Raw genomic sequence first — 57671 nt, 5'->3', positions numbered from 1 at the left:
CTGAATAAAATTTAGATCTAACACAAGTTGCAAGTAAATCTGATCCATGTGCAACACTATGCATCCATCCTGTCCCTTGTACATATCCTCTGACATCAGTTTCATTATCCATGTAATCAATCGCTAAGTTTATAATCTTCTCGTAAACATCCTGAGGTAACTGTTCATGTTCTTCTAAATATTCAACAACGATTCCAATAATAAGTGCACTGAAACTTCTATCCAGCACAAGATGGTCAGTATCACTTTGGTTAACACTACCTAAAATAAATTCACAATACTCAAGTAACTGTAGCATTTGATAATCTTCCAATTTCCCACTTATAATTAAACGCGCAATTAAGTCAAAATTATCTTCACGAATATTGGCATTAGGATTTCCAATATTGAACATCATTAATTTAAATTCTTCTTCTGTTACTTGTTTGTTAAGCAATTCATTTTTATATCTTTCAATTAATCCTTCGATAGTCATTAAGAACACATCCTTTAAGAATTAAATCTTTATTTCAATTCTAATTATCAAATGTTAAATTTGGCCATTGCTTATGCCATTGTTTTCGATTAATTCTATCCAAATAAACATCATATCTACCAGAGTCATGATTAAAGTATTGAGTTGGTGAAACAATACCATTAAACAAATCTTGAACACTGTAGTTATAATGTACTTCTAACTCACCATTTTTCATCCTAGCACAAATAGCTGTTGGCGCTTCTGTATAATGATCTACAGCATCTTTCGAATCAAGATATTGATTAAAATCATTTTTCAAATGCATTCTCGCTTGGTTTTTTACTGACCAAGGTATGCCAGAATCAATATCTCTTAATTGCTGTTCATATCGCTTCTCAATAGATTCATCTAGACAGTCAGCATTATAAAATATAACATCAACATCATTATATGGTGTCTTATCTGTATAACCATGAATCGTATCCCAAATTTTATTTCTTATAAATCCCGCGCTAACCCAGGAATCATTTAAATTCAGGCTTTCTACAACTTCTAAAATATAAATCATATCCGCATCACTTTTAATAAGGTCATAAATAGCCTTCATAAACACACATCCCATAAATTCTCTTACTCATTATTATATTGTATTTTTACAATGAATGAAATGCATGGGCATATAAAGGTATTGATAATTATAAAACTGCATAATATAATAATTATCAAATTGCGGTACATATCTGCGGAGTGTACTTGAGGTTGACTGTTGCTGACGGTCGCCTCTTTTTTTTAACTTACTATATAAAAACATACTAATAGAAGTATATAAGTTAAATTTATAACCATGTAGGAATTTATTATTAGAGAGAATAAGTTTCCCTATAAGAATAAGAAACGTACTTGTTACAAGTGCAGCTATATGATGAATGATTTAGAGGTAACATTAATCTTTAATCTTGTATGGAGACTCGTTTTAGTTTATTATTTGGCCATAATATGAATATGCGGGAGTACCCGTAGTGAAGCCCCCAATTCAAGAATTGGGGGCTTTTGCTTTATTAATTGGGGATCGAAAAGATGAACAAATTAGAAGGGATAGGGAGTTAGACATGACTGAGAGAAAACCTTTATTAGATTATGATAAACAGATTAAAAAATTAAAAAATATGGGTGTTTCATTTAATATAATAAACGAAGTAAAAGCAAAGGAAATCCTTTGCATGAACACTTACTTTTTTAAACTTGCTTACTATAGAAAAAACTTTTACAAATACGAAGACGGGTATAGAATCGAATTTGCCTATTTATCTGATTTAGCTAATACAGATATGCGTTTCAGATATACATTACTTCATATGACTTTAGATATTGAACACGCTATTAAGTGTTTGGTAATGAGACTAATAACTGAAAATGAAGAAGAAGATGGTTATTCAGTTATTAATGACTTTTTATCCATTGACCGCTCTAAATATAAAGAAATTGATAACACTAACCAACCTCTTACTTTAGAAGAAATTAAAACCGAAAATAAAAACCATCTTTTTAAACACCTTAAGAAAAACAATGATTATCCTTCAAACATTCAAAAGTATATAGATGATCCACCCATTTGGTTTTGTATTGAAATTATGCAATTAGGGCAATTAACTTCTTTCGTCGAATTCTATTTTAATAGAGTTAATGATGAAGAACTTAAATTACCTTCCAAATTAATGAGACTAATGAAAAACATCAGAAATCGTTGTGCTCATAATCAAGCTATCCTTATCAATCTAGATAAGGATGATAACACGAGAACCCCTAAAGAATTGATGTCGATGACTAGTAAATATAAATTACCTAACAGGGTATATAAAATTAGAACTTTTATTGATATACTTGCCACTTTTGAATTACATTCTTTACTTTGCAGCGACGGAATAAGAAAAGGTAGAAAACCTTTGATATTGGATATGCAACAGAGATACAAACAAAATTTTGATTACTATTGTAAGACCCCACATATCCAAAGATTTTTCAAAGCTTTAGATAAAATTATTGACAACTATGATATTAAACTATAATATTAATTTCGAGGAAAGGGATTAGGTCCCGCAAGATTCTATAATCTTGTAAGTTTTAAGAAGAAGGGCTATACATTTTTAATGTATAGTTCTTTTTTTATGCTCAATTTCCTAGAATCATTCCCATGCTGTGGATTTTTTATAAAAATGAACACAAAAATAACCCTCTAGCCTGATTGCTAGAGGGTTATGTTATACGCTAACTCTTATTGTTCTTCTTTAACGTATGGTAATAAAGCCATGTGACGTGCACGTTTGATAGCTACAGTAAGCATACGTTGGTATTTTGCTGAAGTACCTGTTACACGACGTGGTAAGATTTTACCTCTTTCTGAGATAAACTTTTTAAGTAAATCTGTATCTTTGTAGTCGATATGTGTAATACCGTTTGCTGTGAAGTAACAAACTTTTTTACGACGACGACCACCTCTTCTTGGTCCACCTGCCATGATTGTGTTCCTCCCTTCTCGTTAAATCTTTATCAATTTATATTCGTTTCAATCAACTATTAGAACGGCAAATCATCATCACTGATATCAATTGGGCCATTAGCGTTTGCAAATGGATTACTTGATTGTTGATTATTTGACTGTTGATTTGAAGGTGCTTTTTGTCCTTGTTGTTGGTTACCACCAAAGTCTTGTCCATAATTTTGGAATTCGTTATTATTTTGGTTATATGATTGATTATCATTACCAGATTGACGTTGATTTGCGCCTTTTGGTTCAAGGAATTGAACACTATCACAAACAACTTCAGTTACATAAACACGACGACCTTCTTGGTTCTCGTAGCTACGAGATTGTAGACGACCTTCAACTCCTGCCAGACTACCTTTAGATAAGTAATTGTTTACATTCTCTGCGGGACGTCTAAATACAACACAGTTGATAAAGTCAGCTTCTCTTTCACCTTGCTGATTCGTATAAGTACGATTAATAGCTAAAGTAAAAGTAGCAACTTGAACGCCTGAGGGTGTTACTCTGTATTCCGGATCTTTAGTTAATCGACCGACTAATACAACACGATTAATCATTTAATCTCCCCCATTTTATAAGTTAAATTATTTTTCTTCTTCGCGTACTACGATGTGACGAATGATATCATCAGAGATTTTTGCTAAACGATCAAATTCACTGATAGCTTCGTCATTTTCAGACTTAACTCTAACGATGTTGTAGAAACCTTCTGTGAAGTCTTGGATTTCATAAGCTAAACGACGTTTACCCCAATCCTTTTCTTCGATGATTTCTGAACCGTTTGAAGATAAGATTCCTTTAAAACGCTCAACGACAGCTTTTCTAGCTTCGTCTTCGATATTTGGACGTACTACGTACATTACTTCATATGTTCTCATCAATTTACACCTCCTTGTGGTCTATGCGGCCTAATAACTCAGTATTAAGCAAGGAATAATTTTCATTACTCACAATCAAGAATTATAGCATAGAGTATTACTTTTTACAATCTTTTTTAATAGAGATATTGTTTAATAACGTTTCTTTTACACTCAAACAAACCTTATTTCTATTCTTTTTTAAGAACTATACTTTTCTTACATACATTATTGTTATGTAATTTATTTTTATGTAATTCTTCTTGTACACTTAAACCAATATCTAAAGCTGGGCTAGTGTGGTATGTTATTTTATCACAATTTGATATTTGCTTATATGCTTTCAATGTATTTTCAGTAATATCCAATGCAGGACTTTGATGTAATGTAGAAGCTAAAGTTATAGTTATTAACGTTGACTTAATCATGTTGTTCCCCTTTTTAATTGTTTTTGTAGAAGATATAATCTTCATAACCATCTGAGAAATCAATAGACTTTTTAATTTTGACTGGTAATCCATTTTTGTCCCATGCAACAAATCCAAAGGTAATATCTTTAATGTCTTTCCCAGTATTATTTCTTATGTATGCTTGTAGTGCAACGGGATATAATGATTTATTATCTTCGCTTCGAATTAAGTACCTACCATTTTCAATCACTATATCTTGGTTTTCTAACTTATTTTCTAATGATTGAGCATTTCATGTATTTGACTCTTTTTTTACTTCTGATTTGCCTTCTACTTTACTTTCATTTTTTGTAACTTCTTTATCGCTATTTACTTCGTTTTCTTTATTTTTCATCTTACTCCCAAAGGCTTTCAATGGTGTAATCTATATTTAATTTATTATAATCTAACTGCAGCTATTAATATAATAATCTTTAATCATTTCATTATATAAGTGTCATATACACTCTTCTCTTAATCATAATGATATGAAGTTTTCTTACCCAACTCAATATTGTTTATTTTTTTATAATTCAATGAAAAATCTACTTGTAACAGTATATAGTTAAGTATTAAAATAACAGTGTTCAAGATAGATTATACAGTAGTTATTATAATAAGGCTCAACCCATATATTATGGATAAAATAGAAGGGATAGGAATTTAGATGGATAATATATTTATTATATTAAGTATTAAAGAGGGGTGGTCAACACTTCTATCAGCTATATTGGGCGCTATATTAGGTTCATCTATTACATCAACAATAAATTATTACAATAGTAAGAGGCAATTATTAAATGATTTAGATAGTAAATCAGAGTTTCGCAAAAGACTATATGATGTAGCTTCGAATCCAACTCCTTGTATGAAAGATGTATTAACAATAAGAACATCGCTCCGCTTTATAAAAAAGAATACAAAAAATAATACTCAAGAAGATTTTGATATGATAACTAATGATATTATTGATTTTTGTGATACCATTGAAAATGAATATTATAACTCTCTTTATAAAAAAAATTTTAAATTGACTAATAAAGACACTAAAATTTTACAGTTATATACTCGATATTTATTAAAACATCATTGGGAAAAAAACCAAGTCAAGTTGTTCGGTTCTGCTCTTTGGGAAGGTCAAAATTTAGGTTATATAAACGAATTAAAATATGAAATTCAAAAAATCGAAAGTCAATATTTAAAAAATTAAAAACAATTCGGATTTTCTATAAAATCAAACAAAATAACCCTCTAATACGATTTTAGAGGGTTATTCTCTATGTTAAGTTAATACATAACTATGTATTCTGATAATTTCAAATCTTTACTAATGAGTTTAGTTCATACTTTACATTTAGTATTATAATCTACTTCTTTTCTTTTAATTTCACATAAGATGTACTTTTCTTAACACCTGTAGATCTTAATATATCAGCAACACTTAATCCATTTTCTTCTCTATTCTTATAGCTCGTTCTCTACCTTCTTTATTCTGTTCAACAATAAGATATCTTTCAAATTGTGCAAATGAACCTAGAATATTAAAAACTAATGTATTTAAACTATTATTACCCGCTTCAAAAGTTAATTGTTCTTTCAGGAATTTTATAGATACACCTTTATCATTAAGATAAGTAACTATTTTACTTAGATTACTTATAGATCGGGCAAGTCTATCAACTTTTGTAACTATGATTAAATCACCATGCCTTACATACTCAATCATTCTTTCTAGTTCATTTCTCGTTTTAGTAGAGGTGCCGGTAACCTTTTCTTCAAATATCTTTTAGACACCATACTCATTAAGCTGCTCAATCTTACTAACCAAACTTTGTCCTATTGTACTGACTCTAGCATAACCAATTTTCAACTATAATACTCCTATGTCTAAAATATATAAATATCTGAACTTTTGATTATGGAGCATATTTTAAAATTAAATCAACTATTAATTATTGTAACTATAGCATTCTTTTAACTTGTCCAAAAGTTTAAATTCTAGACTAAAAAAACATCACTCAATAAAGAATATTGTTTTAATATTAACTTATTATTTTTTCTTTTAATTTATTAAATTCAACTTCACTTATAAGCCCTTTACTTTTCATATCTGCTATTTTTTCTAATTGTTCAACTATGTTTGTATTGTTATTAATTTCTGTTGATATTTCTGTATTACTTTCTTTGTTAAATTGATCACTTTCTGAATCGTTTATATTATCTTCTTTAACATGTTCATTTTCTATTTTATCTTCATTTTCTATGATTTTTGTTAAAATGCTATGCCAACTATATATACAGTTTATTGCTTTAGTATATTCATTACTTGTTTTCTTAATTGGGTATTTACTTTCTAAAAATGGTAAGTCAAAAACACTATTGCGTTCATCATTTAAAACAATTCGTAAAGTAATATTTTTAATTTCAGTTGTCCCTGTCTTCTTTCCAGATAAACCACCAATAATAGCACCTGTACCTCCCGCAATTACACCACCAATTCCAGCACCAACTAATTGACTTGCTCTATTTGTCTTACTCACTGTTACACTATCCTCTATAATTTCAACACTGATAATATCTTTATAATCAAATGTTCTAGTTATTATATTGTAATGTCTGTAACTATCTGCTGTTCTAAAATGTTTTGAAGTGTTTAAACCTAGCTTAATAAATTTTTTTTGTTCATTTATTCCAATGTAAAAATTTTCATTTTGTCCATATATCTCTCTATCAGCGTCAAACAATCCTTTCATTGAGGGTAAATCTCTATCTTTCACTTTTCGAACATTGTCTGACGGAATCATTTCTAAAACTACAAAACATGCAATCATTAAAATAAAACATATAAACAAAAACATCATGTTTTACTCACCTCATTATTTTCTATAATTAATTAAATTATACTAAGCTTTTTTATGTCTAACAATAAAATTTTACATAATTTTACATAAAAATATGATGCTAACAACTTTCAATTGTTAACATCATTGCATGTATATTAGTAAACTCTCAAATCACTAATATACTGAGTATATCCTCTACCTCTACTATCTTTTTTAAGGTTTGCTATATTCTTTCTAATATTCATAAACATATTATTCTCACTATTTTATATCCATTGTAAATTTCCAAATCTATTATCAAGTGTATCAAGATTAATTGGTCTACTACGTTATTTATATAAACTATCAGAACTTACAAAAAGTATTATGTTCTTTACCGAAAAAGAAAAAGCCAATAGTGCATAAACACTACTGGCCTTTATCTTACACATTAAATCTAAAGTGTACAACGTCTCCGTCTTTCATTAGGTATTCTTTACCTTCTAATCTTACTTTACCCGCTTCTTTAGCACCGTTCATGCCATTATTTGCTAATAAATCGTCATAACTTACGGTTTCTGCTCTTATAAAGCCTCTTTCGAAGTCTGTATGGATGATTCCGGCACATTGTGGTGCTGTCATGCCTTCTTTGAATGTCCATGCTCTTACTTCTTGTTCACCTGCTGTAAAGTATGTTGCTAATCCTAATAAGTTATATGATGCGCGGATTAATTTGTCTAATCCTGCTTCTTCTACGCCTAAATCTTCTAAGAACATTTCGCGATCTTCGTCATCTAATGTTGCTAATTCTTCTTCGATTTTTGCTGAAATCACGATAACTTGTGAACCTTCGTTACTTGCGTATTCTTCGATTTTTTGTACGAATTCGTTATTTTCTGGGCTTGCTACTTCATCTTCTGCTACGTTTGCTACATATAACATTGGTTTAGAAGTGAGTAAGCTTAAATGTTTCACGATTGCTTTTTCTTCTGGTGTGAATTCTAAACTTCTTACTGGGTTATTGTTTTCTAAAGTTTCTTTAATTTTTGCTAATACTTTTTCTTCAGCTACGGCATCTTTATCTTTTTGTTTTGCCATTTTTGCTACTCTTTCATAGCGTTTTTCTACTGATTCTAAGTCAGCTAATACTAATTCCATATTAATAACTTCAATATCATCGATTGGATCTACTTTTCCTGATACGTGTGTAACATTTTCATCAACAAATGCACGTACGACTTGGCAAATCGCATCTACTTCACGGATATGTGATAAGAATTTATTTCCTAATCCTTCACCTTTAGATGCACCTTTAACGATACCTGCAATATCTGTAAATTCGAATGCTGTTGGTACAGTTTTCTTAGGTTTGACTAATTTCGTTAATTCTTGTAAACGATGGTCTGGTACTTCTACAATCCCTACGTTAGGATCGATTGTTGCGAAAGGATAGTTCGCTGCAAGTGCTCCTGCTTTCGTAATTGCGTTAAATAATGTTGATTTACCTACGTTTGGTAATCCTACTATGCCAGCTGTTAATGCCATATTTTATTCACCTTGTCCTTTTACTAATATTTTTTTAATTTTTTTATTAAACTCTTGTCTTGGTAGCATGATACTACGAGAACATTCTTCACATTTTATTCTAACATCTGCACCGAGTCTTATAATTTTAAATCTATTATACCCACATGCGTGTTGTTTTTTCATTTCAACGATATCATTTAACTCATATGATTTGATCATATTTTTGCCTCCCGATTAGATGATTATTGAATGTTATTTGGATTATAAGAAACCATTGTTGGAATTGGCGCTTGAATACCTTCTTTATCGAAGAAAGATTTCACTTCTCTTCTCAAGATTCTAGCACCTGATGCATGTTCATTTGGTTCTGTTTCACCTGCTATTTTAATCGTTGCTTCCCCTGCTGTCACAGTCTCTACACCTAAAATTTCAGGATCTTTAATGAATATTTCATATCTTTCTTTAACTGTCGGTAAAAATTCATTTAACTTGCTTTCAACTTCATCTAAATCTTCTTTAATAGATACAGGGATTTCTACGATAGCCATACCGTTATGAATTGAGAAGTTTACAATCTCATTCATTGTACCATTAGGAAGTATCGTTAAATCACCTGCAAACGATAATATTCTTGTAGATCTCATTCCTATTGATTGTACAGTACCTTCCGCAACAGTGGTACCTGTTGTATTAATTTTTACGTAATCGCCAACATCAAATTGATTTTCGAAAATAATAAAGAAGCCTGTGATGACATCTTTTACTAAGGTTTGTGCGCCGAAACCAATTGCTAACCCTACAACACCGGCACCAGCAATAATACTTTCAACTCTTATGCCTAAATTGCTTAAAATGGTTGTCGCAACTATAAACCATACGACATAGGAAATAACATTTTGTAGTAAGTTAACCATTGTTTTAGCGCGCTTGTTAGACTTCCCTACCCTCTTAGTTCCGTATTTCGTAGTAAAGAATTTCTCTACCACTTTATGAAGCACTTTAATAATGACGTAAGCTAATACAATGTAGAATATGCCGATTAATATTTGTTCTATCCACTTTTGCCAATTTTCTGGATCCATAAATGGGTCAATCAATTTATGGATGATGTTCATAATCTTATTCACTTTTTACACCTCTTATTCATCTAACAATAATTCTAATATTCTCTTATATTCTTCTTCAGAATTAAATTCAAGAGAAATTTTACCTGCTTTTTTAGTCTTAGAAATATCAATATTCGTTCCAAATTTTTCTTTTAATTGATATTCATGTTTAACTAAGAAATTAGGTTTCAGTTGTTTCGTTTTCTTTTTCTTGTCTTGGCCTTGAGCATTTAACTGTTTAATATATTCTTCTAATGCTCTTACACTCATATGTTCTTTTACAACTTTTTTAGCCACTTGATCTAATTGATGTTTCTTATCTAAACCAAGTAATGTTCTACCATGTGCGCTTGATATTTTTTCTTCGTTGATTAGTTTTTTTACACTTGGTGGCAACTTCAGCAACCTTAAGACATTTGCAATGTATGATCTTGATTTTCCTAATCTATCTGCTACGTCTTGTTGTTTTAAGTTCAGTTCTTCCATCATCGTCGCATAACTTTTTGCTTCTTCTAGAGGTTTTAAATTTTCACGTTGAAGATTCTCTATAATAGCGAGTTCTAACATTTCTTCATCGCTTAAATTTTTAATGATTGCCGGTACTGAATCTTTGTTAGCTAATTGACTCGCTCTAAATCTTCTTTCACCTACAACAATGTCGTAACCTTTTATCGTTTCTCTTACGACGATAGGTTGCAACACACCATGTTGTGAAATCGACTGCGTTAAATCTCTCAAAGCTTCTTCATCAAAATAATCTCTCGGTTGATATGGATTCCTTCTTAATTTTTCTAAAGGAAGTTCAACAGTTTTATCATGACTATGGTTATAAGAAATCTTATCTGTTAATGCTTGATTTCTTTCTTTCATTTCATCACCACGTTATTTATTCTCGTATGTTTCACGTAAAACATCCAAATTAGATTATAACAATTTTGAAAGGGATATGCACAAAAGAAAAGTTGAGCGATAAATTAAAATATTCAGAAAAGTTGTTGACAAAAAAATATACGCATAGTATTGTGTAATATATCAACAACGAAAACAAATAAAATCACGATAAAAAGGAAAGTAAATCTTACACTGCAATCATCAGAGAGTTCCCATTTGCTGAAAGGGAACATTGAAAGAAAGATTGAAAATGGCCTTGGAGTGGTGGCATCGATATTGAGGTGTCAACGGGATCGCCCGTTATAGCGATACAGTATTAAAGTCTCTTTAGTGATGATGGCGTACTGGAATTTGTTCACCAATTTTACTGCCATTATATCTTCTTGTAGGAGACTCGTACTTATAGAGGTAATGTCAGTAATGTCATTGCGAACAAAGGTGGTACCGCGAGCTAAGCTTTCGTCCTTTACATCCGATTTATTTCGGGTTTAAAGGACGGAAGCTTTTTTTATTTTTATTTTTAAATTCATTAGGGAGGAAGGCTATTATGAAATCTACTCAACTCGCTCAAATTTCATTAACTAAAGACCATACCGGGGCAACGACAAACCCAATTTATCTTTCAACAGCCTATCAACATGAAAAATTAGGTTGTTCAACTGGTTTTGATTATACAAGAACGAAAAATCCAACTCGCTCAAACTTTGAAGAGGCATTTGCCAAACTTGAAGGTGGTAAATACTCATTTGCAACTTCAAGCGGTATGGCTAGTATCCAATTAGTTTGTAACTTATTTAAACCAAATGATGAAATCTTAGTGTCATTCGACTTATATGGCGGCACATTTAGACTATTTGAATTTTACGAAAAGCAATACAACATCAAATTTAAGTACATTGATTTTTCAAATATTGATGAAGTAAACGCATCGATTAATGAACATACACGCGCATTCTTTATTGAACCTATTTCAAATCCGTTAATGTTCTCAGTAGATTTAAATCCTTTATATGAAATTGCACAAGCAAGAAATATATTAACGATTATAGATAACACGTTCTTAACACCATACTTATCAACACCATTAAAAGACGGTGCTGACATCGTCTTACATTCTGCTACAAAGTACATAAGTGGTCATAATGATGTGTTAGCTGGCATTGTCACTGTATCAGATGATTACTTAGGTGAAGTGCTTGGCCAGTTTCATAATATGATCGGTGCAACACTCTCACCATTCGATAGTTATTTATTATTGAGAGGCTTAAAGACATTACATTTACGACTTGACCGTTCTACTGAAAATGCTCAAAAGTTAGCACAATCACTACAATCTGTTGAAAGCATTGATGAAGTTCTTTACTCAGGTCAAACCGGAATGTTAAGTATTCGTTTAAACAATGCATATAGCGTTGATAGCTTCTTACAAAATATTAAATTATGTATTTTTGCTGAAAGTCTTGGCGGTACTGAAACATTTATCACATTCCCATATACACAAACACATGTAGATATGGCAGATGAAGAAAAAGATAAACGCGGTATAGATGAATATTTACTCCGTTTATCTATTGGAATAGAAGATTATGAAGATATTTACGAAGACATACTACAAGCCTTAAAAAATTCAAGAAAAGAAGGAGTGTCAATATGAGCTATTCAAAAGAAACGTCTTTAATATTGGATTCCACTAGAGGTAACGAGCACTTATCAAGCAATCAACCATTATATTATTCATCCACTTATCATCAAGAAACTTTAGGTGGAAATCAAGAATTTGACTATGCACGCAGTGGTAACCCTAATAGAAAGTTACTTGAAGAAAAGTTAGCAGATTTAGAAGGCGGTAATTACGGATTTGCATTTAGTTCAGGAATTGCTGCAATAACAGCTGTCTTCTTAACATTGAAACCAGGAGACCACGTGATTCTACCAGATGATGTTTACGGTGGAACGTTCAGACTAACAGAGCAAATTCTTAAGAAATTCGAAATAGAATTTACAACTGTCGATCAAACAGACTTACAAAATATCAAAGAAGCTGTTCAAGAAAATACGAAACTAATCTATGTTGAAACACCTTCTAACCCACTCTTTAAAGTGACAGATATTGATGGTGTTAGCCAAATTGCACGTAAACACGACGCACTATTAGCTGTCGATAATACATTTATGACACCGTTAGGACAATCACCATTGAAACTAGGTGCTGACATCGTCGTTCATTCAGCTACGAAATTCTTAGGCGGTCACAGTGACCTCATAGCTGGCGCAGTAGTCGTGAATGACCCAGAACTTAAAAATGAAATTTACCTTATTCAAAATGGTACAGGTTCAGGATTAAGCGTTTATGATTCTTGGACACTTGCTAAACATTTAAAGACATTACCAATTAGATTTAAACAATCTGTTTATAATACAGAACAAATTTATAGATATTTAATCGAAAATGAAGCAATTGAAACAGTCTATTATCCAATCACAAATGACACACATTTAAGACAAGCTAAAAATGGCGGTGCCGTGCTCGGATTCAGACTTAAAGATGAATCAAAAGCACAAGCATTTGTTGACCATCTTAATATCCCTCTTGTATCTGTAAGCTTAGGTGGTGTAGAAACGATTCTTTCTCACCCAGCTACAATGAGTCACGCAGCTATTCCTGAAGAAGTGAGAGCTGAACGTGGTATCACTAACGGATTATTTAGATTGTCAGTCGGCTTAGAAGATGTCAAAGAATTGATCACAGATATCGATTGGGCATTAAAGGAGGCTACATATGAGTCTAAAAGAAGCGTTAAAGAACCAAATTTTAGTAGCTGACGGAGCAATTGGAACCATCCTCTACTCTGAAGGATTGGATACTTGTCCAGAAAGTTATAATTTGACACACCCTAACAAGATAGAACAAATTCACCGTTCTTATATTGAAGCTGGTGCAGATATTATTCAAACAAACACGTATGGTGCAAATTTTGAGAAGCTTCAAGATTTTAATTTAGAACATCGCGTGAAAGAAATTCATCGTGAAGCTGTACAAATCGCTAAAAGAGCGAGCAACGACCATACATTTATTCTAGGTACGGTAGGCGGTTTTCGTAATATCAAAAAGAGTAACTTATCAATTGAAGCCATTCAATATCATACAGAGATTCAAATTGAAACACTTGTTAATGAAGGTGTAGATGGTATTTTATTTGAAACATACTACGATTTAGAAGAATTACTTGCTGTCTTAAAAGATACAAAAGCAAGATACGACATTCCGATTATTGCTCAACTAACAGCTAGTAATACAAATTATTTGAGAAATGGTACACCTATACCAGATGCATTAGAAACATTAGTGAAAGCCGGTGCAGATGTCGTTGGTTTAAATTGTCATCATGGTCCATACCATATGATTAAGACATTTAAACATATTGACTTACCTGATCATGCTTACCTTTCATGTTATCCAAATGCAAGTTTGCTGGATTTAGAAGACAACGACTTGAAATACAATAACAACTCAGATTACTTTTCAGATGCAGCGAAAGAGCTCGTTAATCAAGGCGTCAGATTAATAGGTGGATGTTGTGGTACAACACCAGAACATATTAAAAAAATAAAGAATGTCGTCAAAGATTTAAAGCCTATCAAGCACAAAAATGTTATACCAATCGAAACAAAACAGTACAAAAAGCAAAATAAAGAAGAACCTAGTATTAAAGAGCTCGTTCAACAAAGACCAACCGTTATTGTTGAATTAGATACACCTAAACATTTAGATACGAATAAATTTTTCGATGGCATACAAGCCCTAGAAGATGCAGGTGTAGATGCAGTCACACTTGCTGACAATTCCCTAGCAAGCGTGAGAATTTCTAACATTGCCGCAGCAAGTATCATTAAACAAAAGTATAAAATTAGACCACTCGTACACTTAGCTTGCCGTGATAGAAACTTAATCGGCTTGCAATCTCACCTAATGGGACTTTCGTTACTTGGCATTAATGACATATTAACGATTACGGGCGACCCTTCTAAAGTGGGTAATTTCCCAGGCGCAACAAGTGTATTCGATGTTAACTCTAGTGGATTAGCTGAAATCATTACACAGTTCAATCAAGGTATAAACGCCGATGGAGATACATTGAGAAGCAATACCAACTTCTCAGTTGCAGGTGCATTCAATCCAAATGTAAGACGACTAGAGCCAGCAGTCAAAAGATTAGAAAAAAAGATTGAATCTGGCATGGAATACTTTATTACACAACCGATTTATGAACCTGAAAGAGTTAAAGAAATATATGAAGCAACTAAACATATAGACGCCCCGATTTTCATTGGTATTATGCCAATTACGAATTACAATAACGCACTCTTCTTACACAACGAAGTACCTGGTATTAAACTATCAGATACAGTGCTTAACACCTTTGAAAAAGTCAAAGACGACAGAGATGCAACAAGAGAACTCAGTATTAATTTGAGTAAACAATTGATTGATGCAGTACACCAATATTTTAATGGCCTGTACTTAGTTACACCATTTTTAAAATATGATTTAACAGTTGAATTAGCAAATTATTCAAAACTAAAAACTGGAACACAAACCAAGGAGGCAATATTATGACAATTAAAACATCAAATTTAGGATTCCCAAGACTAGGTAAGAAAAGAGAATGGAAAAAAGCCATCGAAAGTTACTGGGCTAAAAAAATAGATAAAGCCGAATTAGATCAAACGTTGCAGGATTTACACAAAGAAATTTTAACAATTCAGAAAGACCATCATGTTGATCATATCCCTACTGGTGACTTCTCACTATATGACCACGTGTTAGATACATCATTACTATTTAACATCATTCCAGAACGTTTCCAAGGACGTCCTGTAGATGATGATTTATTATTCGATATTGCACGTGGTAACAAAGATCATGTTGCAAGTGCGTTAATCAAATGGTTCAACACAAACTACCACTACATCGTACCTGAATGGGACAACGTGTCACCTCAATTAAATAACAATGTGTTACTTGAGAAATTCAATTTCTCTAAAGAAGTTGGTGTAACATCTCATCCAGTTATTCTTGGTCCTGTTACATACGTAGCATTATCTAAAGGTGGCGACCAAAGTTTCGATGAAAAAGTAAGAACACTTTTACCATTATACAAAGAAGTATTCGAGCAATTAACTGAAGCAGGCGCTGAATACATCCAAGTAGATGAGCCAATTCTCGTAACAGACGGTGCAGCTGATCTTCAAGATATTACGAAAGAAGCATATGAATTCTTTAACGAAGCGGCACCAGCAGCGAAACTTGTCTTACAAACATATTTCGAACGCGTAGATTTAAACTTTGTTGGTCAATTACCAGTCTATGGATTCGGTTTAGACTTTGTACATGACAATGGCTTTAACTTACAACAAATCAAAGATGGCTTATTCCCTAAAGAAAAAGCATTATTCGCTGGTATCGTTGATGGTAGAAATGTTTGGTCTACTAATATTGAAGAGAAGAAAGCTTTAATCGAAACATTACAATCTTATACAGATGAATTAGTGATTCAACCATCTTCTTCATTATTACATGTACCAGTTACTTTAGAAGAAGAAACATTAGACGACTCAGTTCGTGAAGGCTTAAGCTTTGCGACTGAAAAATTAGACGAACTATATGCTTTAAAACAATTATTTAACGAAAATGATGACACTTTATATAACGAATTAAAAGCACAGTATGAACGCTTCGAAAGTCAATCATTCAAACAACTAGAATATGACTACGATTCAGTTAAATCAGAACGTACTACACCATTTAAAGAAAGAAAAGTCTTACAAGATCAAGTATTAAATTTACCAGACTTACCAACAACAACGATTGGTTCATTCCCTCAATCAAGAGAAGTACGTAAATACCGCGCTGATTGGAAAAACAATCGTATTTCAGATGAAAAATACGAAGAGTTCGTACAAAATGAAATTAAACGTTGGATTGAAATTCAAGAAGAAATTGGATTAGACGTATTAGTACACGGTGAATTTGAACGTAATGACATGGTTGAATTCTTCGGTGAAAAGCTAAACGGATTCTTAGTAACTAAGTTTGGTTGGGTTCAATCATATGGTTCTCGTGCCGTTAAGCCACCAATCATTTACGGAGATGTTAAATGGACAGCACCATTAACAGTTAAAGAGACATTATATGCGCAAAGTTTAACTGACAAACCTGTTAAAGGTATGCTTACAGGTCCAGTTACAATTTTAAACTGGTCATTCGAACGTGTGGATATCCCACGTAGCGAAGTTCAAGATCAAATCGCATTAGCGATTAATGAAGAAGTTCTAGCACTTGAAGAAGCGGGTATTAAAGTCATCCAAGTAGACGAACCTGCATTGCGCGAAGGCTTACCTTTACGTTCTGAATACCATGAAGATTATTTAAATAAAGCAGTACATTCATTCAGATTATCAACTTCTTCAGTACAAGATTCAACACAAATTCATACACATATGTGTTACTCACAATTTGGTCAAATCATCCATGCGATCAAATCATTAGATGCTGATGTTATCTCAATCGAAACTTCAAGAAGTCATGGTGACTTAATCAAAGACTTCGAAGATATCACATATGACTTAGGTATCGGTTTAGGTGTATATGATATTCATAGCCCTCGTATACCTACAGAAGAAGAAATTACAGTCGCAATCGATAGAGCACTTCAAGAAATTGACCGTTCTCTATTCTGGGTAAACCCTGACTGCGGATTGAAGACAAGACAAGAAGAAGAAGTAAAACAAGCTTTAACTGTATTAGTTAATTCAGTAGAAAAATTACGTCAAGACAATACAGTTAAACAACCTAACTAATAAATGAGGTGATGTTATGTCATATCCATTATGGAACACGCTAAATCAACTGAAAGAATATAAATGGGTAGATTTAACGCATACATTTGATTCAGAATCTCCACATTTTTCAGCTTTTGAAAATGCAGAAACAAAAACATTGTATAAAGTTAAAGACGACGGTTTCTTTGCCCAATCATGGCAATTTCCTACACAATATGGAACGCATATAGATGCACCTATACATTTTGTAGAGCATAAGCGATATTTACATGAACTCGGTTTACAAGAAACAGTCTTACCTTTAATCGTGTTAGATTTTTCAAAAGAAGTAGCCCAAGATTCAGATTTCAGACTAACTAAAGAACACATCCTTCAATGGGAATCTGAAAATGGACCAATTGAAAGTGGAACGTTTGTCGCATTTAGAAGTGACTGGTCAAAGAAATGGCCAGATAAAGAGCAATTTGAGAACAAAGACAAAGATGGTCATGAACATCTCCCAGGATGGTCATTAGACGCACTTAAATACTTGTTTGAAGAGAGAAAGATCAAGTCAATCGGACATGAAACATTTGATACTGATGCTTCAGTAGACATCCGTAAAAACAATGACATTGTCGGTGAACGATACGTACTTGGTTTAGATACTTTTCAAATAGAACTGTTAACCGGATTAGATGAACTACCAACACGTGGTTCAGTTATATTAGCCATTAGCCCTAAACCTAAAAATGCACCCGGATTCCCTGTCCGAGCATTTGCTATTACCCCTAAATAATAGCACTGCCATATGATATTTTTGAGCGAGTATCATATGGCAGACTACCTTCCCTATATTAAATATATAAAAAGCACCTTTCGATGGAGATCGAAAGGTGCTTTACTGTTTAATATTTAGATACGGGTGATCCTCCGATTTGATAATCTATTTCTATCGCATTTTCACTATTTTTACGATATAAATAATAGAAATACATAGACCATAAAATCGTCAAACCAGCTGATAACCAATAACTAAGCGATAAATCCATCCCAAATCCTATTGGTTGGCTTAATATATATGTGAATATATTCCACGTCATAAATAAAGCAGGTATTAAAGCAACATAGAAATTCTTTTTAGATAGTAATAGATACATAGCGCCTATCCATAGTGCAATAACAGCTGTTGTTTGGTTTGCCCATGAGAAGTATCTCCATAGTATTGTGAAGTCTACTCTCGTTAAAATAAAACTAATAACAAACATCGGTATCGCAATTGCGAATCGATTCATTACTTTCTTCTGACCGAAATTAAAGTAGTCAGCTAAAATCATTCTCGCACTTCTAAATGAAGTATCACCACTTGTTATTGGTAATACAATAACACCTAATATCGCTAATGTTCCAAATACAGAACCTAATAACATAGTAGAAGCCTCACTCACTACAAGCGCCGCTTCACCTTTCGCTAACACTTCTTGTAGACCACCATAGCCACCAAATAAACTCATAGCAGCCGCAGCCCAAATCATCGCAATAATACCTTCAGCAATCATCATACCGTAGAATATTTTACGACCATTTTTCTCATTATTCGTCGTTCTAGAAATAATCGGCGATTGTGTCGCATGGAAACCAGATAAAGCACCACAAGTAATCGTAAAGAATAATAAAGGAAAAATTGGCGCCGAATCAGGATGCATATTTTTCAATGTTAATTCTGGTATTTCCGCACCAGTCATAATTAATCGTACAAAGATTCCTATTGCAGAAATCATCAAGATAAATCCAAATATCGGATAAACTTTACCAATAATTTTATCGATAGGTAGCACTGTAGATAAGAAATAATATAAGAAAATAACAAAAATAATAATACCTAAAGCCACTCTACCATCCATTAAAGAATGTAATAATAATGCCGGACTCGTAACAAATACAGTACCTGTCAATAACAATAGTAATAGTGTAAAGACGTTTACAAGATGTCTCATCACATTACCTAAGAACTTACCAGCTAATTCAGGTAAATGAGCTCCCTTATTACGTATAGAAATCATACCTGTTAAATAATCATGAACAGCACCAGCAAATATAGATCCTAATACAATCCAAATAAACGCAACAGGTCCATATAAAGCACCCATAATCGGTCCAAATATCGGCCCAACCCCTGCAATATTTAACAATTGAATCAATGAGTTCTTATTCGTCGACATCGGAACAAAATCAATATTATCCCTTTGATCATGAGCAGGCGTCGGACGTTCATCCTTAACACCAAACATTTTTTCAATATACTTGCCATATGTAAAATAACCTATAACTAATAAAACGATAGAAACTAAAAATGTAATCATTAAAATCCCCCTTTTTAAATGAAAACGTTTACAGAAAAGTATAAATGACTTTTTTACAAATAACAATAATATCTCGGAAATTTACAGAAATTCTATATAGAAACATAAAAAAGAGTTCAGGATATTGTTTAATATCCCAAACTCTATATTTTATTTCTTCTTATAAACTTTAATCGTAATTTCATAGAAGTCTTTATGTTCTTCATCAATTCGCTTGATTTTAATGCCCTCTTTTTCAACATTTTTAATGCTTTGTCCGAGTGTATCAAGTGCTTCGGTGATGTCTTGTTCAAATTGAAATTGTTTTGCTTTTACTTTTTCAGAGCCGCGTATTTTCTTAACGCGATCTTCTGTTTGTTTAACGTTTAAGTTCTGAGATTGTATGGATGTTAAGACTTCTTGCTGCCCTTCATCATCTAAACCTAACAATGCTCTTGCATGTCTTTCTGTTATTTCACCTTTTTGTAATGAAATAATAATAGGTTCTGATAATTTGAGCAGTCTTAATTTATTGGCTATAAATGATTGGCTCTTACCCATACTAACTGCTAAGTCATGTTGTGTAATGTCTTCTAAATCCAACAATTTCTTATAGGCTTCCGCTTCTTCTATAGCTGATAAATTTTCTCTTTGTATATTTTCAATCAGTGCAACGGCTGCTGTTTCTTTGTCATTTAATGGTTTAATAATAACTTCAGTTTCTGGTAAATCGTTATATTTCATTGCACGAAATCTTCGCTCACCTGCTATGATTTCATACATACCTTCTTCAATTGGACGAACAACAATAGGTTGTAATAATCCATGTTCTTTTATAGATTGTGCGAGTTCTTTAATTTTAGATTCATCGAATACTTTTCTCGGTTGATAACGGTTTGGCACTATTCTTTCTGTTGATACGACTGCCACATTACCTTCAGCTCGTGCTTCTTCTATGTGTTCTAATTCTTTGTCTTTAAGTCCAAATAATTTAGAAAAAGGCTTTTTCATCTCAATATACCTACTTTCGTTCATACATATTTCCCAGGAATTATTTTGTTAAAGGTTCTTTGTTTGGTGTTCCTGGCTTTCTTGGATACTTCTTAGGTGTTTGTCTTAATTTATCTATCGTAATAATCTGTCTCATACTTTCTTCAAGAGGTAGCGTAAATTCATGTACTGTTTTTACTTCTCCACCTAATACAGAAATTGCAAATTGTGCATCTTCTAACTCTTCATTACCTTGTGAGCCTTTTAATGCGACAAATTGACCGCCCTTTTTCACTAAAGGTAGACATAACTCACTTAATACAGATAATCGTGCTACTGCTCTTGCAGTTACAAGATCAAAGCTTTCACGATACTGTTGTGATTTACCGAATGTTTCTGCTCTATCATGTACAAAGTTTACTTGATCTAAGTCTAATGATGCAGCTAATTCATTTAAAAATTTAATTCTTTTATTTAATGAATCCACTATTGTAATTTGCAAGTGTGGATATACGATTTTTAAAGGGATGCTCGGAAATCCAGCACCTGCCCCTACATCACAGATCGTTTCAATTTCATTAAAATCTATATAAAAGCTTGGTGTCACTGAATCGAAGAAGTGCTTCAAGTACACTTCTTCTTTTTCAGTAACGGCTGTTAAGTTAATTTTCTCGTTCCACTCTACTAACATCTCAAAGTATGTTTCGAATTGCTTAATTTGTTTATCTGTTAATGTTATACCAGATTCTTTTAACGTATCAATAAAAGTTTGTTCATTCATGTTAGTTCACCTTCTGAATTTTACCTTGTTCAATGTACACAAGTAAAATTGAAATATCTGCAGGGTTTACACCTGAAATACGAGAAGCTTGTGCAATATCAAGTGGTTTAACTTCTTTAAGTTTTTGACGAGCTTCAGTCGCTAAACTATTGATTGCATCATAATCGATATTTTCAGGAATTTTTTTATCTTCCATACGTTTCATTTTTTCAACTTGTGCTAATGATTTTTGGATATAACCTTCGTATTTCGTTTGAATTTCTACTTGTTCTTGTACGTCTTCATCTACTGGTGAAGTTTCTTGTAAGATTTCCATAATAGCTGCGTAATCCATTTCTGGTCTACGTAATAAATCTAAAGCTAATATGCCATCTTTAAGCGCTGTTCCACCGCGACTTTCGATAACACTTTGTGTATGTGCATTCGGTTTAATACGAATACCTCTTAATCGTTCTTGTTCAGCCGAAATTGCTTCACGTTTTTGATTAAATTTAGCGTAACGTTCTTCAGAAATCATACCAATTTCATAACCGATATCTGTCAGTCTTAAGTCTGCATTATCATGTCTTAATAATAGACGATGTTCTGCTCTAGAAGTTAACAAACGGTATGGTTCGTTTGTACCTTTTGTTACTAAATCATCAATTAACACACCGATATAAGCATCTGAACGACGTAATATAACGTCTTCTTTACCTAATACTTTACCAGCAGCGTTGATACCTGCCATTAAACCTTGTCCAGCCGCTTCTTCATATCCTGAAGTACCATTGATTTGACCCGCAGTAAATAAGTTAGTAACGACCTTCGTTTCAAGTGTTGGCCATAATTGTGTTGGTACAATTGCATCATATTCAATTGCGTAACCTGCACGCATCATGTCTGCTTTTTCAAGACCTGGAATTGTTTCTAACATTTTACGTTGAACATGTTCAGGTAAACTTGTTGATAGACCTTGTACGTATACTTCTTGTGTCTTACGTCCTTCTGGCTCTAAGAACAATTGGTGTCTTGGTTTATCATTGAATCTTACAAATTTGTCTTCAATTGAAGGACAATATCTTGGACCTGTACCTTTAATCATACCTGAGTACATAGCAGATAAATGTAAGTTGTCATCGATTACTTTATGTGTTTGTTCATTTGTATATGTTAACCAACAAGGTAATTGATCTAAAATGTATTCTGTCGTTTCATAACTGAACGCACGCCCTACTTCATCACCTGGTTGAATTTCTGTTTTGCTGTAATCTATTGTATTACCATTCACACGTGGAGGTGTACCAGTCTTGAATCTCACGATATCAAAACCTAATTCTTTCAAGTGTTCAGCTAATTTAATAGATGGCATTTGGTGGTTTGGACCACTTGAATATTTCAAGTTACCTAAAATAATTTCACCACGTAAAAATGTACCTGTCGTTAATACAACAGCATCCGCTTCATAAGTTGAGCCGATAACCATTTCTACACCTTTAACTTTATTATCTTCTATAATTAAACGTTCAACCATACCTTGCATAATATCAAGATTTGGTTCGTCTTCAATCACACGTTTCATTTCTTCTTGATACAATACTTTATCCGCTTGTGCACGTAATGCTCTTACAGCTGGACCTTTACCAGTGTTTAACATACGCATTTGAATGTGTGTCTTATCGATTGTCTTAGCCATTTGACCACCAAGTGCATCGATTTCTCTTACAACAATTCCTTTAGCTGGACCACCAACTGATGGATTACATGGCATAAATGCTACACTATCAAGGTTAATTGTAAGCATTAATGTTTTTGCACCACGTCTTGCAGAAGCTAAACCAGCTTCTACACCTGCATGTCCAGCGCCGACAACAATAACGTCATATTTTTGTGTCAAAATTTTTCCTCCTTTTTATTTTCCGAGACAGAATTGACTAAACAGTTGGTCAATTAGTGAATCACTTGCTTCTTCACCAATTACTTCACCGAGCAATTCCCAAGTTTTGATTAAATCTATTTGTACGATATCTATAGGTACACCGTCTTCAGCAGATTGAATTGCATCATTTATAGATGTCTTAGCGTCTTTTAATAATGCAATATGTCTTGAATTTGAGACATATGTCATATCTTGTGCTTGTACTTGTCCACCAAAGAATAACTCTGAAATCTTCTGTTCAAGTTCTTCGATACCTTGTTGTTCAACCATAGAAGTTTGAACTAAAGGATGGTCACCTATCATTGCTTTTAATTCATCAATATCTAACTTCTGTTCTAAGTCCATTTTGTTAATAATCACAATCACATCTTCATCTTTAATGACATCAAATAGTTGATAGTCATTTTCCGTTAATGCTTCATTATAATTAAGAACAAATAAAATCAAATCCGCTTCTGATAAAGCTTTTCTCGATCTTTCTACACCTATTTTTTCTACGATGTCTTCTGTTTCACGAATACCTGCAGTATCCACTAATCTTAATGGTACGCCACGAACATTGACGTATTCTTCTAATACATCTCTTGTTGTACCAGCTACTTCAGTAACAATCGCTTTATTATCTTGAATCAAGTTGTTAAGCATAGAACTTTTACCTACGTTCGGTTTCCCAACAATGACTGTTGATAGACCTTCTCGCATAATTTTACCTTGCTGGCCAGTTCTTAATAACTGATCGATTTCATTTTCAATATGCCTTGATTCTTTTAATAAGAATTTAGTCGTCGCTTCTTCTACATCATCGTATTCAGGATAATCAATATTCACTTCTACTTGAGCGAGTATTTCTAATATAGACTGTCTTAAGCCTTTAATAAGACTGCTTAGACGTCCTTCCATCTGACCTAAGGCTACCTTCGATGCGCGTTCCGTCTTAGAACGGATGAAATCCATAACCGCTTCTGCTTGAGACAAGTCAATACGTCCGTGTAAGAATGCTCGTTTCGTAAACTCACCTGGTTCTGCCATTCTAGCACCGTTAGATAACGTTAACTCAAGTACGCGATTAACCGTTACTAAACCACCATGACAATTTATTTCAACGATGTCTTCTCTCGTAAAAGTCTTAGGCGCTTTCATGACAGCTACCATAACTTCTTCTACGACTTCATCAGTCTCAGGATCAATAATATGACCATAATTAATTGTATGTGATGCCACTTCAGTAATTTGTTTCTTACCTTTATATATACGATTAGCAATATTTAAGGCATCCGGACCACTTAATCGTACGATTGCTATTGCACCTTCACCCATAGGCGTTGAGATACTTGTAATTGTATCTAAATCCATGATATTCTCCTCCACCATTAATAACTATTCTATTGATTGTAAATGGTTTTGTAATATTTTTCGAATATATTGTTCGAAAAAATGCGGAGCGAGATGACTCACTCCGACTATTTTTATTTATTCTTAATGACTAAATATCGATGTGGTTCTCTTCCTTCAGAGTATGTTTCGATATTTTCAATTTTACTGACTGCTTGATGCATAATTTTACGTTCAAAGTTTGGCATAGGTTCCAATTTAACTGGTCTCTTTGTTTGAGTTGCTTTCTTAGCCATATTAAGTGCCAACTTCTCTAACGTTTCTTTACGCTTTTCTCGATACGATTCGATATCTAATATAAGCGTATAATAACCTTTAACAAATTGATGCATATAATTTTGACCTACTATTTGTAAGGCGTTCAAAATTTGACCACGCTTACCTATTATATAAGCAGCATTGTTGGAAGTCATATTAATATAAATTGTATTAGACTTAATCTCATATGAACCATCTACATCAATATTCATTTCTCTTATGATATTAAGTACATAATCTAAAGTGTTTTGTGCCACTTCATTTAATGAATCTTTTTTCTGATTGCGATCTTCACGTATACCTGTTTCTGACTGAATATCTTTTTCTTCTATTATTGTGTCTTCTTGATGTGTCACTTCATCTGTTATTGGGCTATTATCCTCTTCGACCGACGCGTGACGATTTTTTAATGCTTCAATTGATTCAAACTGTTTAAGTTCTGGATCGATTACAGTTAGTTCAATTTGTGCATCTTGTTTCATAAATCCAAAAATACCTTTTTTACCTTCATTAATAACATCAATTCTTACTTGTTGTTCTTGAACATTTAAATCTTCTAAACCTTGTTGTAGTGCTTGTTCTACTGATTGTCCTTCATAGCGCGATTTAAGCATGCTGCAACCTCCTAGTAATATATCAATACTTAGGGAATACGTTTATTAAAAACTTTAGCAATCTTCAATACATGCTCTAGACTCTTCTGTGTTTCAATGACTTTTAAATCAACAGCTTGGTTTCGAGCGATAACAATGATGTCTTTAGGAATAATATTTTCTTTATGATTCTTAAAACATTCTCTAATGGACCTTTTAATTCTATTTCTTGTAACAGCATTACCCATTTTCTTTGAAACACTTATACCTAATCTAAAGTGATCAAGATCATTTTCAGCTGTGTAAATAACAAATTGTCTATTAGCGACTGACTTACCTTTTTTATAAATTCTTTGAAAATCATTATTTTTCTTTATTCGATAAGCCTTTTCCACAAACATCCACTCCACAATACATCACTTAATTATTGTTTATTATACAAAACAATTCCTTCAATTAAAACAAAAAAAAGACCACTGCTCTTCAGTGATCTTAAGCTGATAATACTTTTCTACCTTTACGACGACGGCGAGCTAATACTTTACGGCCGTTTTTAGAACTCATACGTGCACGGAAACCGTGTACTTTACTATGTTTACGTTTATTTGGTTGATACGTACGTTTTACCATTTAAGAACACCTCCATTAATTATTCTTAACATCTAATTCTACATTAGATTATCATTTGTATGATATTCATTTATATATATCAGAAGATTAGTTTCAAAATTATTTATACCATACGTGTGATTTGTCACAATTTCAATAACTACTAAACTATAACAAATCAGATTTTAAAAATCAAGAAGAAATTTACAACTTCTATTTATTAAGTTATCCACTTATTCACAATGCATAACCAACTTTTTGTGGATAAATTGATTAAGATTTATTCTTATTCACAAAATAATCTCACCAAACTGCACATATTCACAGGTATTTGACAACTCGATTTGTTTAAAAGTATAATTGTGTGGATAAGTTATACAAAGCATTGATATTACTGTGATTATTTCATAAATATTTACGTGTAAAGATTGTGGACAAGAGAATTATAAAGTGTAGTTATCCACCGTTTGTGTGTAAGTTGTGGATAATAATTCACAGCCTGTGATTTTCTTTATCAACAATCTTATTTTATGTGTATAACTCAATAAATTTAAATGAGAAAGAGGACTTTTATGAATTCAAAAGAAGAAATTTGGGAGCAAGTGTTATCTATTGCTGAAGATCAAATCGCTTCTGCTGGTTATAATACATGGTTCAAAGGGACATACTTACATCAAATTGATAGTAAGCGCGCAATAGTTGTTGCACAAAGTCCTTTTGTTGCTGAGTGGTTAACCAATAAATATCATGAACACGTCACAAACTTTATCTATGAAGTGATTGGAGACAAAGTTCAAGTTAAATTTATATCAGAAGAAGATTTACAAAGTGAAGATTTCACTGAACAGCCAGAAAAACCTAAAGAAACTGAAGCATATGAAGAAGTTACAAATAGTCAGCTGAACAGTAATAACACTTTTGATACATTCGTTATTGGGCCTGGTAACCAGTTCCCGCATGCTGCTTCACTTGCAGTAGCTGAAGAACCAGCCAATGCTTATAATCCGCTTTTCATATATGGAGGCGTAGGTTTAGGAAAGACACATTTAATGCATGCAATTGGTCATTATGTGCTTGAACAAAATCCAAATGCGAACGTTCTATATACATCAAGCGAAAAATTCACAAATGAATTTATTAAGTCTATACGTATGAACGATACGGAAAGCTTTAGAGACAAGTATCGAAACATCGATGTGCTCTTAATAGATGACATTCAATTCATTCAAAAGAAAGAACAAACGCAAGAAGAATTCTTCCATACTTTTAATGATTTACATCAAAATAAAAAGCAAATTGTCATCTCAAGTGACCGTCCGCCTAAAGAAATTCCAACTTTAGAAGATCGTTTAAGAACACGTTTCGAATGGGGATTAATAGTAGATATTACGCCTCCTGACTTTGAGACGAGAATGGCTATTTTACAAAAGAAAATCGAAGAAGAAAATTTAGATATACCTGTTGAAGCTTTAACTTATATCGCTAATTCTATTCAATCCAATATACGTGAATTAGAAGGTGCTTTAACAAGAGTATTAGCATACTCCAAACTTAGAAATAAACCGATCAACACAGATTTAGTAGCAGAAGCGCTTAAAGATATTATTTCATCACCAAGATCAACTAAAATCACGATTCAAGACATTCAACAAGCCGTTAGTAAAATGTATAACGTTAGAATCGAAGACTTTGCTGCTAAGAAACGTACAAAATCAATTGCATATCCGAGACAAATCGCTATGTATCTATCAAGAGAACTTACTGATTTTTCATTACCTAAAATTGGTGAAGAATTTGGTGGACGAGATCATACAACTGTCATCCATGCACATGATAAAATTAAAAAAGATTTAGAAAATAATCCAGAACTCAAAAATGATTTAGAACAACTAGAAAAACAAATCCGTGGATAATGTGGATAAGTTGTGCACAGTCATACACAGTTTATCAACATGTGAATAACTTTTATATCGCTATTTAAAGCGAGTTATCCACCAATCCACAGCCCCTATGACTATTACTATGATTTTAAAAGATATATAATTAAATATATAACGACTGGAAGGAGTTTTATAAGTTATGAAATTTACAATTCAACGAGATTACTTTCTTAATCAATTGAATGATACATTAAAAGCTATTTCACCAAGAACTACATTACCGATACTTACAGGAATCAAGATAGATGCGACAGATAAAGGCATCATCTTAACAGGATCAGACTCTGAAATATCGATAGAAATAACAATAAATCAAAATATTGATGGTGAAAAAATTGTAGATATTGAAGAAAAAGGTTCTGTAGTACTTCCAGGACGTTTCTTTGTAGATATCGTTAAAAAATTACCAGGTAAAACCGTTAATTTATCAACGAATGATCAATTTAAAACACTTATCACATCAGGACATTCTGAATTTAACGTAAGTGGTTTAGATCCAGATCAATATCCATTATTACCACAAGTATCTGAAGACGATGCCATTAAATTACCAATCAAAGTATTAAAGAACATTATCGCACAAACGAACTTTGCAGTGTCCACGTCAGAAACACGTCCTGTATTAACAGGTGTTAACTGGCTTATTCAAAACAATGAACTGATCTGTACTGCAACAGATTCACACAGACTTGCATTAAGAAAATTAAAATTAGAAGACGAAGAAATCGATGATAAAAATGTGATTATTCCAGGTAAAGCTTTATCTGAATTAAACAAAATCGTTTCTGATTCTGAAGAAGACATCAATATCTTCTTTGCAAGTAACCAAGTATTATTTAAAGTTGGTCACATTAACTTTATTTCAAGATTACTTGAAGGGAACTATCCAGATACAACAAGATTATTCCCAGAGAACTATGAAACTAAAATCATCTTAGATAACAGTGAGTTCTATCATGCAATAGACCGTGCATCATTATTAGCACGTGAAGGTGGTAACAACGTCATTAAATTATCTACGGATGTTGATAAAGTTGAATTATCATCTACTTCACCAGAAATCGGTACAGTTAAAGAAGATGTATCTACAGACAATGTTGAAGGTGAGTCATTAAAAATCTCATTCAACTCTAAATACATGATGGATGCATTAAAAGCTATCGACAACGATGAAGTACAAGTAGAATTCTTTGGTACAATGAGACCATTTATTCTTAAACCTAAAGACGACGAAACAGTCGTACAACTTATCTTACCGATCAGAACATATTAATCAGCATGTAATGGCTGGGACCCGATTTGGGTCTCAGCTTTTTTTGTGTCAAGTTTACTTGACATAGTGTAAAAATTCATATAATGTAAAGTTAACTTGACAGGAAGTGATGAATTGAAAAACAAAGTTTATGAATATCGTACACAGAAAAACATGACGCAAAGTGAACTCTCTCGATTGGTTAAAGTGTCTAGACAAACTATCAATTCTATTGAGCGTTACAAATTCAATCCCACGTTAGTATTAGCACATAAGCTTTCTCAAGTGTTCGAAGTATCTATTGATGAATTATTTATTTTTGAAGAAGACGAGAATATAGATATTTCAGAATTAGAATCCAAAGAAAAGGAGTAAACATTATGACATTACTAATTAAAGATGTTTCCAAGAAATTCAATGACTTTACGGCAGTACATGATGTTAATTTGGAAGTTCCTAAAGGTACGATGTATGGATTTTTAGGTGGAAATGGTGCAGGTAAAACAACAACATTTCGTATGATTTTAGGTTTATTACCAAAGACAACAGGTGTTGTGACGTTTAACGATAAGCCAATTGACTATAATATGACGAATACGATTGGTTATTTACCTGAAGAAAGAGGCTTACATCCAAAATTAAAAGTTTGGGAGCAAGTGCAATATTTAGCTGAGCTAAAAGGCATGAAAAGAAAAGATATTTCAGAAGCATTAGATTATTGGTTAAAACGATTTGATGCATTCGAAAATAAAGAAAAAAAGATCGAAGCATTATCGAAAGGTAATCAACAAAAAGTTCAACTGATTGCAGCAATCATTCATAAACCCGAATTATTAATTCTTGATGAACCATTCAGTGGACTTGATCCAGTCAATGTTGAATTGCTTAAAGCTGCTGTTAAAGATTTAAAAGAACAAGGCACAACGATTATATTCAGCTCGCATAGAATGGAACACGTAGAAGAACTTTGTGACTATATTTGCATTATGAATAAAGGTAAAGCAGTCGTTGCTGGTTCTCTTGATCAAGTTAAAGACGACTTTGGTAAGAAAGATGTATTTATCGAAGGCGACTACGATTTAGGATTCTTAAAAGACTTTGAAGGTGTAGAAGCATTTAAAACGACTAAAAAAGGCGTTAAAATCACAATTTCTGATGAAAAATATGCAGAAAATATTTATCAAAATGTGACGAAGTTAGGTTACCTCAAACGATTCCAAGTTGCAGAACCATCTCTAAACGATATCTTTATAGCTAAGGTAGGTGATAAGCATGAATAAATTCTGGCCGACATTTAATTTAACGTATATGCAAAAAGTGAAAAGTAAATCATTTATCATCATGACTGCAATTTTTATGATTTTAATCTTTGCATTAAGTAATATCGACAAAATTATTGATTTCTTTGATAACGATAGTAAAGTTGTCGCGATACAAACAGATAACGATATGATCTATAAAGTATTAGAAAAGCAATATAAACAAAACGACGATATTGAAAAAGTAGAAAAAGTTTCACTCGAAAAAGGTAAAAAAGGTGTTAAAGACGAAAAGTATAAACGTTTAATTCAAGTAAACGTGAACGGTGAAAAAGTAAATGGCACAATTTATGAAAAAGGCAATGTCAGTGAAAGTGAGAAAATGACCTTACAATCAACGCTTAGCCAAATGCAATCATCATTAACAGCTCAAAAATTAAATTTATCAGAAAAAGATTTAAAAACATTAAATACACCAAGTGATGTGAAGACAGAAGAAATTAAATCGAATGATGAAAAACAATCTAGTGATGTTAATCCGAAAGTTCAAGCATTAAACTCAGCAGTTGTTTACATCATCATTTTCTTATCGTTCTTTATCACAATCAATTACGCTAACCAAATTGGTTCAGAAATTGCGACTGAAAAAACAACACGTGTGATTGAAATGATTGTTACAAGTGTTAAACCGTCGATTCATGTGTCAGCGAAAATTCTCGCAATTATCGCAGTTGCATTTACACAAATATTCTTTATCATACTGGCAATTGTAATTAGTATATTCGCATTTGATTTGAAAGGATTATTTGAGTCAGCTGGCGTTGAGTATGGCCCTGAGACGACGAGAATCATTATTTATGGCGCAGTTTACTTAATTTTGGGTGTTGTATCCTATATTTCATTAGCGGCTATTCTAGGGGCATTAACGAGCCGTATAGAAGATCTTGCACAATCTATGATGCCAGTTACATTTATTTCATTAGCAGCATTCTATATTGCGATATTTAGTATTTCAAACCCAGATACGATGCTTGTAAAAGTGACAAGCTTCATTCCGATGTTATCGCCAATGGTCATGTTATTAAGAACTACATCAGAATCAACACCTGAATGGCATTTACTTTTAGGAATTGTCATTTCAGTCGTTACATGTATCATTCTACTGGTGTTTGCAGCGAAAACGTATCGTGGTAGCGTGCTCACTTATGAAAAAGGCGTTATCAAAAATTTAAAAAATGCATTAAATATTACTAAATAATTTTTACGAAAATATTAATCATCATTTTGTCACAAAACCTTAATGAATTTTTAGTGAATGATATAGAATTTCTTTAAGTGATAGTATAAAATTTATATTATCAACAAAAGAGATTGAGGGATTAATATGGCGAATAAAAATAGTAACAGTAATATTATGTTTTTAATGATAGCAATACTTGTTGTTGTCGTAGGTATCGTATTGCTTGTTGTGTTTGGTGGAAGCGGAAGTGACAACAAAGAAGATAGTCTATTTGATAGAACTGTTAAAGCCACAGACTTATCAAAAGATACAAAAGATAATCCAACACATAAAAAAGACAAAGCTAAAGTTCAAATAGTTGAATTTGGAGATTTTAAATGTCCAGCATGTAAAGCATTTGAAACGAATTACATGGATCAAATTGAAAAAGATTATATCGATAAAGACAAAGTGGAATATAGATTTGTGAACGCACCATTCCACGGTGAAGGATCTGAAATTGGTGGTGCATCAGCACATGCTGTTTATAAAATCGCACCTGATGCATATTGGGATTTCCACAGAGCATTATTTGAAGCTCAACCAGATGACCATAATGCAGAAACAGACGACGAATGGTTAGATCTTAAAGTAGTCCAAAAAGCAGTAGATGGATTAGATATTGATAAATCTAAAAAAGATCAAATCATGAAATTAGTGAAAGATAGAAATTCAGAGTCTTATAAACAAATGAAAAATGATTCAGATTTAACAAATAAATATGATGTAGATGTTACACCTACAATTGTGGTAGATGGTAAAGTATTATCAGATCCAATGGATTACGACAAAGTTTCTAAAGCAATCAATCAAGCGATAGAAAAGAAAAATAAATAAAAATAGGTGATATATTTGAAGCAACAATATGCACTATTTATTTCCTGGGTAATAGCTTTAGTAGCTATGTTAGGTAGTTTATACTTTAGTGAGATACGACAATTTGTCCCATGTACAATGTGCTGGTATCAAAGAATCTGTATGTATCCACTCGTGTTAATACTCGGAATAGGCTCATTCCAAAATGATTTTAATGTTAAAAAAATAGCACTACCGTTATCAATCATCGGACTATTGATATCGACATGGCATTACTTAGAGCAAAAAGTACCAGGGTTTGCTGAAATCAAACCATGTACACAAGGTGTTCCATGTTCATCAGAATATATCAATGTATTTGGATTCATCACAATTCCATTTTTAGCAGGAACAGCATTCCTGTTAATCAGTTTGATTTTAATTTTTACAAAGAAAGATAAAGCAATATAATATTCGAAAAGCTGAGACAAAGATCATTGTCTCAGCTTTTTTGTGTGAAAGTGTAAGGATAGTACGCCATAGTAACAAAAGTTGTGGAAAGTGTAACTAACGAGCACAATAGTATCTCATTATACTTGTTAGCTATACTTTTTTGATTTTATTATGAAAATAATGTTTAAGTTCCGGACTTAATTTTTCACTTAGAATATAAATATTTTGAAGATTAATTTATCTTAAAATGAATTGTGCGTAAAAGCATGATTTTTTGGTGAAAAAAAGGTATAATATAGAGATGACTAATTAAGATTGGAGTGAAGATAGTGGTACAAGATATCTCAGTAAAAGACGATATTACTTTAGGTCAATTCCTAAAAAATGAAGGCGTCATTGGAACGGGTGGTCAGGCTAAATGGTTCCTCCAAGATGAAGAAGTATTAATAAATGGTGAACGTGAAACTCGTCGTGGCAAAAAATTACATGATGGTGATTTAGTCGAAATTCCTTCTGAAGGTCAATTTCGTATTAACCATCTCAGTGAATAGATTATGATATTACAGAAACTTACTTTAACTCATTATAGAAATTATGATAAATGTACACTTGATTTTAATTCCAATGTTAATATATTAATTGGTGAGAACGCGCAAGGTAAGACGAATTTATTAGAATCTATCTATACTTTAGCACTGGCTAAAAGTCATAGGACTTCGAATGATAAAGAACTCATACAGTTTGGTGAAGAGTATGGTAAAATAGAAGGTGAACTAAGTTATCGCCATGGCTCAATGCCTATTTCTTTAATCATTACGAAAAAAGGCAAAAAGGCGAGAGTTAATCATCTAGAACAGAGCCGATTAACGCAGTATATTGGTCACTTAAATGTGGTGTTGTTCGCACCAGAAGATTTAAATATTGTAAAAGGTAGCCCGCAAATCAGACGACGTTTTATTGATATGGAACTCGGTCAGATGTCTGCGGTCTATTTAAATCATTTATCTAATTATCAAAGATTACTTAAACAAAAAAATCATTACCTCAAACAATTACAAATTGGGAAAATGAAAGATCGAACGATGTTAGAAGTATTCAATGAGCAATTTTCAGAAGCGGCAGCCAATGTGACTTTGAAACGTGCTCACTTTATTCGTGAATTAGAAAAGATTGCCGAAGTGATTCATCAAGGCATTACGAGCGAAAAAGAAAGTTTAAAGGTTCAATATGAGCCGAATATTAAACTATCAGAAACATATCAAGATGTAACTGAACTGAAAGAGGCTTTTTGTTCGTTGCTTAATGATTCAATGGATAAAGAGATTGAACGTGGAAGTGCACGCTTTGGACCGCATAGAGACGACATTAGTTTTCATGTTAATGATATGAATGTACAAACTTATGGTTCTCAAGGACAGCAACGTACGACAGCATTATCTATAAAGCTTGCTGAGATTGAGTTGATTAATCAAGTTGTTGGTGAATATCCAATTCTACTGTTAGACGATGTGCTAAGTGAACTTGATGATAATCGCCAAACCCATTTATTAAGTACAATTCAAGAGAAGGTACAAACGTTTGTAACAACAACATCTGTTGATGGAATAGAGCATGAGATTATGAAAGATGCCAAGGTATTTAACGTATCTAAAGGCAATATTATTGAGTAGATGAAAGTGAAGGTGGAAATACGTGTCAGAACAAAATAACGCTTCAAGTTATGGTGCAGATCAGATACAAGTATTAGAAGGTTTAGAGGCAGTCCGTAAACGCCCTGGTATGTATATAGGTTCTACATCTGTAAGAGGATTACATCATCTCGTTTGGGAAATTGTAGATAACAGTATCGATGAAGCATTAGCTGGATATGCAGATCATGTTGAACTTGTAATAGAAAAGGACAATTGGATTAAAGTAACAGATAACGGTAGAGGTATACCTGTTGATATTCAAGAGAAAATGGGACGTCCTGCTGTAGAAGTTATCTTAACAGTACTTCATGCCGGTGGTAAATTTGGCGGTGGCGGATACAAAGTATCTGGTGGTTTACATGGTGTAGGTTCATCTGTCGTAAATGCGCTATCTTCTAATTTAGAAGTTTACGTTCACCTTAACAATAAAATTTATCATCAAGCGTATGAAAGAGGTGTACCAGCATTTGATTTGAAAGTCATTGGTGACACAGATCATACAGGTACAACAATACGCTTTAAAGCTGACGGTAAAATCTTTACTGAAACAACTGAATATGACTATGAAACATTACAAAAACGTATTCGTGAATTAGCATTCTTAAATAAAGGTATCCAAATTTCATTGAGAGATGAAAGAGATGACGAAAACATTCAAGAAGATTCATACCACTATGAAGGCGGTATTAAATCTTATGTTGAAATGTTAAATAAATCTAAAGAAGTACTATATGATGAGCCAATTTATATTCACGATACTAAAGATGACGTAGAAGTTGAGATTGCCATTCAATATAACAATGGTTTTGCGACGAATTTATTAACTTATGCGAACAACATTCATACTTATGAAGGTGGTACGCATGAGGATGGATTTAAACGTGCATTAACGCGTGTTATTAACAGCTATGGTATTAAGAACAAGCTTCTTAAAGAAGGCGAAGAAAAGCTATCTGGTGAAGACGTACGTGAAGGTATGACAGCTGTTGTATCTGTTAAACACGGTGATCCTCAATTCGAAGGTCAAACAAAGACTAAATTAGGTAACTCAGAAGTACGTCAAATCGTTGATAAATTATTCTCTGAACTCTTTGAACGATTCTTATTAGAGAATCCAAACGTTGCAAGAATTATTGTAGATAAAGGTGTGATGGCTTCTAGAGCACGTCTTGCCGCTAAAAAAGCGAGAGAAGTTACAAGACGTAAATCAGCATTAGAAGTATCAAGCTTACCTGGTAAACTTGCAGATTGTTCAAGTAAGAAACCTGAAGAATGTGAATTATACATCGTTGAGGGTGACTCTGCCGGGGGGTCTGCTAAATTAGGTCGTGACTCTAAGACACAAGCGATTCTACCATTACGTGGTAAGATTTTAAACGTAGAAAAAGCACGTTTAGATAGAATTTTAGGTAATAACGAAATTCGTGCCATGATTACAGGTCTAGGAACAGGTATTGGTGGAGAGTTTGATATTAGTAAAGCGAGATATCATAAATTAGTGATCATGACAGATGCCGATGTCGATGGTGCACATATTAGAACGTTATTATTAACATTCTTCTATAGATTTATGAGACCACTTATTGAAGCGGGTTATGTATACATTGCACAACCACCTTTATACAAAGTAGAACAAGGTAAGAAAAAATATTATGTATTTAACGATAGAGAATTAGATAAATTAAAAGAAGAACTTAGCTCAACACCGAAATTGTCTATAGCACGTTATAAAGGTCTTGGAGAGATGAATGCTGATCAATTGTGGGAAACAACAATGAATCCTGAACATCGTTCAATGCTTCAAGTAACACTAACAGATGCGATAGAAGCTGACGAAACTTTTGAAATGCTTATGGGAGATGTTGTTGAGTTTCGTCGTCAATTTATTGAAGAAAATGCCGAATACGCAACGTTAGATATATAAAGCATCATTTACGATTTAAGGAGGATATGATTAATGGCTGAAATACCACAATCAAGAGTTAGTGAACGTAACATCAGTAAAGAAATGAAAGAATCATTCTTAGACTATGCAATGAGTGTAATTGTATCTCGTGCATTACCCGATGTTAGAGACGGTTTAAAACCAGTTCATAGACGTATTTTATATGGTATGAATGATCAAGGTATGACTTCAGACAAACCTTACAAGAAGTCTGCACGTATTGTTGGTGACGTAATGGGTAAATATCACCCTCACGGTGACTCATCTATTTATGAAGCAATGGTACGTATGGCACAAGACTTTAGTTATAGATATCCATTAGTAGATGGCCAAGGGAACTTTGGTTCTATGGATGGTGATGGTGCTGCTGCAATGCGTTATACAGAAGCACGTATGGCTAAAATTACAAGTGAATTATTAAGAGATATCAATAAAGATACGATTGATTTCCAAGACAACTACGATGGTAACGAAAGAGAGCCGGTAGTCTTACCTGCAAGATTCCCTAATTTATTGGTGAATGGTACATCAGGTATCGCAGTTGGTATGGCAACAAATATTCCACCTCATAACTTGAATGAAGTTATAGACGGCGTATTAGCGCTTAGTCATAACCCAGAAATTACGACAAATGAGTTAATGGATATCGTTCATGGTCCTGACTTCCCAACAGCTGGTTTAATTATGGGTAGAAGTGGCATTAGACGTGCATACGAAACTGGTCGTGGATCAATCTTAATGAGAGCACGTTCTGAAATCGAAGTTATGAAAAATGGTAAAGAACGTATCGTCATTTCTGAAATACCTTACCAAGTTAATAAAGCAAGATTAATCGAGAAAATTGCTGAATTAGCACGTGATAAGAAAATTGAAGGTATTACAGACTTAAGAGATGAAACAAGCTTAAAAGTCGGTGTACGTATTGTTATAGAAGTCAGAAAAGATGCGAATGCTAATGTTATTCTTAACAACCTATACAAACAAACACCATTACAAACATCATTTGGTGTGAATATGATTGCATTAGTTGATGGTAAACCTAAATTATTAGGCTTACGTGCAGTTCTATATCATTATTTAGAACACCAAAAAGATGTCGTAACAAGACGTACGAAATATAACTTGAAAAAAGCTCAAGATAGAGCGCATATTCTAGAAGGTTTAAGAATCGCATTAGATCATATCGATGAAATCATTACATTAATTCGTGAATCACAAAGTGACTCAGAAGCGATGGAAGGTTTACAAAATCGTTTCAACCTTTCTGAAAGACAAGCACAAGCGATTTTAGATATGCGTTTACGTCGTTTAACTGGTTTAGAACGCGACAAAATCGAAAAAGAATATCAAGATTTACTTAAACTTATTGAAGAATTAAAAGAGATTTTACGTGATGAAGAAAAATTACTAGAAATCATTCGAGAAGAAATTACTGAAATAAGAGATAAATATGGTGATGAGCGTCGTACAGAAATTACGGCAGCAGGTCTTGATCAAATTGAAGATGAAGACTTAATCCCAGAAGAACAAATCGTTATTTCATTAAGTCATAACAACTATATTAAACGATTACCAGTATCTACATATCGTTCACAAAATAGAGGTGGACGTGGTGTACAAGGTATGAATACGATAGAAGATGACTTTGTTAGCCAACTCGTAACATTAAGTACACATGATAATGTCTTATTCTTTACGAATAAAGGTCGTGTCTACAAACTTAAAGGTTACGAAATTCCTGAAATGTCTAGACAATCTAAAGGCTTGCCAATCGTTAATGCTTTAGAAATTGAAAAAGATGAAATGATTAGTACGATGATAGCTGTTAAGGACTTATCAAGTGAAGAAGATTACTTAGTCTTTGCTACTAAACATGGTACAGTTAAACGTTCTAAATTATCTAATTTCTCACGTATTAACAAAAATGGTAAAATCGCGATCAACTTTAAAGAAGGCGACGAGCTTATTGCGGTTAGACTTACGGATGGTACGAAAGAAATCATTATTGGTACGAAACATGCATCATTAATACGCTTTGATGAATCTAAATTACGCCCATTAGGAAGAACAGCAGCGGGTGTGAAAGGTATTACATTAAGAGAAGATGATGAAGTTATCGGATTAGATGTTACAGATGAAGATCAACAAGATGAAATACTTATCGTAACTGAAAAAGGTTATGGTAAACGTACGTCAGCTGATCAATATCGTATCTCTAATAGAGGTGGTAAAGGTATTAAGACTGCCACTCTAACTGAGAAGAATGGTAACCTTGTTTGTATCACAACGGTCAACGGTGACGAAGACTTGATGATTGTTACAAATTCAGGTGTCATCATTAGATTACACGTAGCAGATATCTCTCAAAATGGTAGAAGTGCTCAAGGTGTAAGATTAATCCGTTTAGGTGAAAATCAACATGTTGCAACAGTAGCTAAAGTTGAACCAGACGAAGATGAAATTGCAGAATCACCTGTTGAAGGAGTGTTAGAAGAAACAACAGAAACTGAAGCTGTTGAAACTGACGCTCAAGAAGGTAAAGAAGATTTAAGAGAAGACTTCATGGAACGTGTAAATGAAGACATCGAAGAACAAGATAATGACGAAGAATAATATATAAAAAGAAGCATATCACGAACTTATTGATGAACATCAGTAGCGTGATATGCTTTTTTATTTTGAATATTTAAGCTTCGAATGATTTCATAGCATATGGAATTTCATCTATAAGTTTGGATGGTGGTACGATATACATATCTTTAGAAAGCTTTTCACCAATATAACTGTGAATATACGTTGCGTTAATAACCGCTTCTTCTAAATCAAATTGTCCAACGAAACTTGTGATCATGCCTGCTAACGTATCTCCCATTCCACCTGTTGCCATAGCGGGTGTACCGATAGATAATTTATATTCATGATCTTTAAAGAATAATTCAGTACCATGTTTTTTCAATACGACAGTTGCATTTAACGCATCAACCGCTTCTTTATTGTTTTCATAAGTTTGTTCTTCAATCGGGATATTACTCAGTCTTTCCCATTCTTTTTGGTGAGGTGTAAAGATAATCTCACATTCAGGTAAAGTATGCTTTAACTTACTTAAAATCGTAATAGCATCTCCATCAATAATTAATGTTTGGTGTGGCTGAATATTTTGGAATAGAAATGTTAATGTGTTATTCCCTTTAAAATCTAAACCGAGACCTGGACCTATTAAAATACAATCCGATTGCTCAATTAATTTAGAAAGCTTTTTTAAATCCGTGATATCTGAAACCATTGCTTCAGGACATCTTGAATGTAATGCAGCAAAATTGGATGAATGTGTAGAAACAGTTATAAGTCCACTACCACTAAATACACATGCCCTTGCTGCTAAAATAATTGCGCCACCTAAATTAGCGTTACCTCCGATTAATAATATCCTACCATAATCCCCTTTATGAGATTCTTGTTCTCTTTTTGGAATTGTGACAGATGAAATAGTCTTCATATTAACCCACCTTCAAATAATTGTACGATTTATTATGCCACTTAAAGTTGAAATTGAACAGAGAATTTTCCAAAACGTAACAAATAAATTACTTTAACAGGCTAATATATTAATCAATCACTGAGCTATGGATGTGCTAAAAAGTATTGTCAGAAAATTTCTGAAAGCGTATACTTAATATAAATATAGACATTAGTTATTAGATGAGATAGGAGCTTTCACATGACTGAACAAATATCAATTGGGAAGTACGCTACGTTATTAACGATCACAGATGAGCAAACGGCAAAGCAATTAATGCCTCAATGTCATGATATGCAATTTATTGTAGGTAAAATTGGCACAATGTCATTAAATAAAATCATCGCATCTGTTGAAACAGCGGCTAGAAGACAAGGGATTATTTCGGAAAGTCAGTATAGAGAAACACACGCGTTATACCATGCGATTTTAGAAGCGGTGAATGGTATTACAAGAGGTGAATTATCTATTGGTGAAATTATGCGAACGGTTGGCTTAAAGTTTTCAATAGTTAGAGGTTATCCTTACCAAGATAAAGCAGAAGGTGAGTGGATAGCTGTGAGTTTGTACGGTACAATCGGAGCGCCTATAAAAGGTAAAGAACATGAAACAATTGGGTTAGGTATCAATCATATATAAGACATAGAAACACCTACTAGATATTAGATATAAGAAAGGTGCAACAAATTTTGATTTGTTGTATTTTTTTGTGTCCTAAAAAGGAGTGTTTTCAGTGAACTTAGTATTGAATGGTAAAGATTTAACAATTCAAGACATTAAACAATTCTTGAAAGAAGATGGTCAAATATCTATTTCGGAAGAAGCGTTAGTTAATGTCAGAAAAAGTCGAGAAACAGTAGAAAAAATCATTAAAAATAAAGAAACGATTTATGGTATTACGACAGGTTTCGGATTATTTAGTGATGTATTAATAGAAAAAGAAAAATATAATGATTTACAAGTCAATTTAATCCGTTCTCATTCATGTGGTACGGGTAAACCTTTTCCAGATAATGTGTCATTAATCATGATGGTCTTAAGGTTAAATACAATGTTAAAAGGCCATTCAGGTGTAACAGAAAAACTTGTTTCGTTATTAGTAGAATTTATTAATAGAAGAATCATTCCTGTCATACCTGAGCAAGGATCGTTAGGTGCTTCAGGAGATTTAGCACCATTATCTCACTTAGCTTTAGCGTTAATTGGTGAAGGAGACGTCCATTATAAAGGTGAAACAAGAAATGCGAAAGAAGTCTTACACGAAGTAGGATTGGAACCACATTCGTTACAAGCGAAAGAAGGATTAGCCCTTATAAACGGTACACAAGCGATGACATCTCAAGGTGTAATTGCATATATTGAAGCTGAAAATATTGCATATCACGCAGAATGGATTGCTGCATTAACACATCAAGCACTGAACGGTATCGTAGACGCATATGATGAGCATGTGCATATCGTTAGAAACTTTAATGAACAAGTTGAAGTAGCAGAGCGTATGAGAAATTGGTTAGAAGGTTCTAAATTAACGACTAGACAAGGTGAAGTACGCGTACAAGATGCATATACATTGAGATGTATACCGCAAATACACGGCGCAAGCTTCCAAGTATTAAATTATGTAAAAGAAAAATTAGAATTAGAAATGAACGCAGCAAATGATAATCCATTAATATTTGATAACGATGACGAAACACTCGTAATCTCAGGTGGTAACTTCCACGGACAACCAATAGCATTTGCCGTAGATTTCTTAAAAATTGGTGTCGCTGAATTAGCGAATGTATCAGAAAGAAGACTTGAAAGATTAGTTAATCCACAACTCAATGGCGGATTACCAGCATTCTTAAGTCCAGAACCAGGCTTACAAAGCGGTGCAATGATCATGCAATATGCAGCAGCATCACTCGTATCAGAGAATAAGACATTAGCACATCCAGCAAGCGTGGATTCAATCCCATCTTCTGCAAACCAAGAAGACCATGTATCAATGGGAACAATTGGCGCAAGACATGCATATCAAATTATACAGAACGTACGAAGAGTTATTTCTATAGAATGTATTATCGCGTTGCAAGCAGTAGAAATAAAAGGTGTAGACAAACTATCACCGAAGACAAAAGCAAAATACGAAGAATTAAGATCAATCGTACCTTCAATCACACAAGATAGAGTATTCCATCATGATATAGAGAAAGTTTGTGAATATTTGAGATAGTTAACTAAATACGTATAAAGTTCAATTCTATTTTAAGCATTTAATATTTTAGAAAAGGGGAAATGAGATATGTCTAGAGCGATTAAAGCGAAAAAAGGTTTGGAAATTGAGTGTAAAGGTTGGGAGCAAGAAGCGGTTCTAAGAATGTTATACAACAACCTTGATCCTGAGGTTGCGGAACATCCTGAGAAGTTAGTTGTATATGGTGGTATTGGTAAAGCAGCGCGTAACTGGGAAAGTTTCGACTCGATTGTTGATACGTTAAGAAGATTAGAAAATGATGAAACGATGCTTGTTCAATCTGGTAAGCCTGTTGCTGTTTTCAAAACGCATGAAGAAGCACCGCGTGTATTATTATCAAACTCTGTATTAGTACCTAAATGGGCTAACTGGGAACATTTCCATGAATTAGATAAAAAAGGGCTTATGATGTACGGTCAAATGACTGCTGGTAGCTGGATCTATATTGGTTCTCAAGGTATTGTTCAAGGTACTTACGAGACGTTTGCTGAATGTGCGAACCAACATTTTGGAGGATCATTAGAAGGTACGATTACGTTAACAGCTGGATTAGGCGGTATGGGTGGTGCTCAACCATTAGCTGTAACGATGAATGGTGGGGTTGCTATCTGTGTAGACGTCGATCCGTCTAGAATTGAAAAACGTATCGAAACAAGATATTGTGATGTTATGACAGATTCATTAGATGAGGCTTTAGAAAAAGCAGAAGAAGCTAAAAAAGCGGGTAAACCTTTATCAATAGGTTTAGTAGGTAATGCTGCTGAAATTCATCATGAAATCTTAAATAGAGGATTTAAAATTGATATTGTAACAGACCAAACTTCTGCACATGATCCATTGAACGGTTATGTTCCTGAAGGCTATTCACTTGAAGAAGCAGATAAACTTCGTGAAAGTGACCCTAAAAAATATGTAGAATTATCTTCAGCATCTATGAAAAAACATGTAGAAGCAATGTTATTATTCCAAAAAAATGGTGCTGTTGCATTTGACTATGGTAATAATATTAGACAAGTAGCATTCGATGAAGGTTTAGAAAATGCATTTGATTTCCCAGGATTCGTACCTGCATATATCCGTCCATTATTCTGTGAAGGTAAAGGACCATTTAGATTTGCTGCTTTAAGTGGTGACCCTAAAGATATTGAAAGAGCAGACGAATTAATGCGTGAACTCTTCCCTGAAGATGAAAAATTAATGCGTTGGTTAGATATGGCAAGTGAAAAAATTGCTTTCCAAGGATTACCTTCAAGAATTGCATGGCTTGGATATGGCGAACGTGCAAAAATGGGATTAGCATTAAATGAACTTGTTAGAAAAGGTGAAATATCAGCACCAATCGTTATTGGACGTGACCACTTAGATTCAGGTTCAGTAGCATCACCAAACAGAGAAACAGAATCTATGAAAGACGGATCAGATGCTGTAGGTGACTGGGCAATCTTAAATGCACTTGTAAATACAGCTGCAGGTGGTTCTTGGATTTCAGTTCACCATGGTGGCGGTGTAGGTATGGGTTACTCATTACACGCTGGTATGGTTGTTGTAGCAGACGGTAGTGAACGTGCTGATAGAAGACTAGGCAGAGTATTAACAACTGACCCAGGTATGGGTGTAGCAAGACATGCCGATGCAGGGTATGACATTGCAATTGATACTGCAAAAGAAAGAAACGTAGATATTCCAATGTTAAAGGAGAAAGATAACCATGAATGATATCATCATCCAACATATAGGCGAATTAATTTTGCCAAAGAAGACTGACGGACCTCTTAAAGGGAAAGCTTTAAATGAATTAAATATTATCAAGAATGGTACAGTTGTTATAAATGAAGGTAAAGTCGTTTATGCAGGTGAACATACTGAAGAATTTGAAGCTAAAGAAGTCATTGATGCCACTCATAAAGTTATATCACCAGGTTTAGTAGACGCACATACACACTTAGTGTTTGGCGGGTCTAGAGAACATGAAATGGCACTTAAACAACAAGGGGTAAGTTATCTTGATATCTTAAAACAAGGTGGCGGAATTTTAAGTACGGTTGAAGCGACTCGTGAATCAAGCGAAGAAACACTATACGAAAAATCTAAAAAAGAAATTATTAGAATGATTCAATTCGGTACGACAACTGTAGAAGCTAAAAGTGGTTATGGGTTAGATAAAGCAACTGAATTAAAACAATTAAATGTGGCACATCAATTAGCACAAGACTTACCGATTCGAATGAAACATACATTTTTAGGACCACACGCAGTGCCTAAAGATGCGAAAGACAATGCAACATTCTTACAAGAAATGATTGATTTATTAGACGATGTGAAAGATAAAGCTGACTTCGCGGATATCTTCTGTGAAACAGGTGTATTCACAATTGAAGAATCAAGACGTTATATGCAAGCAGCAAAAGATAAAGGTTTAAAAGTTAAAATTCATGCTGATGAAATCGATCCACTTGGTGGACTAGGGTTAGCGATAGATGAAGGTGCAATATCTGCAGACCATCTCGTAGCTTCTAGTGAGGAAGATAAGAAAGCGTTAAAAGACAGCGACACTGTAGCTGTATTATTGCCAGGCACAACGTTCTATTTAGGTAAAGATCAATATGCAGATGCTAGAGGTATGATTGATCATAACGGTGCAGTAGCAATTGCGACTGACTTCAATCCAGGTAGCTGTGTGACAGACAACCTTCAACTTGTAATGAGCATTGCGGCATTAAAGCTTAAACTGACGCCTAATGAAATTTGGAATGCTGTTACAGTTAATGCAGCTAAAGCAATAGATGCAGAAGCAGGTACACTTGAAGTTGGCGATCAAGCTGATGTAGTCGTATGGGATATTCCAAACCATGAATATTTACCATATCATTACGGTGTAAACCATGCCGAAACAGTGATTATTAACGGTAAAACAGTTTATAAAAATACAGGTCTCTTGACTGAATCTTAAGTATAGCTTGAAAATGTGATATCAATTTGATATATTTATGTTAATTTAATAACTATATTGTTTAGGAATAAGTAATTTAAGCGTACATGTATAGAGAGCTTGTGGTTGGTGCAAACAAGTCATGAAACTTAAACGAATCTATCCTTTTAAGAAGAACAATCGGTAGAAACCGTTATATGACTTAGAGTGCAGTTTTTAATAACTGTTAAATAGGGTGGCAACGCGTAAGCACCACGTCCCTTGTGTAACAACGAGGAACGTGGTGCTTTTTTCTTAAACAATTATAGTATAAGAGGGAGGAAATATTATGTTAGACATTAGATTAATTAGGTCTGAACCGGAATTTGTTAAAGATAAAGTAGCTAAAAGAGGTGACGATCCAAAGGTCATCGATGAAATTTTAGAATTAGACAAAAAGCGCCGTGAACTCATCGCTCAAACAGAAGAACTTAAATCACGTCGTAATAAAGTAAGCGGGGAAATTGCACAGAAGAAACGCAATAAAGAAAATGCAGACGATGTTATTTTAGAAATGCGTCAAGTTGGCGATCAAATTAAAGAAATCGACCAAAATTTAAATCAATTAAATGAAGATGTTAACTACAAATTAGTAAGAATTCCTAATTTAATTAGTGATGAAACACCAGTTGGTAAAGATGAAGATGATAATGTAGAAGTACGTAAATGGGGTACACCACGTCAATTTGATTTTGAATCTAAAGCGCACTGGGACTTGGTTGAAAGTCTTAAAATGGCAGACTTTGAAAGAGCTGCTAAAGTATCAGGTGCACGCTTCGTATTCTTAACAGGTCAAGGTGCACAACTTGAAAGAGCACTTATGAACTTCATGGTAACAATGCATACAACGCAACATGGTTATACTGAAATGATGGTACCTCAACTTGTAAACGCAGATTCTATGTTTGGTACAAGCCAATTACCTAAATTTGAAGAAGATTTATTCAAAGTAGAAAAAGAAGGCTTATATACAATTCCAACAGCTGAAGTACCTTTAACAAACTTCTATCGTGATGAAGTGTTACAAGATGAACAATTCCCAATTAAATTTACAGGGCAATCTGCATGTTTCAGAAGTGAAGCTGGATCAGCAGGTAGAGATACAAGAGGTTTGATTAGATTGCACCAATTTAACAAAGTTGAAATGGTGAGATATGAAAGACCTGAAGATTCATTTAAAGCGCTAGAAGAGTTAACTCAACACGCTGAAAATATTTTACAAGCTTTAGAATTACCATACAGAACTGTGAACTTATGTACAGGAGATATTGGATTTGGAAGCTCTAAAACATATGATATAGAAGTATGGCTACCAAGTTACAATGATTATAAAGAAATCAGCTCATGTTCAAATATGACAGATTTCCAAGCACGAAGAGCAAATATAAGATTTAAACGAAACAAAGATGCGAAACCAGAATACGTACACACACTAAACGGAAGTGGTTTAGCAGTAGGTCGTACATTTGCTGCAATCGTTGAAAACTACCAAAATGAAGACGGTACAATCACTGTACCTGAAGTGTTAGTACCATTTATGGGCGGCTTAAAAACAATTAAATTATAAATGAGTTAAATCTCTCAAAAAGGGTAATCATATATTGGTTACTCTTTTTTTTGATTTAATGCTTGAATATACTTTTTATATTTGATATACTAAGTATACAAAATAAATAAAGGGAGTTTTGACACATGACAAATTTCAATTTCGACAAAGCACACAGTAGTTTAGAATTTACAGTAAAACATTTAATGGTATCTCGCGTTAAAGGTACTTTCGAAGATTATAACGTAGAAGTATCAGGAGATATCAATGACCTTTCTACATTAAAAGCAACAGTTACAATAAAAGCAGATTCAATTAACACTAAAAACGCTGACCGTGACGCTCACTTAAAATCAGCTGACTTCTTTAGTGCAGATGAAAACCCAAATATTACATTTGAAACAAAATCAATCAGTGAAGATTCAATTACAGGTGATTTAACAATCGCTGGTGTAACACACGAAGAAACATTCGACGTTGATTTCAACGGCGTAAGTAAAAACCCATTAAACGGTGAAACAGTAACAGGTTTCGCAGTAACTGGTAAAATCGACCGTGAAAAATACGGCGTATCATTTAACCAAGCATTAGAAACTGGTGGCGTAATGATCGGTAGAGATGTTAAATTCGAAGCAAGTGCAGAATTCGGTTTAAGTGAATAATTTATATAGATAATCAAACAGTAGAAATTCATTCAATTGAATTTCTGCTGTTTTTTATTTAATTATTTTCCGAATATTTAATCAAGTGTTATTGATAAAGTAATATAGGTATGATAAAACTAATACATATTAAAATTCTTTAGAGGTAAGTAAGACTGAGGTTAGACAAACGTTAGACTTACCTTTATCTATAGATTGGAGGCATCGTTGTGACAAGTACGAGTATTACGAATAAAGGTTTGTTTCTTCAAGGTGTGAAAGACTGTATACCTACTATGCTTGGGTACTTTAGTGTTGCGCTAGCGTTTGGTATTGTCGGTATTTCATCTGGTTTATCTATTTTAGAAATTGCGTTGTTGTCTATTTTTGTCTATGCGGGTGCTGCTCAATTTATTATATGTGCGTTGGTCGCCATCCACTCCCCTATTTCAGCAATTCTATTGACGGTATTTTTTGTTAACTCAAGAATGTTTCTTCAAAGTTTAGCTTTAGTCCCAGCATTTAAAGGTAATGGTTTCTGGTCGAATATAGGAATAGGTACGCTTGTAACGGATGAGTCATTTGGTGTTGCGATTACGAAATATGCGAAAGAGAAATCGCTCAATGCGACTTGGATGCATGGTTTAAATATTTCAGCTTATTTATTATGGATTGTCACATCTATAATTGGTGGTTTAGTTGGTAACTTAATACCTAAACCTGAAATGTTTGGCCTCGATTATGCTTTAACAGCGATGTTTATATTTTTATTGATTGCTCAGTTTGAAACGATACATAAAAGCAAAGTCTTAGTATATCTTTATTTAATTTTATTAACGATTGTATGCATGCTTATTCTGACATTATTTATGCCAACTTATTTATCTATTATTGTGTCGACAATTATTGCTTCTGTCGTAGGGGTGGTGTTTGATAAATGAGTATATCGATGTATTTAATTTTAATTACGGTAAGTTGTTTCGTTTTAACTTGGATTATCCGTGTTTCTCCATTTGTATTGTTATCAAAAGCGGATTTACCTGAAAGTGTGATCAAGTGGTTACAATATGTGCCGGTATGTCTCTTTACGGCATTAATACTAGAAGGCATGTTGAATCAAGAAGGCAATGCTGGATTTACGCTTAATTTTGAGAGCATTATTGTAGCGATACCAACGATTCTAATAGCGCTCATATTTAGAAGTTTAACGATTACAGTTATAGCCGGTATGTTTATTATGGCGATTGTGAGATTAGTCTTTTAATTTCATTCGTTAACTTATTGAAAGAAATGCTCATTTCTAGTATTCTTAATATAAATTACATAGCAAAGCTTATTCAGAGAAGTTGAGGGAATTGGCCCGACGACACTTCAGCAACCGGTCATAACAGATACGGTGCTACTACCAACGATTATACTCGCATAATAAGGATGATGAGGACTTCTTACTTCTTTGACGAATAAGAAGTCTTTCAATTTAAATAAGAGGGGGGTTTTAATGTGATTATTTCTCGAGAAACAGGCATAGTAGATCTTGGACATTTTGAAACAGAATCTGGTGAAGTGATTGATAACTTGAAACTTCAATATGAGTATGTGGGTTATAAAGGCCAGCCACTCGTTGTAGTTTGTCATGCGTTAACTGGCAACCATTTAACATATGGTGATGATGAGCATGCAGGTTGGTGGCGTGAAATTATAGATGGCGGTTACCTTTCAATTAATGATTATCAATTTATAACATTTAATGTAATTGGCAGTCCTTATGGATCAAGTTCAAGATTGAATACACCTAATTTCCCGGAACATTTGACGATGAGAGATGTTGCGAGAGCAAATATATTAGGTTTGAAACAATTTGGTTACGAAAAAATTGACGTATTAATTGGTGGCTCTTTAGGTGGAATGCAAACGTTAGAAATGCTTTATGACGGTTCGTTTGAAGTGAAAAAAGCAGTCATATTAGCTGCGACAGAGAAGACTTCATCATATAGTAGAGCATTTAATGAAATTGCTAGGCAAGTTATTCATATGAACGGACAAGACGGTTTAAGCATCGCAAGACAACTTGGCTTTTTAACGTATCGTTCAAGTAAAGATTACGAATCAAGATTCTCTGCAGATGATGTAGTAAGCTACCAAAAATATCAAGGAAATAAATTTAAAGAAACATTCGATAAAGACTGCTATTTAACATTGTTAGATGTATTAGATAGTCATGACATATTTAGAGGACGAGATGATGTTGAAGAACGTCTACGTCAATTAGAAACGAAAGTATTAACGTTAGGATTTGCGGATGATTTATTATATCCAGATGACCAAGTAAGAGCTTTAGGTCGATTCTTTAAATATCACAGACATTTCTATGTACAAGACAACGTTGGCCATGATGGATTTTTATTGAATTTTGGAGATTGGGCGCCGAACGTTTATCATTTCTTAAAATTATATAAATTTAAAGCACGCTGATATCAACTTAAAAGTCACCTACATTGTTTTAAAGGATAAAAATCTGTAAAATAGAGAAAGATGTTTAATTTAGATTGGGAAGTGAAAAATTTGTCTTTTAAAGTCGATATAAAAGCGACAATCATAGCAACACTTGTACTAGTTCTAAGTGCCGCTATTATAAACTTTGTACCATTATTAGCAATATTGATCATACCATTTATTACGATACCAGGAACGATTCTTTGGTATCGCTCTAAACCGTCCTTTTTTGTGACGGTTGTCATAACGTTATGTGCAACTGTTTTATTTAATCATGTATTCTTATTAACTGCCATGACACTTGTTATTTTTATGAGTGTATTTATTGGGCAGTTACTTATTGAGCGTACATCTAAAGAACGTATGTTGTATTTAGTGACAACATTTATGAGTATTTTGACGATATGTAGTGTGTTAATTTTACAAATTACGGGAAACTTACCTTTAACAAGCAAATTCTTTAGTCAGTATCATGATGTATTACTGTCATATTTCCAAATGGGTGGCAATATAACAACTGAAATCGAAGAATCATTACAAGTTTCATTAGAAATATTACAAGCGAGCATTCCTGGGTATATAGTATTATGGGTATTCTTATTAGTGCTTGTGAATTTAGTTGTGACGTTTCCGATTTTAAGAAAATTCAAAGTCGCAACACCTGTGTTCAGACCATTATTTATGTGGCAAATCAATAGAAGTGTAGCATTTGTTTTTGTGATTACAGTGCTCGTGAGTTTGTTTGTCACACAAGACAATGTCGTCGCGTATGGCATAGTCACTAACTTACAATTTGTGTTAGAATGGGTTATATTTATACAAGCATTATCGTTGTTCCATTTATTTGTAAAAGTTAAAAAATTACCAATTATAGTAGGTGTCATCATCTTTGTAATGGCATTTATATTTAAACCGTTTGCGTACTTATTCGGTTTAATGGACATTTGGTTTAACTTGAAACAACGTATAAAAAAGTAAATTGAGGTGAGTTTATGAACCGTCAATCTGTTAAAAAAGCCCTAATATTTCCGTACATTATTATGATGATATTAGCTTTGGTGCTAGTCGTATTCAGTTTTTTTAATTCAATATTTTGGGCGATTATTTCGACGGTTGCTACGATAATTCTAATTGCAGTAAGCATATTTTTTGTTAGACAGAGCTTTTTGAAATTAGATTTATATATTGGGAGTTTAGCCGGTAGAATTACGAAAAGTAAAACAAGTGCAGTCAGTGACTTACCAATAGGCGTCATATTATTAGACAAAAATGATCATATCGAATGGATTAATAATTTTGCTAATAAACGATTAGAACGAGACGTTTTAGACGAACCAATTAACGAAGTATTTCCAAATATTTTAAAAAGATTAGAAAATACTTCAGAAGTAGAGATTGAAGAAGGATCATACAAATATAAAGTCACTTATACTGAAGATGAACAGTCTATTTATCTGTTTGATATTACTGAATCTTCCCGTGTATATGAATTATATGAAAATGAAAAACCAATCATAGCAACTATTTTCTTAGATAACTTTGATGAAATTACACAGAATATGAATGACTCTCAACGTTCAGAAATTAATAGTTTGATTACAAGCGTTATAGATGACTGGTCATCACGTTATCAACTGTTTATTAAACGTTATAGTGCTGATCAATTTATCGCGTTATTAAACAAGAGTATATTAGAAGATATCGAAACGTTGAAGTTCAACTTATTAGATGATTTAAGAGATAAGACAAGAGAAATCGGTCACCAATTAACACTGAGTATCGGTATTGGTGAAGGTAGTGAGAACTTAATTGAGCTAGGTGAACTATCACAATCAAGTTTAGACTTAGCACTCGGCCGTGGTGGTGACCAAGTAGCCATTAAAAATAGTAATGGTAACGTGAGATTCTACGGCGGTAAGACTGACCCGATGGAAAAAAGAACAAGAGTACGTGCGCGTGTGATATCTCATGCGTTGCGAGATATCTTAATTGAAGGTGACAAAGTGATCATTATGGGTCATAAATCACCAGATATGGACGCAATCGGTGCAGCAATCGGTGTATCACGTATTGCGAAGATGAATAATCTTGAATCATATATTGTATTAAACGATTCGGATATTGATAGTACATTAGAACGTGTGATGGCTGAAATAGACGAGAAGCCTGATTTGAAAGAAAGATTTATTACATCAGAAGAAGCTTGGCATGAAATGACACCACGTACAACACTTGTTGTCGTAGATACACATAAACCTGAACTTGTAATTGATGAGAACTTGCTTAATAAAGCAAATAGAAAAGTCGTTATTGACCACCATCGTCGAGGCGAAAGTATTATCTCAAGTCCATTACTTGTTTATATGGAACCTTATGCAAGTTCGACAGCTGAGCTTGTTACAGAGTTGTTAGAATATCAACCAACAGAACATCGTTTAACGAGAATCGAATCAACGATTATGTTAGCCGGTATTATTGTGGATACACGTAACTTTACATTAAGAACAGGATCAAGAACATTTGATGCTGCGAGCTTTTTAAGAAGTCATGGTGCAGATACGATTCTTTGTCAGCACTTCTTAAAAGACGATATCGATACGTATATTAAACGTTCAGACTTAATTAAGACAGTTAAATTATTCCGCGGTGGTGTCGCAATTGCGCATGGTGAAGATCATGAAACGTATCACCCCGTTACAGTTGCACAAGCAGCAGATGAATTGCTTGGCTTAGAAGGTGTAGAAGCATCTTATGTAGTAGCACGAAGATCAGAAGACACAATTGGTATTTCTGCCCGTTCGTTAGGAGAAGTAAACGTACAATTAACGATGGAAGCACTCGGTGGAGGCGGCCACTTATCCAATGCTGCAACACAAATTAAAAATACAACAGTAGAAAAAGCAATCGAAGCATTAGTTGAGGTTGTTGAATCAGATGATAAAGGAGTGGAAGAATAATGAAAGTTATTTTCACACAAGATGTTAAAGGTAAAGGTAAAAAAGGTGAAGTGAAAGATGTACCAGTAGGATATGGTCAAAACTATTTAATCAAAAATAATTATGCTGTAGAAGCAACACCTGGAAACCTCAAACAATTAGAACAACAAAACAAACGTCAAGAAGAATTAAAACAACAAGAAATAGAAGATGCTAAAGCACTTGCGGAAAAACTTAAAGAATTAGAAGTTAAAATTCCAGCTAAAACAGGTGAAGGCGGTAAATTATTCGGATCAGTAAGTACGAAACAAATTACGCAAGCATTAGATAAACAACACAAAATCAAAGTTGATAAACGTAAAATGGACTTACCAAATGGTATTCACAGTTTAGGTTATACAAATGTACCAATTAAACTACACAATAAAGTTTCTGGTACATTAAAAGTACATGTTGTTGAAGAATAAAGGCATCAATAAAATGGTCGGTATTTGATTTACCGACCTATTTTAATGCGTTATAATAAAAATTATTAAAAATGGAAAGGAGTAATCAGTATGGATGGTATGGATAATATGATGAACCCAAAACAAATGCCCCATAGTATAGAGGCTGAACAATCTGTTATCGGTGCAATCTTGATTGATCCTGAACTGATTAACTCAACAGGTGAAACATTAATACCTGAAGCTTTCTATCGTGCAAATCATCAACACATATTTAGAGCGATGTTAATGCTAAATGAACAGAATAAAGAAATTGACTCTGTTACATTGATGGACCAGTTGGCTGCAGAATCATTATTAGAAGAAGCGGGCGGTCCAGCCTATTTAGCAGAATTAGCAAATAATGTCCCTACAACAAGAAACATACATTTCTACATAGATATTGTGTTTAAACATGCAGTGAAACGCCAACTCATTCGTGTGGCGGATAGTATTGCTGAAGATGGGTATAATCCTGAACTTGATTTAGAATCATTGTTAGGAGATGCAGAAAAGAGAATTTTAGAGATTTCTGCTTCAAGAGGTACGGAAGGCTTCAAAGATATTAAAGATGTATTAAGTATTGTGTTTGATAATGCTGAACAGCTCGATCAAAATAACGGACAAACACCAGGTATACCAACTGGTTATCGAGATTTAGACCAAATGACAGCAGGATTTAACCGAAATGATTTAATCATTATTGCGGCACGTCCATCAGTAGGTAAGACTGCCTTCGCATTAAATATCGCACAACAAGTTGCAACGCACCAAGACTTGTATTCAGTTGGGATTTTCTCTTTAGAGATGGGTGCCGATCAACTTGCTACACGTATGATATGTAGTACGGGAAATGTCGATTCAAATAGATTGCGTACAGGTTCAATGACTGAAGAAGACTGGAGCAGATTTACAGTTGCAGTAGGTAAACTATCAAGAACGAAAATCTTTATCGATGATACACCAGGTATCCGAATTACGGATATTCGTGCTAAATGTCGTAGGCTCAAACAAGAACATGGATTAGATATGATCATGATTGACTACTTACAATTAATTCAAGGTAGTGGATCTCGTAGTTCAGATAATAGACAACAAGAAGTATCAGAAATCTCTCGTATGCTTAAAGCAATCGCAAGAGAATTAGAATGTCCCGTTATTGCGTTAAGTCAGTTATCTCGTGGTGTTGAACAACGACAAGATAAGAGACCAATGATGAGTGATATTCGTGAATCAGGTTCGATTGAGCAAGATGCGGATATCGTTGCCTTCTTATATAGAGATGACTATTACTCAAGGGGCGGCGAAGATGAAGACGGAGAAGCGGTCGATGCAGGTGCACAAGACGAGAATGGTGAAATTGAAATCATTATCGCTAAACAACGTAACGGCCCAACAGGAACCGTAAAACTACACTTCATGAAACAATATAACAAATTCACCGATATTGACTATCAACATGCCGGAATGGAATTTGGATAAAAAAGTTTTTAAGCTAAAAGACGTACATTTATTGTATATTATGCAAAAATGTACGTCTTTTGTTTTGTGTAAAGTAACACTTATGTACTTAAGTTTGTGTTTTTGAAAATGAATAAAATGGTTGTAATCCTTTTAAATACTGTGGTTAAGGTGTTTTTTAGCAATTCTAGGACGAATGGAGATTGTAATTTGACACTCGTAATTAATGTTCGTTTTTAGTTTGCAATTTAAGGATAGTACTGATAGAATACTTAATGGTTAATGAGAAAAAGCGGAGGTGCTCACATGTCATCAATCGTAGTCGTTGGGACGCAATGGGGAGACGAAGGTAAAGGTAAAATTACAGATTTCTTAGCAGAGGATGCAAACGTTATTGCACGTTTTTCAGGTGGTAACAATGCAGGTCACACAATTAAATTTGATGGAGAAACTTACAAATTGCATTTAGTACCATCAGGTATTTTTTATCAAGAGAAATCAAGTGTTATCGGTAACGGTGTAGTTGTTGATCCAGTAGCTTTATTGAAAGAATTAGATGCTTTAAATGAACGCGGAGTTGCAACAGACAATTTAAGAATTTCAAACCGTGCGCAAGTCATCTTACCATATCATCTTAAACAAGATGAATTAGAAGAAGAAAAACGCGGTGACAACAAAATTGGTACAACTAAAAAAGGTATCGGTCCAGCTTATGTAGATAAAGCACAACGTATCGGTATCCGTATGGCTGATTTATTAGATAAAGAAACTTTTGAAAAACGCTTAAAAGAAAATCTTGAATATAAAAATGAATTATTCGAAAAAATGTTCAACGCTGAAGGTTTCACTTTTGAAGAAATTTTTGAAACTTACTATGCAGCAGGACAACGTTTGAAAGAATATGTAACAGACACAGCTAAATTATTAGATGATGCTTTCGTAAACAATGAAAAAGTATTATTCGAAGGTGCTCAAGGTGTGATGTTAGATATCGACCACGGTACATATCCATTCGTTACTTCAAGTAATCCAATTGCAGGTAACGTTACAGTAGGTGGCGGTGTTGGTCCAACATACGTATCTAAAGTAATTGGTGTATGTAAAGCTTATACATCTCGTGTAGGAGACGGTCCATTCCCAACAGAATTATTTGATGAAGATGGTCACCATATCCGTGAAGTAGGTCGTGAATACGGTACAACAACTGGAAGACCACGTCGTGTAGGTTGGTTTGACTCAGTAGTTCTACGTCACTCACGCCGTGTAAGTGGTATTACAGATTTATCAATCAACTCAATTGACGTATTAACAGGATTAAAAACAGTTAAAATCTGTACAGCATACGAAATTGACGGTGTTGAAATCACTGAATACCCAGCAAACTTAAACGAATTAGAACGTTGTAAACCAATCTTTGAAGAACTACCAGGTTGGGAAGAAGACATCACAGGATGCCGTTCATTAGAAGAATTACCAGATAACGCACGCCGTTATTTAGAACGCATCTCTGAATTATGTAACGTTAAAATTTCTATCTTCTCAGTAGGACCAGATAGAAACCAAACAAACCTATTAGAAAACTTATGGGACTAATAAAATAAAGAGAAACCAGCAGATACGTAGCGTATCTGCTGGTTTTTTCATATTGGGGGAAGGGGTTGTGTGGTTTGGAGTGAGTTGAGGTGATGAGTTGGTTGGGGGGTGTTGAGCGTTGATATAAGGTGATGAGGGGTGAGTTGGGTTGGGGTGGACAGGATTGTTTAGAGTTGGGTTGGGAAAGCGGACGAGATTGGGGGCAGATGTGAGTTAAAGGCGGAATAAACTCACGAGATGGTTGAAGATGTGAGTTAAAGAGGCAGTAAACTCACGAGATCGTAAAAATTTTAGAAGTAAAAAGTAGAAATATTGTTTATACTAGCGAATTTAAATTATCTGTTTTAAAATTTAGACAAGATAATAAACAAAAGGAGGATCTCAAACTATGACTAAAAAACGATCTAAATCAGATAATAAAAATTTACCTTTAAATGAAAATGAACGCGAAGAACTTGAAAGACTTAGAAAAGAAAATGAGACGTTAAAGGAAGGTATAGCCTATCAAAAAAAGTTACAGGCCTTGACTGATATATATGGAAGCAACAATCAGAAAAAATAAAGGTCATTAAGGGCTACATGAAACATATAATATACTCATTAAGGTTTATATTTTTAAGTTCTGTTCAAAGTCATGGCTTAAGTACTGAATAAAGCCAAGAGATCGCCCAAGTCATGGCTTAAGTCCTGAATAAAGCCAAGAGATTGTCTAAGTCTTAGCTTAACGTCTGAATAAAGCCAAGAGATTGTCTAAGTCTTAGCTTAACGTCTGAATAAAGCCAAGAGATTGGCCGAGTCATGGCTTAAGTCCTGAATAAA

At 33.6% G+C, this 57671-nt stretch carries 55 protein-coding genes, 1 riboswitch and 2 other annotated features (1 of these 58 running past the window's edge); of the genes, 33 read left to right on the top strand and 22 right to left on the bottom strand.

Annotated features, from left to right (window positions below):
* Both LQ673_RS11930 and LQ673_RS11925 read right to left on the bottom strand, forming a co-directional pair.
* On the bottom strand, positions 1–475 hold the 5' portion of the coding sequence (locus LQ673_RS11930) for a DUF2785 domain-containing protein (protein ID WP_239705812.1). The gene continues 371 nt to the left of window position 1, outside the view; only the first 475 of its 846 coding nucleotides appear in the window; its start codon is at positions 473–475; its stop codon lies off the left edge, out of view.
* A 40-nt stretch (positions 476–515) separates the two neighbouring features.
* A complete protein-coding gene (locus LQ673_RS11925; protein WP_239705811.1) occupies positions 516–1064 on the bottom strand; it encodes a nucleotidyltransferase family protein in 549 nt (182 codons plus the stop codon).
* A 502-nt stretch (positions 1065–1566) separates the two neighbouring features.
* Here LQ673_RS11925 and LQ673_RS11920 point away from each other — a divergent pair.
* Positions 1567–2523 (top strand): Abi family protein, encoded by a 957-nt coding sequence (locus LQ673_RS11920; RefSeq protein WP_275584085.1) that lies wholly within the window; start codon positions 1567–1569, stop codon positions 2521–2523.
* Positions 2524–2729: 206 nt separating this feature from the next.
* Here the strand turns inward: LQ673_RS11920 and rpsR are convergent, their stop codons facing one another.
* The 5 genes from rpsR to LQ673_RS11895 form a co-directional block, all read right to left on the bottom strand.
* Positions 2730–2972 carry a 30S ribosomal protein S18 gene (gene rpsR / locus LQ673_RS11915; protein ID WP_037589451.1) on the bottom strand — a complete coding sequence of 81 codons (243 nt, stop codon included), beginning with the start codon at positions 2970–2972 and terminating at the stop codon, positions 2730–2732.
* 59 nt (positions 2973–3031) lie between these two features.
* Positions 3032–3559: a single-stranded DNA-binding protein gene (ssb, locus tag LQ673_RS11910; RefSeq protein WP_025906200.1), complete on the bottom strand. Its 528-nt coding sequence runs from the start codon at positions 3557–3559 to the stop codon at positions 3032–3034.
* A gap of 27 nt (positions 3560–3586) precedes the next feature.
* Positions 3587–3880 carry a 30S ribosomal protein S6 gene (rpsF, locus tag LQ673_RS11905; protein WP_025906202.1) on the bottom strand — a complete coding sequence of 98 codons (294 nt, stop codon included), beginning with the start codon at positions 3878–3880 and terminating at the stop codon, positions 3587–3589.
* A gap of 170 nt (positions 3881–4050) precedes the next feature.
* Positions 4051–4287, bottom strand: a complete 237-nt coding sequence (locus tag LQ673_RS11900) for a hypothetical protein (protein ID WP_204258867.1) — start codon at positions 4285–4287, stop codon at positions 4051–4053.
* Positions 4288–4300: 13 nt separating this feature from the next.
* Complete coding sequence (locus LQ673_RS11895) at positions 4301–4519, bottom strand: DUF5780 domain-containing protein (protein ID WP_204258868.1); 219 nt, start codon at positions 4517–4519, stop codon at positions 4301–4303.
* Between the two features lie 456 nt (positions 4520–4975).
* On the opposite strand from LQ673_RS11895, the gene LQ673_RS11890 reads away from it, so the two are divergent.
* Positions 4976–5518: a hypothetical protein gene (locus LQ673_RS11890; RefSeq protein WP_239705809.1), complete on the top strand. Its 543-nt coding sequence runs from the start codon at positions 4976–4978 to the stop codon at positions 5516–5518.
* Positions 5519–5749: 231 nt separating this feature from the next.
* Here LQ673_RS11890 and LQ673_RS14845 read toward each other — a convergent pair whose 3' ends face one another.
* From LQ673_RS14845 to LQ673_RS11860, 6 genes are all read right to left on the bottom strand, one after another.
* The gene (locus tag LQ673_RS14845) at positions 5750–6034 is read right to left on the bottom strand and encodes a recombinase family protein (protein WP_323714404.1); all 285 of its coding nucleotides are present in this window, start codon (positions 6032–6034) and stop codon (positions 5750–5752) included.
* Between the two features lie 316 nt (positions 6035–6350).
* Positions 6351–7169, bottom strand: coding sequence for a hypothetical protein (locus tag LQ673_RS11880; protein WP_204258870.1), 819 nt, complete (start codon positions 7167–7169; stop codon positions 6351–6353).
* Positions 7170–7574: 405 nt separating this feature from the next.
* On the bottom strand, positions 7575–8675 hold the full coding sequence (ychF, locus tag LQ673_RS11875; protein ID WP_025906203.1) for a redox-regulated ATPase YchF: 1101 nt from the start codon (positions 8673–8675) through the stop codon (positions 7575–7577).
* Between the two features lie 3 nt (positions 8676–8678).
* Complete coding sequence (locus tag LQ673_RS11870; protein ID WP_025906204.1) at positions 8679–8876, bottom strand: DUF951 domain-containing protein; 198 nt, start codon at positions 8874–8876, stop codon at positions 8679–8681.
* 23 nt (positions 8877–8899) lie between these two features.
* A complete protein-coding gene (locus tag LQ673_RS11865) occupies positions 8900–9784 on the bottom strand; it encodes a mechanosensitive ion channel family protein (protein ID WP_025906205.1) in 885 nt (294 codons plus the stop codon).
* 12 nt (positions 9785–9796) lie between these two features.
* Entirely contained in the window at positions 9797–10633 is an 837-nt protein-coding gene (locus LQ673_RS11860; protein WP_239705807.1) for a ParB/RepB/Spo0J family partition protein, read from the bottom strand.
* 180 nt (positions 10634–10813) lie between these two features.
* Positions 10814–11124 (top strand) — a binding site (T-box leader).
* A 77-nt stretch (positions 11125–11201) separates the two neighbouring features.
* Here LQ673_RS11860 and LQ673_RS11855 point away from each other — a divergent pair.
* Genes LQ673_RS11855 through LQ673_RS11835 form a run of 5 tightly spaced genes read left to right on the top strand, consistent with a single transcriptional unit; the run spans position 11202 to position 18275 of the window.
* Complete coding sequence (locus tag LQ673_RS11855; protein WP_037589454.1) at positions 11202–12308, top strand: PLP-dependent transferase; 1107 nt, start codon at positions 11202–11204, stop codon at positions 12306–12308.
* Positions 12305–13477: a cystathionine beta-lyase MetC gene (gene metC, locus LQ673_RS11850; RefSeq protein ID WP_204188943.1), complete on the top strand. Its 1173-nt coding sequence runs from the start codon at positions 12305–12307 to the stop codon at positions 13475–13477. Before LQ673_RS11855 ends, metC begins: the two co-directional genes overlap by 4 nt.
* Positions 13434–15272, top strand: a complete 1839-nt coding sequence (locus LQ673_RS11845) for a bifunctional homocysteine S-methyltransferase/methylenetetrahydrofolate reductase (RefSeq protein WP_239705806.1) — start codon at positions 13434–13436, stop codon at positions 15270–15272. Before metC ends, LQ673_RS11845 begins: the two co-directional genes overlap by 44 nt.
* Positions 15266–17515: a 5-methyltetrahydropteroyltriglutamate--homocysteine S-methyltransferase gene (gene metE / locus LQ673_RS11840; RefSeq protein ID WP_126476368.1), complete on the top strand. Its 2250-nt coding sequence runs from the start codon at positions 15266–15268 to the stop codon at positions 17513–17515. The genes LQ673_RS11845 and metE overlap by 7 nt, the downstream gene beginning before the upstream one ends.
* A gap of 16 nt (positions 17516–17531) precedes the next feature.
* A complete protein-coding gene (locus LQ673_RS11835; RefSeq protein ID WP_025906211.1) occupies positions 17532–18275 on the top strand; it encodes a cyclase family protein in 744 nt (247 codons plus the stop codon).
* A 109-nt stretch (positions 18276–18384) separates the two neighbouring features.
* Here the strand turns inward: LQ673_RS11835 and LQ673_RS11830 are convergent, their stop codons facing one another.
* The 8 genes from LQ673_RS11830 to rpmH all read right to left on the bottom strand — a co-directional run bounded on the left by LQ673_RS11830 (position 18385) and on the right by rpmH (position 26380).
* On the bottom strand, positions 18385–19839 hold the full coding sequence (locus LQ673_RS11830; RefSeq protein ID WP_037589460.1) for a carbon starvation CstA family protein: 1455 nt from the start codon (positions 19837–19839) through the stop codon (positions 18385–18387).
* A 150-nt stretch (positions 19840–19989) separates the two neighbouring features.
* A complete protein-coding gene (noc, locus tag LQ673_RS11825; protein ID WP_025906213.1) occupies positions 19990–20829 on the bottom strand; it encodes a nucleoid occlusion protein in 840 nt (279 codons plus the stop codon).
* 40 nt (positions 20830–20869) lie between these two features.
* Positions 20870–21589 carry a 16S rRNA (guanine(527)-N(7))-methyltransferase RsmG gene (rsmG, locus tag LQ673_RS11820; protein ID WP_025906214.1) on the bottom strand — a complete coding sequence of 240 codons (720 nt, stop codon included), beginning with the start codon at positions 21587–21589 and terminating at the stop codon, positions 20870–20872.
* Position 21590: 1 nt separating this feature from the next.
* Positions 21591–23465: a tRNA uridine-5-carboxymethylaminomethyl(34) synthesis enzyme MnmG gene (gene mnmG / locus LQ673_RS11815; RefSeq protein WP_048542892.1), complete on the bottom strand. Its 1875-nt coding sequence runs from the start codon at positions 23463–23465 to the stop codon at positions 21591–21593.
* Positions 23466–23480: 15 nt separating this feature from the next.
* A complete protein-coding gene (gene mnmE / locus LQ673_RS11810) occupies positions 23481–24860 on the bottom strand; it encodes a tRNA uridine-5-carboxymethylaminomethyl(34) synthesis GTPase MnmE (protein WP_025906217.1) in 1380 nt (459 codons plus the stop codon).
* A 113-nt stretch (positions 24861–24973) separates the two neighbouring features.
* On the bottom strand, positions 24974–25771 hold the full coding sequence (jag, locus tag LQ673_RS11805; RefSeq protein WP_037589473.1) for an RNA-binding cell elongation regulator Jag/EloR: 798 nt from the start codon (positions 25769–25771) through the stop codon (positions 24974–24976).
* A 29-nt stretch (positions 25772–25800) separates the two neighbouring features.
* Entirely contained in the window at positions 25801–26145 is a 345-nt protein-coding gene (gene rnpA / locus LQ673_RS11800) for a ribonuclease P protein component (protein WP_025906220.1), read from the bottom strand.
* A 97-nt stretch (positions 26146–26242) separates the two neighbouring features.
* Positions 26243–26380, bottom strand: coding sequence for a 50S ribosomal protein L34 (gene rpmH, locus LQ673_RS11795; protein ID WP_016999186.1), 138 nt, complete (start codon positions 26378–26380; stop codon positions 26243–26245).
* Between the two features lie 551 nt (positions 26381–26931).
* On the opposite strand from rpmH, the gene dnaA reads away from it, so the two are divergent.
* The 11 genes from dnaA to gyrA all read left to right on the top strand — a co-directional run bounded on the left by dnaA (position 26932) and on the right by gyrA (position 39586).
* Positions 26932–28272: a chromosomal replication initiator protein DnaA gene (gene dnaA, locus LQ673_RS11790; RefSeq protein WP_037589475.1), complete on the top strand. Its 1341-nt coding sequence runs from the start codon at positions 26932–26934 to the stop codon at positions 28270–28272.
* A 166-nt stretch (positions 28273–28438) separates the two neighbouring features.
* Positions 28439–29572 (top strand): DNA polymerase III subunit beta, encoded by a 1134-nt coding sequence (gene dnaN, locus LQ673_RS11785; RefSeq protein WP_037589476.1) that lies wholly within the window; start codon positions 28439–28441, stop codon positions 29570–29572.
* A 114-nt stretch (positions 29573–29686) separates the two neighbouring features.
* On the top strand, positions 29687–29926 hold the full coding sequence (locus LQ673_RS11780; RefSeq protein WP_025906228.1) for a helix-turn-helix transcriptional regulator: 240 nt from the start codon (positions 29687–29689) through the stop codon (positions 29924–29926).
* Between the two features lie 5 nt (positions 29927–29931).
* On the top strand, positions 29932–30831 hold the full coding sequence (locus LQ673_RS11775; RefSeq protein WP_126476371.1) for an ABC transporter ATP-binding protein: 900 nt from the start codon (positions 29932–29934) through the stop codon (positions 30829–30831).
* Positions 30824–32068, top strand: a complete 1245-nt coding sequence (locus tag LQ673_RS11770; RefSeq protein WP_126476372.1) for an ABC transporter permease — start codon at positions 30824–30826, stop codon at positions 32066–32068. The genes LQ673_RS11775 and LQ673_RS11770 overlap by 8 nt, the downstream gene beginning before the upstream one ends.
* A 126-nt stretch (positions 32069–32194) precedes the next feature.
* On the top strand, positions 32195–32926 hold the full coding sequence (locus LQ673_RS11765; protein ID WP_239705805.1) for a DsbA family protein: 732 nt from the start codon (positions 32195–32197) through the stop codon (positions 32924–32926).
* Positions 32927–32941: 15 nt separating this feature from the next.
* Positions 32942–33355 (top strand): disulfide oxidoreductase, encoded by a 414-nt coding sequence (locus tag LQ673_RS11760; RefSeq protein ID WP_025906234.1) that lies wholly within the window; start codon positions 32942–32944, stop codon positions 33353–33355.
* A gap of 302 nt (positions 33356–33657) precedes the next feature.
* On the top strand, positions 33658–33888 hold the full coding sequence (gene yaaA / locus LQ673_RS11755) for a S4 domain-containing protein YaaA (RefSeq protein WP_269750679.1): 231 nt from the start codon (positions 33658–33660) through the stop codon (positions 33886–33888).
* Between the two features lie 3 nt (positions 33889–33891).
* A complete protein-coding gene (recF, locus tag LQ673_RS11750) occupies positions 33892–35007 on the top strand; it encodes a DNA replication/repair protein RecF (RefSeq protein ID WP_037589481.1) in 1116 nt (371 codons plus the stop codon).
* Positions 35008–35029: 22 nt separating this feature from the next.
* On the top strand, positions 35030–36952 hold the full coding sequence (gyrB, locus tag LQ673_RS11745) for a DNA topoisomerase (ATP-hydrolyzing) subunit B (protein ID WP_239745060.1): 1923 nt from the start codon (positions 35030–35032) through the stop codon (positions 36950–36952).
* Positions 36953–36985: 33 nt separating this feature from the next.
* On the top strand, positions 36986–39586 hold the full coding sequence (gyrA, locus tag LQ673_RS11740; RefSeq protein ID WP_126476375.1) for a DNA gyrase subunit A: 2601 nt from the start codon (positions 36986–36988) through the stop codon (positions 39584–39586).
* A 73-nt stretch (positions 39587–39659) separates the two neighbouring features.
* Here the strand turns inward: gyrA and LQ673_RS11735 are convergent, their stop codons facing one another.
* The gene (locus LQ673_RS11735) at positions 39660–40469 is read right to left on the bottom strand and encodes an NAD(P)H-hydrate dehydratase (protein ID WP_025906240.1); all 810 of its coding nucleotides are present in this window, start codon (positions 40467–40469) and stop codon (positions 39660–39662) included.
* Positions 40470–40691: 222 nt separating this feature from the next.
* Here LQ673_RS11735 and hutP point away from each other — a divergent pair, with 222 nt between their 5' ends.
* The 15 genes from hutP (at position 40692) to LQ673_RS11660 (ending at position 57414) form a co-directional block, all read left to right on the top strand.
* Entirely contained in the window at positions 40692–41129 is a 438-nt protein-coding gene (hutP, locus tag LQ673_RS11730) for a hut operon transcriptional regulator HutP (RefSeq protein WP_037589484.1), read from the top strand.
* A gap of 94 nt (positions 41130–41223) precedes the next feature.
* A complete protein-coding gene (hutH, locus tag LQ673_RS11725; protein WP_037589485.1) occupies positions 41224–42708 on the top strand; it encodes a histidine ammonia-lyase in 1485 nt (494 codons plus the stop codon).
* A gap of 69 nt (positions 42709–42777) precedes the next feature.
* Positions 42778–44445 (top strand): urocanate hydratase, encoded by a 1668-nt coding sequence (hutU, locus tag LQ673_RS11720; protein WP_239705804.1) that lies wholly within the window; start codon positions 42778–42780, stop codon positions 44443–44445.
* On the top strand, positions 44438–45679 hold the full coding sequence (gene hutI, locus LQ673_RS11715; protein WP_239705803.1) for an imidazolonepropionase: 1242 nt from the start codon (positions 44438–44440) through the stop codon (positions 45677–45679). The genes hutU and hutI overlap by 8 nt, the downstream gene beginning before the upstream one ends.
* 48 nt (positions 45680–45727) lie before the next feature.
* Positions 45728–45923 (top strand) — a binding site (T-box leader).
* A 63-nt stretch (positions 45924–45986) separates the two neighbouring features.
* Positions 45987–47264 carry a serine--tRNA ligase gene (gene serS, locus LQ673_RS11710; RefSeq protein WP_204188938.1) on the top strand — a complete coding sequence of 426 codons (1278 nt, stop codon included), beginning with the start codon at positions 45987–45989 and terminating at the stop codon, positions 47262–47264.
* Between the two features lie 125 nt (positions 47265–47389).
* Complete coding sequence (locus tag LQ673_RS11705) at positions 47390–47905, top strand: YceI family protein (RefSeq protein WP_025906249.1); 516 nt, start codon at positions 47390–47392, stop codon at positions 47903–47905.
* A 275-nt stretch (positions 47906–48180) separates the two neighbouring features.
* Complete coding sequence (locus LQ673_RS11700) at positions 48181–48825, top strand: AzlC family ABC transporter permease (protein ID WP_049320762.1); 645 nt, start codon at positions 48181–48183, stop codon at positions 48823–48825.
* Positions 48822–49148, top strand: coding sequence for an AzlD domain-containing protein (locus LQ673_RS11695; RefSeq protein ID WP_159315755.1), 327 nt, complete (start codon positions 48822–48824; stop codon positions 49146–49148). Before LQ673_RS11700 ends, LQ673_RS11695 begins: the two co-directional genes overlap by 4 nt.
* Positions 49149–49214: 66 nt before the next feature.
* Positions 49215–49316, top strand: a riboswitch (SAM riboswitch).
* A gap of 71 nt (positions 49317–49387) precedes the next feature.
* Complete coding sequence (metX, locus tag LQ673_RS11690; protein WP_239705845.1) at positions 49388–50356, top strand: homoserine O-acetyltransferase MetX; 969 nt, start codon at positions 49388–49390, stop codon at positions 50354–50356.
* A gap of 81 nt (positions 50357–50437) precedes the next feature.
* A complete protein-coding gene (locus tag LQ673_RS11685; RefSeq protein WP_239705844.1) occupies positions 50438–51355 on the top strand; it encodes a DUF2232 domain-containing protein in 918 nt (305 codons plus the stop codon).
* 14 nt (positions 51356–51369) lie between these two features.
* Positions 51370–53334: a DHH family phosphoesterase gene (locus LQ673_RS11680; protein WP_037589491.1), complete on the top strand. Its 1965-nt coding sequence runs from the start codon at positions 51370–51372 to the stop codon at positions 53332–53334.
* Complete coding sequence (gene rplI, locus LQ673_RS11675) at positions 53334–53780, top strand: 50S ribosomal protein L9 (protein WP_037589493.1); 447 nt, start codon at positions 53334–53336, stop codon at positions 53778–53780. Before LQ673_RS11680 ends, rplI begins: the two co-directional genes overlap by 1 nt.
* Positions 53781–53879: 99 nt before the next feature.
* Entirely contained in the window at positions 53880–55280 is a 1401-nt protein-coding gene (gene dnaB, locus LQ673_RS11670) for a replicative DNA helicase (protein WP_025906258.1), read from the top strand.
* Positions 55281–55565: 285 nt separating this feature from the next.
* A complete protein-coding gene (locus LQ673_RS11665; protein ID WP_037589494.1) occupies positions 55566–56852 on the top strand; it encodes an adenylosuccinate synthase in 1287 nt (428 codons plus the stop codon).
* Between the two features lie 388 nt (positions 56853–57240).
* Positions 57241–57414, top strand: coding sequence for a hypothetical protein (locus LQ673_RS11660; protein ID WP_239705802.1), 174 nt, complete (start codon positions 57241–57243; stop codon positions 57412–57414).
* Positions 57415–57671 lie beyond the last annotated feature (257 nt).

Origin of the sequence: Mammaliicoccus sp. O-M54 (assembly GCF_022386035.1) — a bacterium.
In the GTDB taxonomy this organism is placed as follows: domain Bacteria; phylum Bacillota; class Bacilli; order Staphylococcales; family Staphylococcaceae; genus Mammaliicoccus; species Mammaliicoccus sciuri_A.
This window is presented reverse-complemented; position numbering and strand designations above follow the sequence as displayed.

Coding starts and splice junctions, on each gene's coding strand:
- LQ673_RS11925 (WP_239705811.1), bottom strand. CDS start 1,064: ATGAAGGCTATTTATGACCTTATTAAAAGTGATGCGGATATGATTTAT.
- LQ673_RS11920 (WP_275584085.1), top strand. CDS start 1,567: ATGACTGAGAGAAAACCTTTATTAGATTATGATAAACAGATTAAAAAA.
- rpsR (WP_037589451.1), bottom strand. CDS start 2,972: ATGGCAGGTGGACCAAGAAGAGGTGGTCGTCGTCGTAAAAAAGTTTGT.
- ssb (WP_025906200.1), bottom strand. CDS start 3,559: ATGATTAATCGTGTTGTATTAGTCGGTCGATTAACTAAAGATCCGGAA.
- rpsF (WP_025906202.1), bottom strand. CDS start 3,880: ATGAGAACATATGAAGTAATGTACGTAGTACGTCCAAATATCGAAGAC.
- LQ673_RS11900 (WP_204258867.1), bottom strand. CDS start 4,287: ATGATTAAGTCAACGTTAATAACTATAACTTTAGCTTCTACATTACAT.
- LQ673_RS11890 (WP_239705809.1), top strand. CDS start 4,976: ATGGATAATATATTTATTATATTAAGTATTAAAGAGGGGTGGTCAACA.
- LQ673_RS14845 (WP_323714404.1), bottom strand. CDS start 6,034: ATGATTGAGTATGTAAGGCATGGTGATTTAATCATAGTTACAAAAGTT.
- LQ673_RS11880 (WP_204258870.1), bottom strand. CDS start 7,169: ATGATGTTTTTGTTTATATGTTTTATTTTAATGATTGCATGTTTTGTA.
- ychF (WP_025906203.1), bottom strand. CDS start 8,675: ATGGCATTAACAGCTGGCATAGTAGGATTACCAAACGTAGGTAAATCA.
- LQ673_RS11870 (WP_025906204.1), bottom strand. CDS start 8,876: ATGATCAAATCATATGAGTTAAATGATATCGTTGAAATGAAAAAACAA.
- LQ673_RS11860 (WP_239705807.1), bottom strand. CDS start 10,633: ATGAAAGAAAGAAATCAAGCATTAACAGATAAGATTTCTTATAACCAT.
- LQ673_RS11855 (WP_037589454.1), top strand. CDS start 11,202: ATGAAATCTACTCAACTCGCTCAAATTTCATTAACTAAAGACCATACC.
- metC (WP_204188943.1), top strand. CDS start 12,305: ATGAGCTATTCAAAAGAAACGTCTTTAATATTGGATTCCACTAGAGGT.
- LQ673_RS11845 (WP_239705806.1), top strand. CDS start 13,434: ATGAGTCTAAAAGAAGCGTTAAAGAACCAAATTTTAGTAGCTGACGGA.
- LQ673_RS11835 (WP_025906211.1), top strand. CDS start 17,532: ATGTCATATCCATTATGGAACACGCTAAATCAACTGAAAGAATATAAA.
- LQ673_RS11830 (WP_037589460.1), bottom strand. CDS start 19,839: ATGATTACATTTTTAGTTTCTATCGTTTTATTAGTTATAGGTTATTTT.
- noc (WP_025906213.1), bottom strand. CDS start 20,829: ATGAAAAAGCCTTTTTCTAAATTATTTGGACTTAAAGACAAAGAATTA.
- rsmG (WP_025906214.1), bottom strand. CDS start 21,589: ATGAATGAACAAACTTTTATTGATACGTTAAAAGAATCTGGTATAACA.
- mnmE (WP_025906217.1), bottom strand. CDS start 24,860: ATGGATTTAGATACAATTACAAGTATCTCAACGCCTATGGGTGAAGGT.
- jag (WP_037589473.1), bottom strand. CDS start 25,771: ATGCTTAAATCGCGCTATGAAGGACAATCAGTAGAACAAGCACTACAA.
- rpmH (WP_016999186.1), bottom strand. CDS start 26,380: ATGGTAAAACGTACGTATCAACCAAATAAACGTAAACATAGTAAAGTA.
- dnaA (WP_037589475.1), top strand. CDS start 26,932: ATGAATTCAAAAGAAGAAATTTGGGAGCAAGTGTTATCTATTGCTGAA.
- dnaN (WP_037589476.1), top strand. CDS start 28,439: ATGAAATTTACAATTCAACGAGATTACTTTCTTAATCAATTGAATGAT.
- LQ673_RS11775 (WP_126476371.1), top strand. CDS start 29,932: ATGACATTACTAATTAAAGATGTTTCCAAGAAATTCAATGACTTTACG.
- LQ673_RS11770 (WP_126476372.1), top strand. CDS start 30,824: ATGAATAAATTCTGGCCGACATTTAATTTAACGTATATGCAAAAAGTG.
- LQ673_RS11765 (WP_239705805.1), top strand. CDS start 32,195: ATGGCGAATAAAAATAGTAACAGTAATATTATGTTTTTAATGATAGCA.
- recF (WP_037589481.1), top strand. CDS start 33,892: ATGATATTACAGAAACTTACTTTAACTCATTATAGAAATTATGATAAA.
- gyrA (WP_126476375.1), top strand. CDS start 36,986: ATGGCTGAAATACCACAATCAAGAGTTAGTGAACGTAACATCAGTAAA.
- LQ673_RS11735 (WP_025906240.1), bottom strand. CDS start 40,469: ATGAAGACTATTTCATCTGTCACAATTCCAAAAAGAGAACAAGAATCT.
- hutP (WP_037589484.1), top strand. CDS start 40,692: ATGACTGAACAAATATCAATTGGGAAGTACGCTACGTTATTAACGATC.
- hutU (WP_239705804.1), top strand. CDS start 42,778: ATGTCTAGAGCGATTAAAGCGAAAAAAGGTTTGGAAATTGAGTGTAAA.
- hutI (WP_239705803.1), top strand. CDS start 44,438: ATGAATGATATCATCATCCAACATATAGGCGAATTAATTTTGCCAAAG.
- serS (WP_204188938.1), top strand. CDS start 45,987: ATGTTAGACATTAGATTAATTAGGTCTGAACCGGAATTTGTTAAAGAT.
- LQ673_RS11705 (WP_025906249.1), top strand. CDS start 47,390: ATGACAAATTTCAATTTCGACAAAGCACACAGTAGTTTAGAATTTACA.
- LQ673_RS11700 (WP_049320762.1), top strand. CDS start 48,181: ATGCTTGGGTACTTTAGTGTTGCGCTAGCGTTTGGTATTGTCGGTATT.
- LQ673_RS11695 (WP_159315755.1), top strand. CDS start 48,822: ATGAGTATATCGATGTATTTAATTTTAATTACGGTAAGTTGTTTCGTT.
- LQ673_RS11680 (WP_037589491.1), top strand. CDS start 51,370: ATGAACCGTCAATCTGTTAAAAAAGCCCTAATATTTCCGTACATTATT.
- rplI (WP_037589493.1), top strand. CDS start 53,334: ATGAAAGTTATTTTCACACAAGATGTTAAAGGTAAAGGTAAAAAAGGT.
- dnaB (WP_025906258.1), top strand. CDS start 53,880: ATGGATAATATGATGAACCCAAAACAAATGCCCCATAGTATAGAGGCT.
- LQ673_RS11665 (WP_037589494.1), top strand. CDS start 55,566: ATGTCATCAATCGTAGTCGTTGGGACGCAATGGGGAGACGAAGGTAAA.
- LQ673_RS11660 (WP_239705802.1), top strand. CDS start 57,241: ATGACTAAAAAACGATCTAAATCAGATAATAAAAATTTACCTTTAAAT.